General features: G+C 60.1%; 43 protein-coding genes, 1 tRNA gene and 2 pseudogenes. 33 read left to right on the forward strand and 13 right to left on the reverse strand.

All coding sequences use genetic code 11. The features are described from left to right. Positions 1-225: 225 nt before the first annotated feature. The 7 genes from ATY79_RS16990 (at position 226) to ATY79_RS17020 (ending at position 6377) form a co-directional block, all read left to right on the forward strand. Positions 226-1227, forward strand: a complete 1002-nt coding sequence (locus tag ATY79_RS16990) for an LLM class flavin-dependent oxidoreductase (protein ID WP_088692907.1) — start codon at positions 226-228, stop codon at positions 1225-1227. A gap of 189 nt (positions 1228-1416) precedes the next feature. Next, the gene (locus ATY79_RS16995; RefSeq protein ID WP_088692899.1) at positions 1417-1803 is read left to right on the forward strand and encodes a cytochrome c family protein; all 387 of its coding nucleotides are present in this window, start codon (positions 1417-1419) and stop codon (positions 1801-1803) included. A gap of 145 nt (positions 1804-1948) precedes the next feature. Continuing rightward, on the forward strand, positions 1949-2758 hold the full coding sequence (locus ATY79_RS17000) for a cytochrome c oxidase subunit II (RefSeq protein ID WP_088692898.1): 810 nt from the start codon (positions 1949-1951) through the stop codon (positions 2756-2758). A 55-nt stretch (positions 2759-2813) separates the two neighbouring features. Next, a complete protein-coding gene (ctaD, locus tag ATY79_RS17005) occupies positions 2814-4589 on the forward strand; it encodes a cytochrome c oxidase subunit I (RefSeq protein ID WP_088692897.1) in 1776 nt (591 codons plus the stop codon). Next, positions 4586-5296: a cytochrome c oxidase subunit 3 gene (locus ATY79_RS17010; RefSeq protein ID WP_088692896.1), complete on the forward strand. Its 711-nt coding sequence runs from the start codon at positions 4586-4588 to the stop codon at positions 5294-5296. The genes ctaD and ATY79_RS17010 overlap by 4 nt, the downstream gene beginning before the upstream one ends. A gap of 10 nt (positions 5297-5306) precedes the next feature. After that, positions 5307-6032, forward strand: a complete 726-nt coding sequence (locus tag ATY79_RS17015) for a heme-copper oxidase subunit III family protein (protein WP_088692895.1) — start codon at positions 5307-5309, stop codon at positions 6030-6032. A 9-nt stretch (positions 6033-6041) separates the two neighbouring features. Then, positions 6042-6377, forward strand: a complete 336-nt coding sequence (locus ATY79_RS17020; RefSeq protein WP_024315402.1) for a cytochrome C oxidase subunit IV family protein — start codon at positions 6042-6044, stop codon at positions 6375-6377. A gap of 58 nt (positions 6378-6435) precedes the next feature. Here ATY79_RS17020 and ATY79_RS17025 read toward each other — a convergent pair whose 3' ends face one another. Continuing rightward, complete coding sequence (locus ATY79_RS17025; protein ID WP_088692894.1) at positions 6436-6933, reverse strand: tetratricopeptide repeat protein; 498 nt, start codon at positions 6931-6933, stop codon at positions 6436-6438. Positions 6934-6955: 22 nt separating this feature from the next. After that, positions 6956-7930 carry an MBL fold metallo-hydrolase gene (locus tag ATY79_RS17030; RefSeq protein ID WP_088704496.1) on the reverse strand — a complete coding sequence of 325 codons (975 nt, stop codon included), beginning with the start codon at positions 7928-7930 and terminating at the stop codon, positions 6956-6958. A 206-nt stretch (positions 7931-8136) separates the two neighbouring features. Between ATY79_RS17030 and ATY79_RS17035 the strand changes: the two genes are divergently transcribed. Next, complete coding sequence (locus ATY79_RS17035; protein WP_088692892.1) at positions 8137-8955, forward strand: sigma-70 family RNA polymerase sigma factor; 819 nt, start codon at positions 8137-8139, stop codon at positions 8953-8955. After that, on the forward strand, positions 8945-9760 hold the full coding sequence (locus ATY79_RS17040) for an anti-sigma factor (RefSeq protein ID WP_088692891.1): 816 nt from the start codon (positions 8945-8947) through the stop codon (positions 9758-9760). The genes ATY79_RS17035 and ATY79_RS17040 overlap by 11 nt, the downstream gene beginning before the upstream one ends. A 61-nt stretch (positions 9761-9821) precedes the next feature. Here ATY79_RS17040 and ATY79_RS17045 read toward each other — a convergent pair whose 3' ends face one another. Continuing rightward, a complete protein-coding gene (locus ATY79_RS17045; RefSeq protein ID WP_088692890.1) occupies positions 9822-10568 on the reverse strand; it encodes a YebC/PmpR family DNA-binding transcriptional regulator in 747 nt (248 codons plus the stop codon). Positions 10569-10741: 173 nt separating this feature from the next. On the opposite strand from ATY79_RS17045, the gene ATY79_RS17050 reads away from it, so the two are divergent. Continuing rightward, entirely contained in the window at positions 10742-11245 is a 504-nt protein-coding gene (locus tag ATY79_RS17050) for a pyridoxamine 5'-phosphate oxidase family protein (protein WP_088704497.1), read from the forward strand. A 29-nt stretch (positions 11246-11274) separates the two neighbouring features. Here the strand turns inward: ATY79_RS17050 and ATY79_RS17055 are convergent, their stop codons facing one another. From ATY79_RS17055 to ATY79_RS17085, 7 genes are all read right to left on the reverse strand, one after another. After that, on the reverse strand, positions 11275-12111 hold the full coding sequence (locus tag ATY79_RS17055; RefSeq protein WP_088692888.1) for an MBL fold metallo-hydrolase: 837 nt from the start codon (positions 12109-12111) through the stop codon (positions 11275-11277). A gap of 119 nt (positions 12112-12230) precedes the next feature. Beyond that, complete coding sequence (locus tag ATY79_RS17060; RefSeq protein WP_016557201.1) at positions 12231-13055, reverse strand: TIGR00282 family metallophosphoesterase; 825 nt, start codon at positions 13053-13055, stop codon at positions 12231-12233. 2 nt (positions 13056-13057) lie between these two features. After that, entirely contained in the window at positions 13058-13645 is a 588-nt protein-coding gene (locus tag ATY79_RS17065) for a 5-formyltetrahydrofolate cyclo-ligase (protein WP_189637148.1), read from the reverse strand. Between the two features lie 96 nt (positions 13646-13741). Continuing rightward, entirely contained in the window at positions 13742-14473 is a 732-nt protein-coding gene (locus ATY79_RS17070; RefSeq protein ID WP_088704498.1) for a hypothetical protein, read from the reverse strand. Positions 14474-14549: 76 nt separating this feature from the next. Further along, a complete protein-coding gene (locus ATY79_RS17075; protein WP_088704499.1) occupies positions 14550-15434 on the reverse strand; it encodes an NAD(P)-dependent oxidoreductase in 885 nt (294 codons plus the stop codon). Further along, a complete protein-coding gene (locus ATY79_RS17080; RefSeq protein ID WP_088692884.1) occupies positions 15431-16252 on the reverse strand; it encodes a glycosyltransferase in 822 nt (273 codons plus the stop codon). Before ATY79_RS17080 ends, ATY79_RS17075 begins: the two co-directional genes overlap by 4 nt. After that, positions 16249-17469: an NAD-dependent epimerase/dehydratase family protein gene (locus ATY79_RS17085; RefSeq protein WP_088704500.1), complete on the reverse strand. Its 1221-nt coding sequence runs from the start codon at positions 17467-17469 to the stop codon at positions 16249-16251. Before ATY79_RS17085 ends, ATY79_RS17080 begins: the two co-directional genes overlap by 4 nt. Positions 17470-17588: 119 nt before the next feature. On the opposite strand from ATY79_RS17085, the gene ybgC reads away from it, so the two are divergent. From ybgC to ATY79_RS17160, 15 genes are all read left to right on the forward strand, one after another. Continuing rightward, positions 17589-18053: a tol-pal system-associated acyl-CoA thioesterase gene (gene ybgC / locus ATY79_RS17090; protein ID WP_016557207.1), complete on the forward strand. Its 465-nt coding sequence runs from the start codon at positions 17589-17591 to the stop codon at positions 18051-18053. Positions 18054-18479: 426 nt separating this feature from the next. Next, positions 18480-19199, forward strand: a complete 720-nt coding sequence (tolQ, locus tag ATY79_RS17095; RefSeq protein WP_016557208.1) for a protein TolQ — start codon at positions 18480-18482, stop codon at positions 19197-19199. 29 nt (positions 19200-19228) lie between these two features. After that, entirely contained in the window at positions 19229-19684 is a 456-nt protein-coding gene (gene tolR / locus ATY79_RS17100) for a protein TolR (protein ID WP_028749423.1), read from the forward strand. An 8-nt stretch (positions 19685-19692) separates the two neighbouring features. Then, positions 19693-20829 carry a hypothetical protein gene (locus ATY79_RS17105; protein WP_088704501.1) on the forward strand — a complete coding sequence of 379 codons (1137 nt, stop codon included), beginning with the start codon at positions 19693-19695 and terminating at the stop codon, positions 20827-20829. Positions 20830-20851: 22 nt separating this feature from the next. Then, a complete protein-coding gene (gene tolB, locus ATY79_RS17110) occupies positions 20852-22162 on the forward strand; it encodes a Tol-Pal system beta propeller repeat protein TolB (RefSeq protein WP_088692881.1) in 1311 nt (436 codons plus the stop codon). A gap of 156 nt (positions 22163-22318) precedes the next feature. After that, on the forward strand, positions 22319-22849 hold the full coding sequence (gene pal / locus ATY79_RS17115) for a peptidoglycan-associated lipoprotein Pal (protein ID WP_007802639.1): 531 nt from the start codon (positions 22319-22321) through the stop codon (positions 22847-22849). 160 nt (positions 22850-23009) lie between these two features. Beyond that, positions 23010-24014, forward strand: a complete 1005-nt coding sequence (ybgF, locus tag ATY79_RS17120) for a tol-pal system protein YbgF (RefSeq protein ID WP_088692906.1) — start codon at positions 23010-23012, stop codon at positions 24012-24014. A gap of 11 nt (positions 24015-24025) precedes the next feature. Further along, positions 24026-25351: a tRNA lysidine(34) synthetase TilS gene (gene tilS / locus ATY79_RS17125; RefSeq protein ID WP_088704502.1), complete on the forward strand. Its 1326-nt coding sequence runs from the start codon at positions 24026-24028 to the stop codon at positions 25349-25351. A gap of 98 nt (positions 25352-25449) precedes the next feature. Beyond that, entirely contained in the window at positions 25450-27381 is a 1932-nt protein-coding gene (gene ftsH, locus ATY79_RS17130; protein ID WP_088692879.1) for an ATP-dependent zinc metalloprotease FtsH, read from the forward strand. A 235-nt stretch (positions 27382-27616) separates the two neighbouring features. Beyond that, entirely contained in the window at positions 27617-28969 is a 1353-nt protein-coding gene (glmM, locus tag ATY79_RS17135) for a phosphoglucosamine mutase (protein WP_088692878.1), read from the forward strand. Between the two features lie 178 nt (positions 28970-29147). After that, a complete protein-coding gene (locus tag ATY79_RS17140; RefSeq protein ID WP_088692877.1) occupies positions 29148-29915 on the forward strand; it encodes an outer membrane protein in 768 nt (255 codons plus the stop codon). A gap of 181 nt (positions 29916-30096) precedes the next feature. After that, positions 30097-30909 carry an outer membrane protein gene (locus ATY79_RS17145; protein ID WP_088704503.1) on the forward strand — a complete coding sequence of 271 codons (813 nt, stop codon included), beginning with the start codon at positions 30097-30099 and terminating at the stop codon, positions 30907-30909. A 140-nt stretch (positions 30910-31049) separates the two neighbouring features. Beyond that, on the forward strand, positions 31050-32228 hold the full coding sequence (locus ATY79_RS17150) for a phosphoserine transaminase (protein WP_088704504.1): 1179 nt from the start codon (positions 31050-31052) through the stop codon (positions 32226-32228). An 84-nt stretch (positions 32229-32312) separates the two neighbouring features. Further along, entirely contained in the window at positions 32313-33908 is a 1596-nt protein-coding gene (serA, locus tag ATY79_RS17155) for a phosphoglycerate dehydrogenase (RefSeq protein WP_088692874.1), read from the forward strand. 95 nt (positions 33909-34003) lie between these two features. Then, positions 34004-34162 (forward strand): entericidin, encoded by a 159-nt coding sequence (locus tag ATY79_RS17160; RefSeq protein ID WP_088692873.1) that lies wholly within the window; start codon positions 34004-34006, stop codon positions 34160-34162. Positions 34163-34223: 61 nt separating this feature from the next. On the opposite strand, the gene ATY79_RS30915 is transcribed toward ATY79_RS17160, so the two are convergent. Then, a complete protein-coding gene (locus ATY79_RS30915) occupies positions 34224-34547 on the reverse strand; it encodes a hypothetical protein (protein ID WP_088692872.1) in 324 nt (107 codons plus the stop codon). A gap of 309 nt (positions 34548-34856) precedes the next feature. Between ATY79_RS30915 and ATY79_RS17170 the strand changes: the two genes are divergently transcribed. Beyond that, positions 34857-36029 (forward strand): transporter substrate-binding domain-containing protein, encoded by a 1173-nt coding sequence (locus ATY79_RS17170; RefSeq protein WP_088704506.1) that lies wholly within the window; start codon positions 34857-34859, stop codon positions 36027-36029. Between the two features lie 34 nt (positions 36030-36063). Here ATY79_RS17170 and ATY79_RS17175 read toward each other — a convergent pair whose 3' ends face one another. Continuing rightward, positions 36064-38325, reverse strand: a complete 2262-nt coding sequence (locus ATY79_RS17175; RefSeq protein ID WP_088704505.1) for a heavy metal translocating P-type ATPase — start codon at positions 38323-38325, stop codon at positions 36064-36066. Between the two features lie 71 nt (positions 38326-38396). On the opposite strand from ATY79_RS17175, the gene ATY79_RS17180 reads away from it, so the two are divergent. Together ATY79_RS17180 and ATY79_RS17185 are read left to right on the forward strand one after the other, a co-directional pair. Beyond that, entirely contained in the window at positions 38397-38819 is a 423-nt protein-coding gene (locus ATY79_RS17180; protein WP_088692870.1) for a helix-turn-helix domain-containing protein, read from the forward strand. A 173-nt stretch (positions 38820-38992) separates the two neighbouring features. Then, positions 38993-41069 (forward strand): annotated as a pseudogene (locus ATY79_RS17185) (EAL domain-containing protein). A 203-nt stretch (positions 41070-41272) separates the two neighbouring features. Here ATY79_RS17185 and ATY79_RS17190 read toward each other — a convergent pair. Continuing rightward, on the reverse strand, positions 41273-42481 hold the full coding sequence (locus ATY79_RS17190) for an MFS transporter (protein ID WP_088692869.1): 1209 nt from the start codon (positions 42479-42481) through the stop codon (positions 41273-41275). Positions 42482-42802: 321 nt separating this feature from the next. On the opposite strand from ATY79_RS17190, the gene ATY79_RS17195 reads away from it, so the two are divergent. The 5 genes and pseudogenes from ATY79_RS17195 to ATY79_RS17215 all read left to right on the forward strand — a co-directional run. Next, positions 42803-43618 carry a sulfurtransferase/chromate resistance protein gene (locus tag ATY79_RS17195; RefSeq protein WP_088692868.1) on the forward strand — a complete coding sequence of 272 codons (816 nt, stop codon included), beginning with the start codon at positions 42803-42805 and terminating at the stop codon, positions 43616-43618. Position 43619: 1 nt separating this feature from the next. After that, positions 43620-45029, forward strand: coding sequence for a chromate efflux transporter (chrA, locus tag ATY79_RS17200; RefSeq protein ID WP_088692867.1), 1410 nt, complete (start codon positions 43620-43622; stop codon positions 45027-45029). A gap of 179 nt (positions 45030-45208) precedes the next feature. After that, positions 45209-46408: a tRNA 2-thiouridine(34) synthase MnmA gene (gene mnmA / locus ATY79_RS17205; RefSeq protein ID WP_088692866.1), complete on the forward strand. Its 1200-nt coding sequence runs from the start codon at positions 45209-45211 to the stop codon at positions 46406-46408. A gap of 109 nt (positions 46409-46517) precedes the next feature. Continuing rightward, positions 46518-46594: transfer RNA gene (locus ATY79_RS17210), tRNA-Met, on the forward strand. Between the two features lie 12 nt (positions 46595-46606). After that, a pseudogene (locus ATY79_RS17215) lies at positions 46607-46999 on the forward strand (IS481 family transposase); the annotation flags it as partial. Between the last annotated feature and the right edge of the window lie 132 nt (positions 47000-47131).

Consider the following 47131-nt stretch of genomic DNA (forward strand, 5'->3'; position numbering starts at 1 on the left):
GATCCTTCGGAACCAGGCTATCGAGCGTCACCATCTCGAGCGCAGTCTGTTCGGCAGCGGGTTTCTTCAACATAACCCAGTGAATCAAAAACCCCCGGCAAACGCCAGGGGTTTGTCAGCAGTCTGACGGGCGGTTGCCGGCCCTTTTTCTTTTCTGGCTCGTTTGGAATGGGCGGAGCTCACACTTACATAAACCTGTCCTTCCAACCACCGACAGGCTTCGCCATGGTTCCCTTCTCCATTCTCGATCTTTCTCCTGTTCCAGAGGGCGGCACGATCCGCCAGTCGCTCGAGAGTTCGGCGCGCATGGCGCAGAAGGCCGAAGAATTCGGGTACAACCGCTTCTGGCTGGCAGAACATCATGGCATGCCGGGGATTGCCAGCGCAGCGACGGCTGTGGTGATCGGCCATATCGGTGCGGCGACCAAGCGCATTCGTATCGGCTCGGGCGGCATCATGCTGCCGAACCATTCGCCGCTGGTCATTGCCGAACAGTTCGGAACACTGGAAGCATTGTTTCCGGGGCGGGTCGATCTCGGTCTTGGCCGGGCGCCGGGCACCGACATGCGGACGGCACAGGCGCTGCGGCGCAATTTGGATGCCGGGGCACAGAGCTTTCCGAATGACGTGGTTGAATTGCAGCAGCTGCTTGGCGCGCCGGTTGAGAACCAGGCGATCCTCGCGGTTCCCGGCATGAATGCCAACGTGCCGATCTGGTTGCTGGGCTCCAGTCTTTATAGCGCCCAGCTCGCCGCGATGCTGGGGTTGCCCTATGCCTTCGCCTCACACTTCGCGCCGGATTCATTGCTCGATGCCATCGACATCTATCGCAGCCGCTTCAAGCCATCCGCCGTGCTCGACAAGCCCTATGTCATGGTCGGCGTCATGGGGTCCGTCGCCGGGACGGACGAGGAGGCACAGTATCATTTCACCTCTGCCCAGCAGCAATTCGTCAATCTGCGCCGCAATGTGCGCGGTCAGTTTCCTCGGCCGGTCGAGGATATGGAGAGCTTCTGGTCACCGATGGAAAAACTGACGGTGGAGCATACCTTGCGCTATGCCGTCGTCGGTTCACAGAAGACGGCCGAAGCAAAACTCACGGAGTTCCTGGCCGAGACGGAAGCGGACGAGGTCATCATCTCCATGCCGATCCACGATATCGAAGCGAGATTGAAATCGGTCGAGCTTTTTGCGGGGCTTGGGAACTTCCTCCGCGCCGCGGCCTAATGCCGCGAGCCCCGGGGGCATGGGGCCCCATAGCCGTTTGTGCGAATTGACTTAATGCAGCCGAGCCATAGGTTTGCTTGATCACGCATGTCGTTTTGGCGGCGTTGCGCGATACGAGTGTGATGGACGGCGCACGCCGCAAATCGCGCGCGGCCGGTTTCGAGCAACCTTTGGAGGATGAGGCTTGCTATGCACTACCGTGATCTTGCTGTTTTGATTTCACTGATCTGTCTTCCCACCTCGGCTGCTGTTGCCCAAGAGGGCGATGTTGCGGCCGGGGAAACCGTATTCAAGAAGTGTGCCGTCTGTCACATTGCCGATACCGACAAGAACAAGGTCGGACCGTCGCTGAACCACGTGTTCGGCCGAACAGCCGGGACGCATCCGGACTTTGCGTATTCGCCGGCGATGAAGGCGGCGGGCACTGCTGGATTGGTCTGGGACGAAGCGACTTTGCGCGATTATCTTCACGACCCAAAGTTGAAGGTTAAGGGTACGAAGATGGTGTTCGTCGGGCTGAAGGACGACGCCGATATCACCAATTTGATCGCTTATCTCAAGCAATTCTCGAAATGAAATCAGTTTATTAAAGCCTCACTGACCGTCCGGTGAGATCGAGTTCGTGCCATTGCCGTGACGCTTTGTTTGTGAGATAGTCCTAACGTAAGTGCCAACGGATTGCGGGTAATTTCTGCAGCCGTAGAGCGCTTGGGAGGAACGCATGGTTGTCGTGCTGGTTCTCGTTTTGGTCGTTGTCGGCTCGGTGGCATTCCACCTGTTCAGTCCGTGGTGGTGGACGCCGATCGCTTCGAACTGGACCTATATCGACCACACCATCATCATCACGTTTTGGATCACCGGCACTGTCTTCGTCGCGGTGATTTCGTTCCTGGCCTATTGCATTTATCGCTTCCGTCATCGTCCCGGCAGCAGGGCGGCTTATGAGCCGGAGAACAAGCGCCTCGAATGGTGGCTTGCGGGCAGCACCGCCCTCGGTGTGGGTGCGATGCTCGCGCCTGGTCTCGTTGTGTGGCACCAGTTCGTGACGGTTCCGGCAGATGCCGGCGAAATAGAGGTCGTCGGGCAGCAGTGGTTGTGGAATTTCCGGTTGCCGGGCGCCGATGGCAAGCTCGGTAGGGCGGACAATCGCGCGGTGACAGCCGACAATCCACTCGGCGTGATCAGGAACGATCCGGCAGGACTCGACGACATCATCATTTCAGGCGGTGAACTGCATTTGCCGGTCGGCAAGCCGGTCCGTGTTCACCTGCGCTCGGTCGATGTGCTGCATGATTTCTACGTTCCGGAGTTCCGGGCGAAGATGGACATGATCCCCGGTTCGGTCACCTATTTCTGGTTCACGCCGACACGCACGGGCACGTTCGAAGTGCTGTGCGCTGAGCTCTGCGGTGTTGGACATCCACAGATGCGAGGAACAGTCGTGGTCGATGAGGCAGACGCCTATCAGGCGTGGCTTTCGCAGCAACAGACGTTCTCGCAGCTGATGGCAGCAGTTGAACCGGCCAAGTAGGCCGGCGTTACGGCCGGGGGAGCGGCCGTAATGGGAGGAGGAAGGAAGGCATGCGATGGTTGATATTCCAACCAGTGCCGGCGACGTTATCCCGCCTGCCGAAGTGGCGGATGTCGAACTCTATCATCCCAAGAGCTGGTGGACGAAATACGTCTTCAGCCAGGATGCCAAGATCATTGCCATCCAATATTCCATGACGGCGTTCGCGATCGGCTTCGTGGCACTGGTCCTGTCGTGGCTGATACGCCTGCAGCTTGGCTTCCCCGGCTATTTTTCCTTTATCGACGCCGATCACTACTATCAGTTCATCACCATGCACGGGATGATCATGGTGATCTATCTGCTGACCGCGCTCTTCCTCGGCGGCTTCGGCAATTACCTCATTCCGCTGATGGTCGGCGCGCGCGACATGGTGTTCCCCTACGCGAACATGCTGAGCTACTGGCTCTATTTGCTCGCCGTCATCGTGCTTATCTCGGGTTTTTTTGCGCCAGGCGGACCGACGGGCGCCGGCTGGACGCTCTATCCGCCGCAGGCATTGACATCAGGCACGCCGGGCGGGCGCGACTGGGGCATCATCCTGATGTTGTCTTCGCTGATCATCTTCATCATCGGCTTCACAATGGGTGGATTGAACTATGTCGTCACCGTCTTGCAGGGACGGGCACGGGGCATGACGCTGATGCGGATGCCGTTGACCGTCTGGGGCATTTTCACCGCTACCGTCATGGCATTGCTTGCTTTCCCGGCACTCTTCGTCGCAGCCGTCATGCTGTTGTTCGACAGGCTGCTCGGCACCAGCTTCTTCATGCCTGCGATTGTCGAAATGGGGGAACAGCTGAAATCCGATGGCGGTAGCCCGATCTTGTTTCAGCATCTCTTCTGGTTCTTCGGCCATCCGGAAGTCTACATCGTCGCGCTTCCGGCATTCGGCATCGTCTCCGATCTCATCAGCACCCATGCACGCAAGAATATCTTCGGCTACCGCATGATGGTCTGGGCGATCGTGATCATCGGGGCGCTGAGCTTCGTCGTTTGGGCACACCACATGTATGTCAGCGGCATGAACCCGAACTTCGGGTTCTTCTTCGCCACGACAACATTGATCATCGCCGTGCCGACGGCGATCAAGGTCTATAATTGGGTATTGACGCTGTGGCGGGGTGATATCCACCTGACCTTGCCGATGCTGTTTGCCATCGGCTTCATCGTGACCTTCGTCAATGGTGGGCTGACCGGGCTCTTCCTCGGCAATGTCGTGGTGGATGTGCCGCTGTCCGATACGATGTTCGTGGTTGCACACTTCCACATGGTCATGGGTGTCGCGCCCATTATGGTGGTCTTCGGCGCAATTTATCACTGGTACCCGAAGGTTACCGGGCGGATGCTCGACGAGGTTCTCGGACGGATCCATTTCTGGATTACGTTTGTCGGCGCCTACGCGATCTTCTTCCCCATGCACTACGTGGGACTGGTTGGCGTGCCGCGCCGCTACTTCGAGCTTGGCGACACGGTTTTCATTCCGCCGTCGGTGCATACTCTGAACATGTTCATTTCGGTGGCAGCGCTTGTCGTCGGCGCGGCGCAACTGGTGTTCCTGTTCAATGTCGTCTGGAGCCTATTCCATGGTCGCCTGGCCGGCGGCAATCCGTGGCGGGCGACGACCCTCGAATGGCAGACGCCTCAGACGCCGCCTCCCCATGGCAATTGGGGCAAGGACCTCCCCGTCGTCTATCGCTGGGCCTATGACTACAGCGTACCTGGCGCTCCCGAAGACTTCATACCCCAGAACCAACCGTCAATGGCCGGATTGTCGAGGGCGCCGGCATGAGTGTGGTTCTCGTCTTTCTCGCGGGAATAGCTGCGATCGTCATCTGGTGGATGTCCGGGCAAAGGCTGATGTCGAAGCCGTGGATGGAGGTCGGCACCCTTGATGACATCGAGGGGCAGGCGAAACCGCCGATCCCCACTGCCAAGATCGGCCTCGGCATTTTCCTCGCGGTGGTTGGCGCGCTCTTTTCGCTGTTGGCCAGCGCGTATCTGTCGCGGATGGGAGGCGCCGATTGGTGGGCGATCCCCATTCCCCGCCTTCTTTGGGCGAACACGGCGGTCCTGATTGCCAGCTGTGCGGCGCTTCAGTGGTCTGTGGTTCAAGCGCGGCGCGGTGCGGATGATGGTGTGCGACTGGGGCTCGACGCGGCACTAGCGACCGCGGTGCTGTTTCTTTCGGGGCAGATCGTCGCCTGGCTGCAGCTCGTTGCAGCCGGGTATGTGCTCGCCGATAACCCGGCAAACAGCTTCTTTTACATGCTGACCGGACTGCATGGCCTCCACATTCTCGGCGGGCTTGTGGTGCTGACGCGAACCCGGGTGAGATTGCTCGCGGGCGGCTCTGTTCCGTCCGCCAGGCTGCGCCTCGGCATCGAACTCTGCGCCACCTACTGGCACTTCATGCTCGTCGTCTGGCTGCTACTCTTCGCGCTCTTCGCCGGCTGGGCAAACGACTTCGTCGACCTCTGCCGTCAACTCGTTTCTTAAGGTGTGGACGATGGCTGAATTGACCCGAATGGAAACTGACGACGTAACCATGGGGCCGCCCGCCGGTCTGCGTGGAGTGGCGGTCGACTTTGCCTCGGACCAGCGGGCGTTCAAGAATGTCTCCTGGGGCAAGGCCATGATGTGGATCTTCCTCCTTAGCGACACCTTCATCTTCGGCTGCTTCCTGCTGGCCTACATGACAGCCCGTATGTCGACGCCGGTTCCATGGCCCAATCCGAGCGAGGTCTTTGCGCTCAATATCGGCGGACAGAAGATCCCGCTGATCCTGATCGCGATCATGACCTTCATTCTGATCAGCAGCAGCGGCACGATGGCCATGGCCGTTAACTTTGGTTATCGCCGCGAGCGCGGCAAGACGGCTGCCTTGATGCTTCTCACCGCCGCGCTCGGTGCCACCTTCGTCGGGATGCAGGCGTTCGAGTGGACGAAGCTCATCACCGAAGGCGTGCGTCCCTGGGGAAATCCGTGGGGTGCGGCGCAGTTCGGATCATCCTTCTTCATGATCACCGGTTTTCACGGGACGCACGTAACCTTTGGCGTGATCTTCCTTTTGATTACGGCGCGCAAGGTATGGCGCGGGGACTTCGATACCGGTCGGCGCGGCTTCTTCACGAGCCGCAAGGGCAACTATGAGATCGTCGAGATCATGGGCCTCTATTGGCACTTCGTCGACCTCGTCTGGGTTTTCATCTTCGCCTTCTTCTATCTGTGGTGAGGTCGCAATATGGCACAGGCACAAGCGCATTCCGGCCAACAGCATCCGATCCGGCTCTATCTCGTCGTTTGGGGATTACTGTTCGTCCTCAGCACCTTCTCCTATCTCGTCGATTATCTCGGCATTCAGGGCTACCTGCGCTGGACGCTCATCATTGTCTTCATGATGCTAAAAGCCGGGCTGATCGTTGCGATCTTCATGCATATGGCGTGGGAGCGGCTGGCGCTCGTCTACGCGATATTGCTCCCGCCGCTGCTCGTTCTCGTTTTCGTGGCGATGATGGCATCCGAGTCGCACTACACGATCTTCACCCGACTTGCCTTCCTCGGTGGGGCCGGTTCCTGACATGGCCTCCTGCTTTGCCTAGGGGAGCAGGAGGTATTCTGCCTGCTCCCTTTGATCATCAGTTACCTGCCTTCCACGCCATCTTTACAGCGATCGCCTTGGCGAGATCGTCGCGCTCCTCGCAGCCGTTCGGGCAAAGCGTCGTCAGCCGTGCGAGCTGCTCGTTTGCCTTGGCCATATCGCCGGTCTCGACGTAAAGCTCGCCCAGATATTCCCGGGCCGCCTTGTGATCGGGCTCGAGCTCCAGCGCCTTCGTGTAATAGGTCAGCGAGGTCCTGTAGTCGCCGGTCTTGCGCAGAGTAAAGCCAAGCAGATTATAGACGTCTGCCTGCTGCGTATTCTCCGCAAGGCCGCGAAGCTCGTCTCGCGCCCCCTGATAGTCTCCCGCAGCGATCTTGGCGCGCGCCTGCGTCAAATCTGGCGCATTGGTGGATTCGATATTGTCGATGGCGAAGGCCGGAGCGGCGGTCAGTGCAGAGATCGCGGAACCAGCGGCGGAGAGTGCGTACAAGCCCATGACGCCGAGAACGGCGAAGTTGGCGATATGTCTTTTCATGGCGATAGCCTCCTTTAGCCTCTCAGGCCTGGATGGTGGGCGTGAAGCCGTAAGCGTTGCCGTCCTTGACGAAGGTGCCGGAGCCCGGAAATGGAAAGTGCGAGCCGCAGATCGCGATCCTGTCTGTAATGACACGGTCGATGAGCTTGCGGCGTGTGTCGATCGCCATCGGCCCGTCCTGGTCGTAGGCCCCCTGCCATTCCGGGTGCGGGGCGAGCAGGGCGGGCACATACATGATGTCGGCGGACACCATCAGCTGTTCGTTTCCGCCGTCCACTAGATAGGCGGAGTGACCGGGCGTATGTCCCGGCGCCGACAAGATGCGGATGCCGGGCGCTACCTCGGCGCCGTCCTCGACGAGTTTCCAGTTCTGCCATTTCGGGAACACGTTAGCGATGCGCTGTCCGGCGGCCTTCCTGCTTTCGGCAAGCTTTTCGACGCGGCCTGGTTCCGTCCACCAGTTATACTCCGTTGCGTTGACGATCAGTTCGGCATCGGTAAAGACGGCCGCATTGGTGCCTTTCTCCATCAGGCCCCAGACGTGGTCGGGATGGAAGTGCGAGATCATGATCGTGTTGATCTTCCTGTAGTCGATGCCTGCCGCCGCCATGTTGGCGGGTAGGTGCGTGGCATTCGCCTGCCACTGGCCGACACCCGAGCCGGCATCCATCATGATCAGCCGGTCGCCCATTCTGAGGACGACAACGGTGAGCGGGATCGGCATGAACGCGGTTGGCAGGCCGGCCTTGGCGAGAGCCTCCTTAGTGTCTTCGATGGAGGCATTCTTGATAAAGGCCGGGTCGTGCGGCTTTCGCCAGATGCCGTCATAGATGGCGGTGACCTCGACCGATCCGACCCTATATCTGTAAAAACCGACGGTCGGCTCGTCGGCCGTTTCGGCAAAGGCCGGCCAAACGAATTGGAGTTTCGAAGCAAGGCCGAAAGCCGCGCCCGTGGTGGCGGTGCCAAGGACGGTACGGCGTGTCATGGTGAACATCGCAAGTCTCCTCTTGTCGCGTTGTGTGCGCTGGCGGCGGCAGGGCAATGGGTGCGGCCGCTATCAGACAAGATCGGAGGCCGCCCGCGGTTATTCCCGGTATACGGAGAGATCGCCATAAGTCGCTGAAACGGATGGGAGATTTTTTGGATACACGCTTTCCGTGGACGTTGCCTGCAAAAAAAACGGCGGCGCGACGGAATAAAATGACGACCGGAGCGATCTATCTTGAGGCAAGCGAGCGGTCCGATGCGGTCGGCCGAACACCGAGGAAGACGATGACAGAGGCTGAGATCGCGGATTTCCGTTCATTCGAGAGCCGGCGCCCTGCATGGGGCGGTGGTTGGGTGATTGCCCGTGCCGCGCGAATGGTGCCTTTTCTGAAAGCCCTGTCCGCCATGATTGGTATGTCGTTGGAGATGACGCGGCCGCTGCTGGATGCGGCGGCGGCGCGCACGCCTGCCGATACAATGCAGCGCTTTCAGAAAACCATCCTCCCGCAGCTTGACGACGCCTATAATTTTGCTCGTTTCCTCAGCCGCGATGCCGATGCCGCGGGCGATATCGTCCAGGAAGCTTTCCTGCGCGCCTATCGGAACTTCAAGGGCTATCGTGGTGGTGATCCGCGCGCCTGGATATTTTCGATCGTCAGGAACTGCTACCGCGCCTGGCTGCTCGACGACCGCCAGAAGGCCCGTTTCGAGGTGCCGATGGCCGAGGACGCCTGGGCCGGCGAAGCGGATTCCGCGACTTGCCAGATTGCATCCGACGATGACACGCCGGAAACGTCCGTCATCCGTAAGAGCGAGTCGGAACGCGTCCGGCAGGTCATCAGCGATCTTTCCGATCCGATGCGGGAGGTGTTGGTGCTGCGGGAGCTCGAAGGCCTTCCCTACCGGCAGATCGCCGAAGTCATCGACGCGCCGATCGGCACCGTCATGTCCAGGCTCGCGCGGGCGCGGGAGGAGTTCGGCAAGGCCTGGATGACCATGGAGAAGGGCGGGGTGGCGCGCCATGAGCGATGAAAGCCAAAAAGGCTGCCCCGAGTGGAGCGACATGCTGCATGGTTTCGTCGATGGCGAGCTCGATTCGATCCATTCGGCGCAATTCGAGGCGCATCTTGCCGGCTGCGCCTCATGCAGCGCCGCGCTGGAAAGGGTGACCGCGATGCGGGAGGTCATCGGCGAAGGCGGGGTCAAATGGCGGATGCCGGAAGAGGCGCGTTCGCGAGTTCTGGACAGCCTGTCACTGGAGAATGCCGCGAACTCGGAGAAGTTGGTTGCGGCTGAAGACGGCATCTGGGCGCAGATTTTCCCATTCATCCGGCAATGGAGCCTTGTGCCGTCGCTTGCCGCGCTGGCAGCAAGCGTCTTCCTTTTCGTCAATCTGCCGCGTGGGGTAGATATCGAAGATCAGATCGTTGCCAGCCATGTCCACTCATTGCTTGCCGATCATCTGGCTGATGTGCAGACCTCGGATCGGCACACGGTCAAGCCCTGGTTCAACGGCAAGGTCGACTTCTCGCCGCCGGTCGTCGATCTGGCGGCGCAAGGATTCCCCCTGATCGGGGGCAGGGTCGATTACATCGGCGGAAGGGTCGTCGTGGCGCTTATCTACCGGCTCCGCGGCCACGTGATCAATCTGTTCATATGGCCGGGTGCGTCGACGGCACAGGGCAGCGCGGAACGCGAGGGATACAATATCAGCGAATGGTCGAATGGCGGACTGGTCTTCTGGGCGATATCCGATGCCAGTGCCGAAGATCTTGCCGTATTCCGCAAGAATTTCACCGCGCGAGCCGGCTTGGCGCCCGAAAAGGAGCGTCCCTGAAACGAAAGCGCCGGCAGGAGCGATCCGGCCGACGCCTAACACGATACTTCCTTTGCAGGCATCAGGCCGAAAGCTTGGCCAGAACCTCTTCGTCCACTTCGAAATTGGAATAGACGTTCTGGACGTCGTCATCGTCTTCCAGACTGTCGATGAGCTTCATCAGCGACAGCGCCTTCTCCTCGTCGACCGGCACGTTGTTCTGTGCACGCCAGACGGCCTTGACGGTCTCGGCTTCGCCTAGCGAGCCTTCGAGGGCTTTGGCGACTTCACCGAGAGATTCGAAGGCGGTCGTGATGTAGTGGCCTTCTTCATCGGTTTCGACGTCGTCGGCGCCGGCCTCGATCGCAGCTTCCATCACCTTGTCTGCATCGCCGGCGGCAACCTTGTAGGTGATTTCGCCGACGTGATCGAAGGAGAAGGAAACCGAGCCGGTTTCGCCGAGTGCGCCGCCTGCCTTCGTAAAGATCGAACGGACGTTCGACGCGGTACGGTTGCGGTTGTCGGTCAGGGCTTCGACGATGATCGCCGTGCCGCCCGGGCCGTAACCTTCGTAGCGGACCTCATCGTAATTCTCGCTGTCGGCGCCGGCTGCCTTCTTGATGGCGCGGTCGATGTTGTCCTTCGGCATGGACTGTGCCTTGGCGTTCTGGATCGCCAGGCGCAGGCGGGCGTTCATCGAAGGATCGGGCAGACCCGCCTTGGCGGCAACGGTGATTTCGCGCGCGAGTTTGGAGAACATTTTCGACCGCACGGCATCCTGACGGCCCTTGCGATGCATGATGTTTTTAAACTGTGAATGGCCAGCCATGGCACCCCTGTTCACGTCTTATTGTCGGAATGGGCCGCCTTATAAGAGTGAAATCGGCCGCATTCAAGGGAAAACGGCTTCGTTCCGCCTCTTGCTCATGTATCCGGAAGTGCGGAACAAAGCCTGAAAGTTGACGTTTCAAACTACGAACCCTCGAAACGGAAGGAAGTGCCATGGCTAGTTTCAACGAGGCGCGGGAACATCCGGCACGCCAACTCTGGGATCAGGTGAACGACATTCAGGCCGGTATGTTGGGGATAGACGGCGTGGATATGCATATGCAGCCGATGGCCCCACATCCCGACCCGAAGACCAACACGATCTGGTTCTACACGAAGTCCGATGCAGGGATTGCGCGTGCGATCAAGCCGGGCACGCGGGCGCATTTCTGCGTCGTTGGCAAGGAGCACGACTATCACGCCTGCCTTGCCGGTAAGATCGAAGTGCGTCCCGACTCATCCAAGATCGATGAGTATTGGAACTCCATTGTCGCCGCTTGGTACGAAGATGGCAAAAAGGACCCGAAGCTGACGATGCTTGCAATGCATGTCGACGACGCCGAGATCTGGGTTTCGACGAGCAACAAGCTCAAGTTCGGCTGGGAGATTGCCAAAGCCAATCTCGACGATGACAAGATGCCCGATGTCGGCATCAGGCAGCACCTGCAGTTCGCTTGAGAATAGCTGACCCGGCACGCTCCGGGTTTTTACCGCATTCCCTTCGCGACATAGATCAACGGCTTTTTCGGCAAGGTGCGCAGTGATACCGAAATCGTGTTCGTCGGCGCGTAGCTGATATCGAAATCAGGTCCGAACATCGACAGGAAGCTTTGCAGCGGCCGCGGCTGATGCATCGGGAGGATCAGCGAGGCACGCAGCCGCTTGATGACGCGGCTCATGCTGTCGGAGCCCATCGTCAGGCCACCATCCACCGGAACCATCACGACATCCAGCCTGCCGATCTCGGTGTAGTGGGCGTCCGTCAATTCGTAATGCAGATGGCCGAGGTGACCGATGCAGAGACCGGCCACCTCGAAAATGAAGATCGAGTTCCCATCCCGCTGCGGCGCGCCGAAGCCGCCCCTGATATCCGTGGTGACATTGCGGATGTAGGTATCGCCAACGACGAGATCGATCTTGGCCTTCTCGCCCGGTACGTCGCTCCATCCATGCAGCACATATTTGATGGCCGGGTCGGTCACCAAACTATAGTGCGATGAGTGAGCGCGGTTCATGGTCACGACCATTGGCACCTGTGGCGGCGAGTACCAGCCGCTGTAGTCGGTTGCGATCGTTACGCCGCCCGGCGTCTCAATGAGGAAGGTGGAATGTCCGATGTAGGTCAGCGTGACCGACTGGTCGGTGACGCCGGCGCCAATGATCGGCGCTGGACCTGTGAAACTGGCAAAGGTTGCTTGCGGGATCGATTGGGCGATGGCCTGGCACTGGCTGACGTTTTTTCGCTCCTCCTGGGCGACAGCCGCCTCCGCGGCGACCAAGACTATCAGGCAGGCGATTGCGAAGACAAGAAAACGCGGCTTCATGCCACTTCCTCCAGCGCTCTCACGGGTAAGCTCGGGAGGATGGGGCAAGGCGCCACAGCGGTCCAGTTGAAATCCGGAGCCGCTGCTCACTTTTGCGTCATGCCGGGGAAGTGCCTGAACTAGCGCCAGAACTCCGGGATGGTTTCGGCAAGCCGGGGACCGAGGCGCAGCGGAGCGATCTTTTCAGCGAGCCCGGTCGCATCGGATATCTCGACGCCTACGCCACAGATTGTGGCGGGACCGGTCGCCGCCTCCATACGACCTTTCGGCATCTTGGAGATGAAGCGGTTCAGCGGCTCTTCCTTGTCCATGCCGAGCGAGGAGTCGTAGTCGCCGCACATGCCGGCGTCCGACATGTAGGCGGTGCCGCCGTTCAGGATCTGATGATCAGCCGTCGGGACATGGGTATGTGTGCCGACGACGAAGCTGGCGCGGCCGTCGACGAAATGGCCGAAACACTGTTTCTCGCTGGTCGCTTCGGCATGGAAGTCGAAGATGATCGCATCCGCCTGTTCCTTGAGCGGGCAGGCATCGAGGATCGCTTCGGCGGATTTGAACGGGTCGTCGAGTTCGGGATGCATGAAGACGCGGCCCATGACATTTGCGACCAGCACGCGCGCACCGTTACGGGCATAGAAAAGCCCCGAGCCGCGGCCCGGTGTGCCCTGCGGGTAGTTGGCCGGTCGCAGGAACTGGTCGTGACGTCCAGCGAACGCGACCGCTTCCTTCTGATCCCAGACGTGATTGCCCGTCGTGACGACATCGGCACCGGCGTTGATCGTTTCGAGGAAGATATCCTCGGTGATGCCGAAACCGCCGGCGGCGTTCTCGCCGTTGACCACGACGAAATCGAGCTTCAGGTCAGAAATAAGGCCGGGGAGGCGGTTCCAGACGGCAGTGCGTCCGGTCTTACCCACCATGTCGCCCAGAAAAAGCAGTCGCATTGCTATCCAATCCAAGAGGCAAAAAAGCGCAGCCCGCTTTCCGTCAGAAGGGCGTCCAGGCTGACATCGTGCGGCTCGTCGGGCACATGTGCCACTTCCTGGCAGTCGAATGCAATGCCGATCAGCTTGGGATGCAGGCCTTTTTGCCGCAAACGCTCGATGGCGCGGTCGTAATAGCCGGCGCCATAACCGATGCGGTGGCCGCGATTGTCAAAAGCGGAGAGGGGCACCAGCATGATTTCGGGATTGAGTACGGCGGCGTCCGCCGGCGGACCAGACGTGCCGAAGCCTGTGCTGACCAACGGCACGCCGCGCACGAGCTCGCGAAAGGCGATCGTCTGCTTGTCGAGGATGGCGGGCACGCAAAGCCGCGCTCCACGAGCCTGGAACCGCGCCATAAGCGGCCGGATGTCGGCCTCGGAGCGGATCGGCAGGAACCCGGACACGATTGTACCAGGTTCGAATGCGACCGCCTCGCCCGCATGCTCGGCCATGGCCAGGCTCATCTCGATGCGAGTGTCTTCCGGGATCGCGTCGCGCAGTGCGAGCCGGCCGGTACGCATTTCGGCTTTCAGTTCTTTCGGGGTCATGCGGTCCATCACGTTGTTTTCAGCAGACGATAATGGTCTGGCCGATCATTTCAACGGAACAATGCGACCTTTGACCGCCTGCCTGAGCCGATCAGGTCAAATCGTGATGCTGGTTGGTCTGGCCAAGGCGTTGGACTGTGCCTCAAACGAATAGGCGTTCGCGCCGGAGGTCTGTTGACCGGTTCTTTCGCGCAAGTCGCGCATGGCCTTGTCCATGAGCTGCCGGACCTCCCGCAGCATGGCCTTGAACTCTTCCATCGTCTTGCGATCTTCGGTGGAGATACCTGCTGATGCCTGCTTTCCGTCTTCGACGATGCTCTGGTAGGCATTGCGTGCCGCGGTTGTGCCGTCCGGCTCGTCGGCTTGAGCCGCGCTCGCGTCAGAGCTATACGAAGACGTCGTTGCGTTTGTGGCCGATGCGTCGGTTGTGGCGTCTGCCGTCGCCGCTCCGGTATCGGTGGCTGTGGCGGCTGCATTGGCGGTGGATACCGCGCTTGTCGCGCTGGCAGCAACAGCCGATGCAAATTCCGCTGCGGCGGCGCTGATCTTGTGGGCAAGTTCGGCCGCCAATCGGGCGACGACCTCTGGCGGGTAGCCGCCGCTCTTCAGCATTTCGAGTTGCTGCTTGGCTTCCTCAAGCTTTCGTGCCGCGCGGGCCTTGGTGGCTTCGGCAGAGGTCGCCATGCTCTCTCGCAAGCTTTCCTGCGCCTTTGCTGCATTCTGCAATATCTTCAATCGCGCGTTGGTGCCGTCGGCCGTGGTACTGAGATTGTCGGTCGAGTAGCTGTTGCGTAGGATGTTGAGCGCTGATGCGGAACCGACCTGCATACTATCCTCCGGATTGCACTATCCGCGGCAGTCTGCAACTTCAGGCTTGCGTGGGCCTGTGCGTTATCCGCTCCACCTATGTGCCCGTAGCAAGCGTATGGATCGTTTCATTGAACAACGGCATGCCGCCTGGCGACCAGCCGAGAGCGCGGATTTTCGCCGTGTCCATCGGCGTCAGCTGTGATTTGTCGGCAGGAAGCGGCAGCCTGTTCAGGCAATCGCGCTCCCAGCGAATGTGTTCGAGAATGTCCCAGGTATCGAGCGTGACATCGGAGACGTTGAAGGTCTCGCCGGAGATGCGTGCGGCGTCTGCCTCAAGCATCAGCCGCACGGCTTTGCCGACGTCTCTTCCGTGGACTTCGGTTCCGGCACGCGAAGGCAAGGGACGGCCGGCGAGGTAATCCTCGATCAACTTATCCCATTTGTTCGGCCGAAGGTCGCCATAGACGCCGGTCAATCGCAGGCTGGCCGTTGCGAAGCCGGGCGCCGCAAGGTGTGCGAGACTGCGCTCGGCATCAAGCTTGACCTGGCCGTAAAGGGTCTCGGGCTTGTCTTGCATACCTTCTTTCAGCGTGGTTCCGGGTGCGTGTTCGCCGTAGGCGGCGCGGCTGGAAATGAAGACGCAGCGGCGCGTGCCGGCGCGTTTCGCGGCTTCGAAAAGCCGGACGCTGCCGTCGAGATTGAAGCGCCTGAACGTCTCCGGGTCGTCGCCCTCGCCGCCGCGGTATTTACCGGGCAGGTGGTGGAAGGCGGCGTGCACGAAGAAATAGGCATCGTCGAAGGCCTCGCGATGATCGTGTGCCGGATCGAGCGAGAGCGCGGCGAACTCCACCGGACGTGAAAAGAATCGAGGCAATGGCGCGTGGCGGCCGCCGATGATCACGGTATGGCCGGCGGCAAGCAGTTCTTCGACGATATAGCGCCCGACGAGACCTGTTCCGCCTGATACCAGTACCTTCATGCTGTCTCTTCAGGGTTTGCCATGGTCGATAGATCCGGCAGGTCAGCGCCGGCATAGAATGCATGCCACAGGTCGATCAGCGGTCGCAGTTTATCGGCCTTCGGATGATTCGTCTCCCATGGCTTCTCGTACTGGTAGTGCAGGACGGAAATGCTCTGCCAGTCCCAAAGCCGCGGCATGGTGAACCATACATACTGGAGCATATTGAAATAGACCGGCAGGCCGTGCCAATCCGGGAAAAATTCCTGCAGGAAGGTCTGGTCCGTCCGCTTCCAGAACACACCCGGCTGATCCAGCCGTTCGAGCATGCGTTGGAATGTCTTCTCGGACGGTTGAGCGACGAAGACGCCGGAGTTCAGCCGGTGAAAATCCGCAAGGGATTCATAGACGTTCGGGGCGGCGGAAAACTCGGGATAGCGGAAGAGCTTGTCGATGTTTCGCAGCACGAGCGCGTCGGCGTCGATGAAGACGCAGCTGGTATATTCGGTCAACTGCCAGAGGCGCAGCTTGCAGAAATTGTCAAGCGGCGAGTGAAATGCCGGCTTGCGTCCCTTCGTGAAGGGGGCGGCGGCGTGCAGACTGGATCGAGCATGACGTTCATTGAACTCGGCTGACAGCGGCAGATGCTCGACCGGCACCAGGCGACAACCGTATTGCAGGAGCGGGGCAAGGCTGGCGTCGTCAACACCCTCCGTGTGGAGGACGACGATATCAGCCGAAGTGCCGGTTCGGCGCAACGATGCTGTGAGCGCCTTGGCGCCCATGGCGTAATCGTCGTTGGTGACGAGAGTGATGTAGGCTTGTCGAGGCTCACTCATGAAACGGACTTCAGCCTCTTGCCTTCCGGATCATGATTGATCGTGACGGCAATGTCTTTCGTCCAGGCGGACACGGCGGGCACGCGCGACCGATCGACGCGATAGGCAAATTTCTTGGCGACGTCGACGATTTCACTGAGAAGCCCCGTCTGCAGGGTGATCGGATCGAGGCCGAGATTGCGGAATTTCTCGTTTTTGACGATCAGCTCGTTCTCCGGCGCTTCCTTGCGCGGGTTCGGCAGCCAGGCGATTTCAGCACCGCTCATCTTGGCGATCATTTCCGCCAGATCGCGCACCCGATGCGTTTCCGTCATCTGGTTGAAGATTTCGACACGGGCGCCGCGGGCAGGCGGGTTGTTCAAGGCAAGCTCGATGCAGCGCACGGAGTCCTGGATGTGGATGAAGGCGCGGGTCTGGCCGCCGGTGCCATGGACGGTCAACGGATATCCGATCGCCGCCTGGATGAGGAAGCGGTTCAGCACGGTGCCGTAGTCGCCGTCGTAATCGAAGCGATTGACGAGTTGCGGGTGCCGGCGGGTCTGCTCGGTATGCGTCCCCCAAACGATCCCCTGGTGTAGGTCGGTTATGCGAAGGCGGTCGTTCTTGGCGTAGAAATGGAAGAGCAACTGATCCAGGCATTTGGTCATGTGATAGATCGAGCCGGGATTGGAAGGGTAGAGGATTTCCTGGCTGATGGTCTCGCCGTCCGCCGTCTCTATGCCAACCGGCAGATATCCCTCGGGGATCGCCGCTCCGACCGTCGAATAGCCGTAGACGCCCATCGTCCCGAGGTGGATCAGATGCGCGTCGAGCTGGAGTTCAACGAGCGCATTCAGGAGGTTATGAGTGGCATTGACGTTGTTGTTGACGGTGTAGTTCTTGTGGCGGTCGCTCTTCATCGAGTAGGGGGCGGCACGCTGCTCGGCGAAATGAATGACGGCGTCCGGACGGTTCTCGGCGAGCCACTTCTTGAGGAGCTCGTAATCCTTGGCGAGGTCGATCAGGTTGAAATGGATGCGTCGACCAGTTTCCGCGTGCCAGATGCGCGTGCGCTCCTGGATCGAGTCCATCGGCGTCAGCGACTGGACCCCGAGTTCGGTGTCGATCCACCGTCGCGAGAGGCTGTCGAGAATATGGATCTCGTGCCCCGCGTCGGAGAGATGCAATGATGTCGGCCAACCGATGAATCCGTCTCCGCCCATCACTGCAATCTTCATCGCGTCGTCTCCTGCTTGATTGTTTCTGTCAAAAATTACTTAGGAAGCGTGACAATTGTTCAATGCTTGCAAGGCGGAAAGTCTTCCGCCAAAGAGGGCGCGTGACTTTGGAGAAAATTATGGCGGACAACGGTTTTTCGATTTCGGGTGAACTCACGGAAACGGGTCACCGGCTCCTGCAACGAGTTTATTACGAGGACACCGATTTTTCCGGCCTCGTCTACCACGCCCGCTATCTGCACTTCCTCGAGCGCGGTCGCACCGACTATTTGCGGTGCCTCGGCGTCGAGCAGCGAGAGCTTATCAATGCGGACGAGGAGGGACTTGTCTTCGTCGTCCACCGCATGGAGATCGACTTCAAGCAGCCTGCGCGGATGGATGACATCCTGACCGTGCTGACGCACACCGAAAAAGCAGGTGGCGCCAAGATGGTCCTCAATCAGGAGATCCGGCGCGGCGAAACGCTGCTGATCGCCGCCAAGGTGATCATCGCCGTCATCAATGCTAATGCCAGGCCGCGACGCCTGCCGGAAACGCTTGCCGAGAAGTTTCTCGAAGGCAGCAAGCCGCTCCGCGGGCCCTGAGCCCTTGCCGCCACCCTTTGTGTGCGGCGATTCGCCTGGGTTGATCGCGAACGCTGAAAAGACGCGGGATTCCGGCCTTGCATAAACATGAGTTTTGTGTGAAGGAATTCGCGCGCTGGAAGATAAGCGCTGTTGTGATCATCGACCTAGATCTGACCAAGTAATCCAAGGGATAAATCTTTCGCCGATAGTTTCGCTGTCATGATCCGGCGCTAACGAACTGTTAACCATAATAGTGTCTTACTCGGATTGTCAGAGTTTGTGCGGTGCACGCCTTCCTTTGACCAAATTTGACGGCAAGGAAGGCGGATAAGAGCTTGGAAGCTTGACCAGGGCTTTGGGCGGCGGCCGCCAGACACTTCTTGCGAGATCACTTTGTGCCGCCCGGTCAAGTGCCGGGCGTTTGGATTCGGGGATTTTGGATCAATGGAACAAGTAGGATTGGCAGCAGCAACGGCCGACGTCAGCCTCTGGTCGCTGTTTATGCAGGCAGGTCTCGTCGTCAAGCTGGTCATGCTCGGGCTCATCGCAGCCTCGGTCTGGACCTGGGCGATCGTCATCGACAAGTACCTGGCGTATGGTCGCGCACGGCGCCAGTTCGAGAAGTTCGAGCAGGTATTCTGGTCGGGCCAGTCGCTGGAAGAGCTTTATCGCACGCTGTCGGAGCGCAACAATACCGGCCTTGCCGCGATCTTCGTTGCGGCGATGCGCGAATGGAAGAAGTCGTTCGAGCGCGGTGCGCGCTCCCCGATCGGTCTGCAGATGCGTATCGACCGCGCCATGGACGTTACGCTGGCGCGTGAATCCGAATTCCTCTCAGCCCGCCTCGGCTCGCTGGCAACGATTGGTTCCGCCGGGCCGTTCATTGGCCTCTTCGGTACGGTCGTCGGTATCATGACTTCATTCCAGGCGATCGCCGGCTCGAAGTCGACGAACCTCGCGGTGGTTGCTCCCGGTATCGCGGAAGCGCTGCTTGCAACCGCAATCGGCCTTGTTGCCGCTATCCCGGCCGTTATCGCCTACAACAAGTTCACTGCCGATGCCGGCAAGCTTTCTGGTCGCATGGAAGGTTTTGCGGATGAATTCTCCGCCATCCTTTCGCGCCAGATCGACGAGAAACTGCAGCCGCGCCAGGCCGCGCAGTAATCGACGGGAACGGAGTCAACGATATGGGTATGGGTGCTCCAAGCGGTGGCGGTAGTGGCGGTGGCCGCGGTGGTCGTCGTCGTGGTGGCCACAGAGGTGGCGCGATCTCCGAAATCAACGTAACGCCGCTCGTCGACGTCATGCTCGTGCTTTTGATCATCTTCATGGTCGCAGCACCGATGATGACGGTCGGCGTGCCGGTCGACCTGCCGGAAACACAGGCCAAGGCGCTGAATTCCGAAACGCAGCCGATCACGATCTCGGTCAAGAACGACGGCCAGGTGTTCCTGCAGGAAACACCGATCCCGGTCGATGAAATCGCCGCGAAGCTCGAGGCGATCGCAACGACCGGCTACAATGAACGCATCTTCGTTCGCGGCGACGCGACCGCGCCTTACGGCGTGATCGCCGACGTCATGGCCCGCATCCAGGGTGCCGGCTACAAGAACATCGGTCTCGTGACGCAGCAGAAGAAGGACCAATAGCGAACGCTATGAAGGCCAGTATCGTCACATCTGCGGCTCTGCACTGTGCACTGCTTGCCTGGGCGCTGATTTCGATCGGCTCCCCGGAGCAGTTCAAGGTCGAGGATTTCGAGGCGATGCCCGTTGACCTCGTGCCTGTCGAAGAAATGACGCAGATGCAGCAGGGCGACAAGACGGCCAAGCCGAGCGAAAAGCCAGCTCCAAAGCCAACAACAAGGCCGACCGAAGTCGAAAACGCCGAGAACATGGGCGATAACAAGGTCGACCTCAAGACGCCGCCTGTTCCGAACGCCAAGCCCAGCAACAACGAGAGCGCTGCTGCCCCGAAGGCTGCCGAAAAGCCTCTTCCGCAGAATGATCCGGTGCCGAACGAGGTGAAGGAGATTGTGAAGGAGGAGACGGATGTCGAGCCGAAGCAGGTCGCTTCCATCACACCGCCAAAGCCCGAGATCACACCGCCGACCCCAACTCCGCCGAAGCCCGAGGAAACGCCCCAGGAACAGCCCGAGCCACCGAAGCCGGACGCCGAAGCGCTGCCGGACAAGGTCCCGACTCCTGTCGTGAAGCCGCAGCCGAAGCCGCCGGAACAGAAGCCGGCCGAAAAGCCCTCGGAAAAAAAGACCGAGGATCAGGCGAACGCAGACGAAAAGCCGACGGACAAGAAGAAGGCTGACAAGAAGCAGGAGAAGGCGAAATCCGCTTCTTCGAAACAGAGCGACTTCAACGCCGACGATATTGCCGCTTTGTTGAACAAGCAGGATCCGTCGTCCGGTGGCGCCAAGCGCTCGACGGAAGTTGCCTCGCTCGGATCGAAAAAGGCGTCCAATGGCTCCAAGCTCTCGATGAGCGAGATGGATGCGCTTAAGAGCGCCATTGCCGGCAATTGGTCTGTCATCCCTGGGATGGAAGGCGCCGCTGACGTGCGCATCAAGGTCAGCATGAAATTGGACCGGGATGGCAACATCATCGGCGAGCCGGAGGTCGAAGCCACCGGCGGCACCAACGATTCGACTCGCCAGGCTCTCAAGGGCGGGGCCTATCGCGCCATCATGAAGTCGGCCCCATTCTCGAACCTGCCGAAAGATAAATACGACGCCTGGAATGAGGTCGTCGTCAACTTCGATCCTAGCGATCTAGCCCTTTAAAATGCTGAAAGGCTTGCCCCTCATGACCAAGTGTTCCCTCATTCGCGCCTTGATGGTCGCCGTTGGCATGATAACCACTGCGGTTGTCGCCACGCCGGCCAACGCGCTTGTCGAAATCAACATCAACAAGGGCAATGTCGAGCCACTGCCGATCGCGATCACCGACTTCCTGCAGGGCGACATGGGCGCGCAGGTGTCACAGGTGGTCGCCGCCGACCTTCAGCGCTCCGGTCTTTTCAAGCCGATCGACAAGAACGCCTTCATCGAGAAGATCTCGAACCCGGATGCCGCTCCGCGCTTCGAGGACTGGAAGGTCATCAATGCGCAAGCACTCGTCACCGGTCGCGTGACGCAGGAAAGCGACGGGCGCCTTCGCGCCGAGTTCCGGCTGTGGGACACGTTTGCTGGCACGCAGATGACCGGGCAGCAGTTCTACACCCAGCCGGAGAACTGGCGCCGTGTTGCCCACATCATCGCCGATGCGATCTACAAGCAGATCACCGGCGAGGAAGGCTACTTCGATACCCGTGTCGTGTTCGTCTCGGAGTCCGGCACCAAGCAGGAGCGCAAGCGCCAGCTCGCCATCATGGATCAGGACGGCTACAACGTCCGCATGTTGACGAACGGCAGCGACCTCGTTCTGACACCGCGCTTTTCGCCGAACCGTCAGGAAGTCACCTATATGTCCTTCGCCAACCAGCAGCCGCGGGTTTACCTGCTGCAGCTTGAGACGGGACAGCGCGAGGTGGTCGGCAACTTCCCCGGCATGACCTTCTCGCCACGCTTTTCGCCCGACGGTCAGAAGGTCGTCATGAGCCTTCAACAGGAAGGCAACGCGAACATCTACACGATGGACCTGCGTTCGCGCACCACGACGCGCCTGACGTCCACTGCTGCGATCGATACTTCGCCGTCCTATTCGCCCGATGGCAACCGGATCGTCTTCGAAAGCGACCGCGGTGGTCACCAGCAGATTTATGTCATGAACGCTGACGGCTCCGGCCAGACGCGCATCTCCTTCGGTGACGGCAACTACTCCACGCCGGTCTGGTCTCCCCGCGGCGATCTGATCGCCTTCACCAAGCAGTCTGGTGGCAAGTTCTCGATCGGCGTGATGAAGCCGGACGGTTCGGGCGAGCGTATCCTGACGACGGGCTTCCACAATGAGGGCCCGACCTGGGCACCGAATGGCCGCGTCATTATGTTCTTCCGCCAGGCGGCAGGTGCCGGTGGTCCGCAGCTCTATTCGATCGATCTGACGGGCTACAACGAGCAGCTCATCAAGACTCCGACCTTCGCTTCGGACCCGGCCTGGTCTCCACTTCTCGAGTAGGAAAGCCTGTGGATGTGCCTTTTTGTCGCCGCAAAAATCCCTGATTGGGGCGACTGAGGGCCAAATCAACGATCTGTTAACCATAATTCTTGAATGCCGATTAACCCAACGAGGTTACAGTCCGGCAACCTTAATCAAGTCGCAAGGAGACCGGCCATGAGCCGAATTCACACCCCGGCAATGAGCCGCATGCAGAATTTTGCCCGCAACCCTGTCATGATCGCGCTTGTCGCCGGTCTCGCTCTGGCCGGTTGCGCCAACAAGAAGAACATGGCCAACAGCGCCGGCGATCTCGGCCTTGGTGCCGGTGCCGCAACGCCTGGCTCCGCCCAGGACTTTACCGTCAACGTCGGCGACCGCATCTTCTTCGACACCGACTCCACTTCGATCCGCGCGGACGCTTCCCAGACGCTCGATCGTCAGGCTCAGTGGCTCGCCCGCTATCCGAAGTACGCGATCACCATCGAAGGCCACGCCGACGAACGCGGCACGCGCGAATACAACCTCGCTCTCGGTGCTCGCCGTGCCGCCGCCACCAAGGATTACCTTGCTTCGCGTGGCGTTCCGGCGCAGCGCATGAAGACGATCTCTTACGGCAAGGAACGCCCGGTTGCCGTCTGCGACGATATTTCCTGCTGGTCGCAGAACCGCCGCGCCGTTACCGTTCTCGGTGGCGCCGGCATGTAATTGCCGGGAAATATTACAATTTCAAAAGGCGGCTCCATTGCGGGCCGCCTTTTCTTTTTGAACACACTTTGGCCAGTTTCCGTTGCTTTTTGAAAGTAATTGGAAAAATCTCCTGTTCGTGCCAAAGGGCGCGAAGAATCACTGGGACAGGACGAACCATATGAAAAAACTTGTCGTTGCGGGCATGCTGTGCCTCGCGGCCGTGGCCGGGGCGGGCCAATCGGCGAATGCGACGTCGCTTTTTGGCTGGCAGATTGGCGGCAAGGCCGCGGATCGGCAGCCGCAGGCACCGGTTGTAAACGTGCAGGCCGGGGGCGCCGAAGTTCGTATCCAGCAGCTCGAAGAGCAGCTGCGTCAGCTGAATGGCCGCATTGAGGAGATGAGCTTCCAGCTCCTGCAGATGCAGGAAACGATCCGCAAGGCGCAGGAAGACAACGAATTCCGCTTCCAGCAGCTGGAGAAGGGCGGTGGCGGCGGCAGTGCCGGTGGCAGCTCCAAGACGATGAAGAAGAGCGAGGCCGACGCGCCTCCTCCGGTTCAAGGTCAGGGCGGCGGCGATGATGTCGCTCGTGTTATCCAAGCACCGCAGGGAGCCGAAACGGCTCCCTCGACCGATGTCCCGGCGAACGATGGCCTCGGCCAGCCGCCGAAGCAGCTCGGTTCGATGCAGTTCGACCAGAACGGCAACCCGATCGGTGGCTCGGTCAACGAGGGCGCCTCAGTTGGATCCGGCCCGCTTCCGGGCGTCGATTCCGGCCGTTCGTCGCAGACCGCATCGCTCGGCAGCGAAGCCGACCAGTACAAGGCCGCCTACGGCCACGTGCTCTCCGGCGACTACTCGACGGCCGAACAGGAATTCACCCAGTATATCGCTCAGTATCCGAGCAGCGCTCGCGCAGCCGATGCCAATTTCTGGCTTGGCGAAGCGCTATACTCGCAGGGCAAGTACAACGAGGCCGCCAAGACGTTCCTCGACGCGCATAAGAAGTATGGCAGCTCTGAAAAGGCGCCGGAAATGCTTCTCAAGCTCGGCATGTCGCTTGCGGCGCTCGACAATACCGAAACCGCATGCGCGACGCTGCGTGAAGTCTCGAAGCGTTACCCCAAGGCTTCACGTGCTGTCATAACCAAGGTTGCCAGCGAGCAAAAGCGTCTCGCCTGCTAGGTCCTCCGGCTTTGCGTCCGGGCGGCCCCCTTCTACCCGAGACGGCGGTACGCCGTTTCCTTGACTCGCTGATCAAGCCCTCACGCATCCTTGTTGCGATTTCGGGTGGTAGCGATTCAACTGGCCTGCTTCTGGCGCTCGTCGAAGCTCTCAAGGCCACTCCCAATTCTGGAATCTCGCTTTGTGCCGTAACCGTCGACCATGCGTTGCGGACAGAATCCGCCGAGGAAGCTCACGAGGTTGCAGCCTTCTGCAGGTCGCTTGAAATTCCCCACTTGATCAAGGTTTGGAAGGGCGAGAAGCCAAAAGCCGGCATCATGGCGGCAGCACGCGACGCTCGCTATGCGCTGCTTTCCGATGCCGCCGAAAACATGAATGCGGACATTGTTGTGACCGCGCACACGGCTGATGATCAGCGTGAGACGCTTGCCATGCGACGGGAACGTTCGGAGCAGCCAAGCACTGGCATTGCCGATCTCGTCCTTTTTGATCGCCGCTTGTGGATTGCTCGCCCGTTGCTCGGTTGCCGACGGGAAGTGATCCGTGATTGCCTTCGTGCACGACGGGTCGGCTGGATCGACGATCCAAGCAATGATGATCCGAAATACGAACGTGTGCGCGTACGGTCGGGCTTCGCCGACAAGGCAGACGCCAATCCGGCTGCGGATGCGGTTGGCGATTTGCGCGCGGGCGCCGCCGCTGCAGCTGCGCTATGGTTGGATCAGCATTTCGTTCTCCACCCTCCGTGTATCGGCCAGGTGATGCCGGCCGGGCTGACCGTCGATCGCGAGATCCTTAGTTATGCCGTCGCACGTCTTGCGGCAGTGTTCGGCGGTCAAGCGTTCGCGCTCGGGCGCAAGCAGATGGACGACGTGCTGGCTCTGATCGAAAAGGGTGATCTGGGGCGGATGACCGCGAGCCGGGTAGTGTTCGACCTCAGGCGCGATGGGCTCTTTCTCGTTCGGGAAAACCGCGGCATCTTGCCGTTGACGCTAGCACCCGGCGGGCGTGGTGTTTGGGACGGCCGCTATCTAGTTGAAAACGGAACCTCGTTGGAAATCGGCATTGCTGCTGGCCGATCCGAGACGCAACGCGCTCAACTACCTAGAGGCGTTGTCAGGCGAGCCTTGGCAGCGGCGCCGCGTATCGTTGATGTGGCAGGAAACGATGCTTCCGTCAGTGCTGCCCAGAAAGTCGGCATCACACCCTATTTTTCGCCCTTCGACCGTTTTTTGACACGATTTGATTTCATCTTTGCGGAGAGCCTTGCGGCTGCCTTTGGAACACGCCCCTATCCAAAACCGCCTTTAGGTCTTATTGACGGAAAATCTATCTAACAGTCCAGTTTTCCTTGGCATTCACCTAAGGCAATCCTATGTTAGAGACCAAATAAGACGGTTGCCATGAGGCCGCTGTTCCAGTGCTGGGGAGTTCGATGAACCCTAACTTACGTAATTTCGCCTTGTGGGCAATCATAGCACTCCTGCTGATTGCCCTGTTCAGCATGTTCCAGACGTCGCCGGCGCAGACCAGCTCCCGCGAAATCCCTTACTCGCAGTTCCTGCGTGAAGTGGATGCGGGCCGCGTCAAGGAAGTCGTCGTCACCGGTAACCGCGTCACCGGTAGCTATGTTGAAAACGGCACCACCTTCCAGACCTATACGCCTGTCGTCGACGGCAGCCTGCTCGACCGTTTGCAGCAGAAGAACGTCCTCGTTTCGGCGCGCCCGGAAACCGATGGTTCGTCGGGCTTCCTGAGTTATATCGGTACGTTGCTGCCGATGCTGCTGATCCTTGGCGTCTGGCTGTTCTTCATGCGGCAGATGCAAGGCGGCTCGCGCGGCGCGATGGGCTTTGGCAAGTCCAAGGCCAAGCTTCTGACCGAAGCGCATGGCCGCGTGACCTTCGATGACGTCGCGGGTGTTGACGAAGCCAAGCAAGACCTTGAGGAAATTGTTGAATTCCTGCGCGATCCGCAGAAGTTCCAGCGTCTCGGCGGCAAGATTCCGCGCGGCGTGCTGCTCGTTGGCCCTCCCGGTACCGGTAAGACGCTGCTCGCCCGCTCTGTTGCAGGCGAAGCGAACGTTCCGTTCTTCACGATCTCGGGTTCCGACTTCGTTGAAATGTTCGTCGGCGTCGGTGCGAGCCGTGTCCGCGACATGTTCGAGCAGGCCAAGAAGAATGCGCCTTGCATCATCTTCATCGACGAAATCGATGCTGTCGGTCGCCATCGCGGCGCCGGCCTCGGCGGCGGCAACGATGAACGCGAGCAGACGCTGAACCAGCTGCTGGTCGAGATGGATGGCTTCGAAGCAAACGAGGGCATCATCCTGATCGCAGCGACCAACCGTCCCGACGTTCTCGATCCGGCGCTTTTGCGTCCGGGCCGCTTCGACCGTCAGGTCGTCGTTCCGAATCCTGATATCGTTGGCCGCGAGCGCATCCTGAAGGTGCACGCCCGCAACGTGCCGCTGGCACCGAATGTCGATCTCAAGGTTCTGGCTCGCGGTACGCCCGGCTTCTCCGGTGCTGATCTGATGAACCTCGTCAACGAAGCTGCCCTGATGGCCGCACGCCGCAACAAGCGCGTCGTCACCATGCAGGAATTCGAAGACGCCAAGGACAAGATCATGATGGGCGCCGAGCGCCGTTCTTCGGCGATGACCGAAGCGGAAAAGAAGCTCACCGCCTATCACGAAGCCGGCCACGCGATCACGGCACTCAACGTCGCTGTCGCCGATCCGTTGCACAAGGCAACGATCATCCCGCGCGGCCGCGCGCTTGGCATGGTCATGCAGCTGCCGGAGGGCGATCGCTATTCGATGAGCTACAAGTGGATGGTTTCGCGCCTCTGCATCATGATGGGCGGCCGCGTTGCCGAGGAACTGACGTTCGGCAAGGAGAATATCACTTCCGGTGCGTCCTCTGACATTGAGCAGGCAACCAAGCTTGCCCGCGCGATGGTCACGCAGTGGGGCTTCTCCGACGAGCTCGGTCAGGTCGCCTACGGCGAGAACCAGCAGGAGGTCTTCCTCGGCCACTCTGTTTCACAGTCGAAGAATGTCTCCGAGGCGACGGCCCAGAAGATTGACAACGAAGTGCGCCGCCTGATCGATGAAGCCTATACCCAGGCTCGTGACATCCTGACGGACAAGCACGACGAGTTCGTTGCGCTTGCGGAAGGGCTGCTCGAATACGAGACCCTGACGGGCGAGGAAATCAAGGCGTTGATTCGTGGCGAGAAGCCTTCGCGCGATCTTGGCGACGATGCGCCTCCCAGCCGCGGTTCGGCCGTGCCGAAGACCGGTACGCGCCCGGCGACCAAGGGTGACGAGCCGGAAGCCGGCTTGGAGCCACAGCCGCATTGATTTCTCTTGAAAATGCACGAAAGGCCGGGGTCCTATGGACTCCGGCCTTTTGTGTCGGTAACGCGATGTAATGGGTTTTCTTGCTAATTTACGTGATGGTGACGGCAATTTATGTCATGCCGGTGACATAGGGAGGCCTCATTCGAGGCTCTTGTAGCGACATTCCGCCCGTGGCGGTGTGATTTTGCAAGTAATACTGCGCAGCCTGTAGGCGCGCCAAGGCACAGGGGTGCATATGAAAAGACGCTATTTCGGTACGGACGGCATTCGCGGTCAATCCAACGTGTTCCCGATGACGCCAGACCTTGCAATGCGGGTTGGGATTGCAGTCGGAACTATTTTTCGCCGTGGTAACCACCGTCACCGAGTTGTTATTGGCAAGGATACGCGCCTTTCTGGCTACATGCTCGAGAATGCGATGGTCGCAGGCTTTACTGCCGCTGGCGTCGACGCGTTCGTTCTCGGTCCTATCCCGACGCCAGCCGTAGCCATGCTGACGCGGTCTTTGCGCGCCGACATCGGCGTGATGATCTCTGCCTCCCACAATCCCTATCAGGACAACGGTATCAAGCTCTTTGGGCCAGATGGCTACAAACTGTCGGATGATCTGGAAATGCAGATCGAGGATCTGCTCGAAAAGGATCTCTCGACGCAGCTTGCCAAGGCCGACGACATCGGCCGCGCCAAGCGCGTTGACGGCGTCCATGACCGCTATATCGAGCATGCCAAGCGCACACTACCGCGCGACGTCACGCTGCAGGGCTTGAGGATCGCGATCGACTGCGCAAACGGGGCAGCCTACAAGGTGGCCCCCGCGGTTCTCTGGGAGCTCGGCGCTGACGTCGTCACCATTGGCAATGAGCCTAACGGTACGAACATCAATCTCAATTGCGGCTCCACGAGCCCGGTCGCTCTGCAGAAGAAGGTCGATGAAGTACGGGCTGATATCGGCATTGCGCTCGACGGCGACGCCGACCGGGTGATCATCATCGATGAGAATGGCGCGGTCGTCGATGGCGATCAGCTGATGGCTGTCATCGCTGAAAGCTTTGCCGAAAGCCAACAGCTTCGCGGCGGCGGTATCGTTGCGACAGTGATGTCGAATCTCGGACTGGAACGCTTCCTGGAAGACAAGGGACTAGGCCTTGTGCGCACGATGGTCGGCGACCGCTACGTGGTCGAGCATATGCGCCAGCAAAACTACAATGTCGGCGGCGAGCAGTCTGGACACATCGTATTGTCCGACTACGGCACGACGGGCGACGGTCTGGTGGCGGCACTGCAGATCCTTGCTGCGGTCAAGCGCACCGGCAAGACGGTGAGCGAAGTTTGCCGTCGTTTCGATCCGGTGCCGCAGTTGCTCCGCAATGTCCGCATTTCTGGCGGCAAGCCGCTTGAAGATGGCCGTGTGCTGAAGGCAATTGCCGATGCCGAAGCGGAGCTTGGCCATGGCGGCCGCCTTGTCATCCGTCCTTCCGGCACTGAACCGCTGATCCGGGTCATGGCTGAAGGCGATGACCGCAGCCAGATCGAACGCATCGTCAATGACCTGGTAGGCATAATTGGTGGTGTGCGCGACGCCGCGTGACGTCCGTATGCATTGCGTGCCGGGCGTTGTTCGGCGTCCGGTCCAGCACGCGAAATCATGATAAAGATCCTGTAAATTTAATCTGACATTAACTCTAGTTTGTAAGACTCCAGGATGAATAAAGCCGGGCGTGGTCGATCTATGCGCGCCGGGTGTTGGTTTTTTCTTGGAGAATACTATGAAGAGATTTTTGATTGCCGTGGCTGCGGCGCTGGTGGGCGGCGGCCCCGTTCTCGCCGCTGATCTCTATGTTGACCCACCGGCACCCGTCCCGACCTTCGGCGGATGGTATCTGCGCGGCGATATAGGTATGACCAACCAGCGTCTTGGTGGGTTGCAGCACGAATTGTTTGACGACGTGGAGCTCCACGAATTTCTCGACGACGGCGGCTTTGACAGCGGGCCGCTTGGCGACTTGGGCATCGGCTATCAATTCAATCAGTGGCTGCGTGCTGATGCGATTGTCCAGTATCGCGGCAAGACCGATTTTTCCGCGCTCGATCGTTATGGTCACACCGACGCGACGGGGGCGGCTGTCTGGGATGCCACGAATGACTATGACGGCGCCAAGTCAGAATGGCTGGTGATGGCCAACGCCTACGTCGATATCGGCACTTGGTATGGCATCACGCCTTATGTCGGGGCCGGTATCGGTACCTCACGCAACACCATCTCTAGTTTCAGAGACGTCAATGTCCCGACTCAAGGCGTTGCTTATGCTGACAGCGATTCCACCTGGAACTTTGCCTGGGCGCTGCATGCTGGTCTCGGTTATCAGGTGACAGACCGTCTCACGGTCGACTTCGGTTATACCTACCTCAACCTAGGCGATGCACAGACCGGCCGGATTCACTCTTATGACAACACCGTAGATACCGGCCCTATGCACTTCAACAACATTACCTCGCACGATTTCAAACTCGGCCTGCGTTACTCGCTGCAATAACCGGTTTCGTTCCTTGCTGTGAGAGCCTCGACTTCAGGGCCGCCGCCATGGCGGCCTTTTTCGTATGCCTCGAACTCGCTCGAGGTTAACAAACATAGTTAACTACACGTTAGCATCTCGCTGAAATAATGCCCGTATTGGTCAGTCATGCGGGCACTGCATTGCCCGATCGGGAATTGCAATGAAATTGTCCGCCATAATCCTCGTCACCGCGGCAAGCCTCGCTCTGTTCGGCGGTCCGGCAATGGCGGAGGATCTCCCGATTACAGAGGTACCCGAAGTCAGTATTGCCAGCGATACATCGGCGATGGGCTGGTATCTTCGTGGTGATCTTGGCTATACGCCGTGGACGGGTGACGAGGCTCCGGCCTACCGCTTCGATGACACTGGCGGCGCCTCCGTTGGTGGCGAATTCGATTCGGCACGCTTCTCCAGACCGATCTCCGGCAGCGCCGGGATCGGCTATCAATTCACCGACATTTGGCGCGCCGACCTCACAGGGGATTTCTTCAAGAGCGACTTTACCGGCAACGCCCGTACCGATTTGCCTTGTGCTGCATCCGCTCCCACCGGGACCGGCTGTGCCTCGGGTGTGCACGCCGATCTTCGCGCCTATGGCGTTATGACAAACGGCTATGCCGACCTCGCGACGATTGCCGGCTTCACCCCCTATGTTGGCGCGGGTATCGGGATAACCAACGTCAGATGGGGGAACGTGCATTCGCAACCCGAGTGCGTGGATAGTGGTTCGACCTGTTCGGGGGCGACGTTCTCCCGGCAAGATTTCAATGGCGAGAACAGTTGGCGGTTCGCCTATGCGTTGATGGCCGGCCTCAGCTATGAAATCAACGATCACATCAAGATCGATTTCGGTTATCGCTTTTCCGATGTTGCCGGGGGTAGCATGTTCGCAGGTTCCTCCGGGATAAGCGGCCGCGACGACGGATTGGCGCGGCATGAAATCCGTATCGGCTTGCGCATCGCCGGTTGGTAGTCAGCGACGCAATGACGCGCATAAGCCAAAAAGTTCTCTCACAGCGACGCCGGCTGCTTGACTTCGATCTCACTGCTCTATAACCACGGCGGCGGGACACTCCTCCCCAACGAGGAGCTATCTATCTGGAAGGATAGCGCATGGCGAAGACCGCAAAGCCGGACGTACGTCCGCAAAATACTCATTTTTCTTCTGGCCCTTGCTCGAAGCGCCCCGGTTGGTCGCTCGAAGCCCTTTCCGACGCGGCTCTTGGCCGTTCGCACCGCGCGAAGATCGGAAAGACAAAGCTGAAGCAGGCTATTGATCTTACCCGAGACGTTCTGGAAGTACCGGCGGATTACCGCATCGGCATCGTTCCGGCCTCCGATACCGGCGCCGTTGAAATGGCGCTCTGGTCGCTGCTCGGTGAGCGTGGCGCCGACATGGTCGCCTGGGAAAGCTTCGGCGCAGGTTGGGTCACCGACGTCGTCAAGCAGCTGAAGCTCAAGGACGTCCGGAAGATCGAAGCCGGATACGGCGAGCTGCCCGATCTCTCCACGATCGATTTTGACCGCGACGTGGTCTTCACCTGGAACGGCACGACCTCTGGCGTCCGCGTTCCGAACGCCGATTTCATCCCTGCCGATCGCAAAGGTTTGACGATCTGCGACGCGACGTCTGCTGCCTTCGCGCAGAACCTTGATTTCGCCAAGCTCGATGTCGTCACCTTCTCCTGGCAGAAAGTTCTCGGCGGCGAGGGCGCACATGGCGTCATCATTCTCTCGCCGCGTGCTGTCGAGCGTCTGCTTAGCTACGCCCCGGCATGGCCGTTGCCGAAAATCTTCCGCCTGACCTCGGGCGGCAAGCTGATCGAAGGCATCTTCAGCGGCGAAACCATCAATACTCCGTCGATGCTCTGCGTCGAGGACTACATCGATGCGCTGCTGTGGTCGAAAGAGGTCGGCGGCCTCAAGGGCCTGATGGCGCGCGCTGATGCGAACGCCAAGGTCATAGCAGACTTCGTGGCTGCCAACGACTGGATCGCTAATCTGGCGGTCAAGCCGGAAACCGCCTCCAATACCTCCGTCTGCCTGAAAATCGTCGACAAGGACGTGCTGGCACTCGACGCTGACGGCCAGGCGAATTTCGCCAAGGGCATCGTCAGCCTGCTCTACAAGGAAGGTGTCGCCTACGACATCGGCCATTATCGCGATGCTCCATCAGGTCTTCGCATCTGGGCCGGCGCCACGATCGAAACGGCTGACATGCAGAAGCTGATGCCATGGCTGTCTTGGGCCTTCGAAACGCAGAAGGCGACGCTTTCGCAGGCTGCTGCCTGAGTTGATCGCATCCGGCTCCGCTCGCCGGGCGGAGCCTCGCATCCCTGATTTCATCCATCGCTGAACTTTTTGAAGGAAGCCCCAATGGCACCTCGCGTTCTCGTATCCGACGAACTGTCGGAAACCGCCGTCCAGATCTTCCGTGATCGCGGCGTCGAAGTCGATTTCCAGCCGCAGCTTGGCAAGGACAAGGACAAGCTTGCCGAAATTATCGGCAACTACGATGGCCTCGCCATCCGCTCCGCCACCAAGGCGACTGAGAAGCTGATCGCCTCGGCGACCAATCTGAAGGTTATCGGCCGCGCCGGCATCGGCGTCGACAACGTCGATATCCCGGCCGCATCGCGCCGCGGTATCATCGTCATGAACACGCCGTTCGGCAACTCGATCACAACAGCCGAACACGCCATCGCGCTGATGTTCGCCGTTGCTCGCCAGCTGCCGCAGGCCGATGCATCGACGCAGGCCGGCAAATGGGAAAAGTCGAAGTTCATGGGTGTCGAAATCACCGGCAAGACGCTCGGCGTCATCGGTGCCGGTAATATTGGCGGCATCGTCTGCAAGAAGGCGATCGGCCTCGGCATGCATGTTCTGGCCTACGATCCCTTCCTGTCGGCCGAGCGCGGCCAGGAAATGGGCGTCACCAAGGTCGAGCTCGACGAGCTTCTGGCCAAGGCCGACTTCATTACCCTGCACGTACCGATGACCGACAAGACCCGCGGCATTCTCGGCAGGGAGAACCTCGCCAAGACCAAGCCCGGCGTTCGCATCATCAACTGCGCCCGCGGCGGCCTGGTCGATGAGGCAGCTCTTGCCGAAGCCATCAAGTCCGGCCATGTTGCCGGTGCCGGTTTCGACGTATTCGAGGTCGAACCCGCCAAGGAAAGCCCTCTGTTCGGCCTGCCGAATGTTGTCTGCACGCCGCATCTCGGTGCGTCGACCACGGAAGCGCAGGAAAACGTTGCTCTCCAGGTCGCCGAACAGATGTCGGATTACCTCGTCAAGGGTGCCGTTTCCAACGCCATCAACATGCCCTCGATCACTGCCGAAGAAGCACCGATCCTGAAGCCATTCATCCGGCTCGCCGACGTGCTTGGCGCCTTCGTCGGCCAGGTTACGGAAGAGCCGATCAAGGAAATCGAGATTCTCTTTGATGGCGCAACCGCCACGATGAACACGCGAGCGCTGACGAGCGCCCTGCTTGCCGGCCTGATCCGCCCGCAGGTCGCCGACGTGAACATGGTCTCGGCGCCTGTTATGATCAAGGAAAAGGGCATCGTCCTTTCCGAGGTCAAGCGCGACAAGACCGGCGTTTTCGACGGCTACATCAAGCTCACCGTCAAGACCGACACGATGACGCGCTCGGTCGCCGGCACGGTGTTTTCGGATGGCAAGCCGCGCTTCATCCAGATCAAGGGCATCAACCTCGATGCCGATGTCGGTTCGCACATGGTCTACATCACCAACACAGACGTGCCCGGCATGATCGGCTTCATCGGCACGACGCTTGGTGCCGCCGGCGTCAACATCGCGAACTTCCAGCTTGGCCGTGACAAGCAGGGCGGCGATGCGATCGCGCTGCTTTACGTCGACGGTCCGATTGGCGACGAGGTTCTCGCCAAGCTGATGGCGAACCCGGCGATCCGCCAGGCGAAGCCGCTGGTTTTCGCCGTCGATTGAGTTTTGCTCCCAAGGCAATGAGAAGACCCGGCGTGGGAACCTGCGCCGGGTTTTCTCGTTTTGCTTCTCAATCGATTGTCAATTCAGGAGCTTCCATGACAAAGTCAGCCGTCGCTATCGCCATTGCGCTGGCATCGCTTATCAGCCTCTCGTCATGCGCAAACACGGCGAACGGCCTTGCCAAGGACGGTAGGGAGGCGAGCAGTGCGCTGGATGCCAGCACCCATCGTATCCTCAAGGCCGGCGCGAACTAAATCGCGCCGCCGGCCTTTTGCGTCCACGTAGCATAGCCCGCCAGTCCAAGCGGGCTCGCGATCACTGCGGCGTCGCCGGAGCCGGAGCAGCCGGGGCTGGAGCGGCAGGAGCCGTAGGGGTTGCTGGAGCTTCAGCGGGTGCGTTCGCTGCTGGCGGCGTCGCTGGCGTTGCCGGCGCGGTCGATGCAGGCGGTGGCGAAGCCGGTTCGGAAGCCGTCGGAGCTGGCGCGGTGGGTGCCGTCGCTGTCGACGAACTCTGTGACCTCGGCCAGTAGGTGGCTGCCAGGGCCACGATGACGACGATCGCTGCCAGAACAATCCAGATGGTTTTACTCTTGGACGCCGACGTATTCATCGGGTTTGGTTTGTTGAAGTCATTTGTCATGTTACTCCTCCTCTAAACGTTAACTCCTTGGCGCGTAAAATGTTCCAATACGCGCAAGTCTCCGTGAACGCCCTGTGAGGCTGCCGGTACGATGCGCCCTTGGCGAGGGAAGCTCGCGAGAGCCTTCCATGTGCCGTTCCACGCATTTTACTGTTACGTACTTCCAATCTACGCCAGCTCGTGTCTCGCTTCGTACCCACCTCTTCGGGTGTGCCTGAACCTTTATGGGGGCGAGAGGCTGCGACCGGTTCGTCAGCCTTGTTGCGGAGAATCTTTTCTATGTTGGAGGGCCAAGTGCGAACGAGCACGATGGCAGTCCCTTTTGTGGCTCTCCTGGCGAGCCGTGGACCGGCGTGGCTGCATGCCGTATTTCGCAAAGGGCGTTACGCATTCGTCGTCTTTGCGCTCCTTACCGCCATCGGCGGCGAAAACACCTACGCTCAGATGCCGCAGCAGCAGGCGGATGGGGAAGACTTTCCCCAGCGTGAACTCGTGATCGGCACCAAGGAGGCGCTGCCCTTTGCGATGAAGGATGCCGACGGCAACTGGAGCGGCATTTCCATCGACCTCTGGCGCGAGGTCGCGCAGAGGCTCGGGCTGAAGTTTCGACTCGCCGAAGAGCCCAATGTCCAGAAACTCATCGAAGCCACGTCGCGGGGCGATTACGATGTTTCCGTCGCGGCGATCACAATCACAGCTGATCGCGAAGGCAGCGTGGATTTCAGCCAGCCCTTCTATGATACCGGGCTCGGGATTGCGGTCTCGGTCAACAGCGTGTCGGTGTGGCGCGAGATTGTCCGGACGATGATTTCCGCCGGCTTCCTGCAGGCGGCAGGTGCTTTGATCGGTATCTCGCTGCTTGTCGGTGCGTTGGTATGGTTGTTCGAGCGGCGTCACAACGACGACTTCGGAGGACCACTGGGACGCGGACTAGGGGCGAGCATCTGGTGGTCGGCCGAGGCCATGACGCAGGCAAGTACAGGTCACCGCGGGCCGATCACGATCGCGGGCAGGGCGCTCGCGATCATCTGGATGGTTGTCTCGATCATTACGATTGCCGTGTTTACCGCCAGCGTCACCTCCGCCTTGACGACGAGGCAGATGCGTGGGCTGGTCAATGGCGTCGAGGACTTGCCCAGCGTGCGTGTTGGGACACTTGCCAATTCGGCGACGATTGGCTTCCTGGATGGCGAGCGCATCAAGCATCGCACGTTTGTCCAGGTTGCCGACGGGCTCAGGGCACTCGAAGCCGGATCAATCGATGCCTTCGTTTATGACAAGCCCCTTCTCGCCTGGACCGTGGAACAGCATTTCTCGTGCACCGTGCAGGTCTTGGATGTCGACTTCGAGCCGCAAAGCTACGGGCTCGCCATGCCGCTCGGTCGGCCCTATCGCAAGGCAATCGACGTTGCGGTCCTTCAGGCAACTCACGATCAGCGATGGAAGGCAACGCTCTTTCAGTCCCTCGGGGAGAAACGGTAAGAGCGGTGCCGCGTGATCGGATTTCGCCGACCTGTTACTTGGCCGGCTTCAGCAGTCTCAGCGCATTGATCGTAACCAATACGGTGGCGCCGGTGTCGGCCAGGATAGCGGGCCAGAGGCCGGTGATGCCGGCGATGGTTGTCACCAGGAACACGGCCTTCAGGCCGAGTGCGATGGCGATATTTTCGATAATGTGGCGCATCGTGCGCTTCGAGAGCGCGATCATTGCCGCAACATCGGTGACTCGGCCATGCAGGATCGCGGCGTCAGCGGTTTCGAGCGCCACATCGGCGCCGCCGCCCATAGCGATACCGACATCTGCAGTCGCAAGGGCAGGGGCGTCGTTGATGCCGTCGCCAACCTTGGCAACAATCAAGCCGCCACGCTTCAACTCGTTCACGATGCGCTGCTTGTCCTCAGGCATCAACTCGGCGCATACTTCAATGCCGAGCTGCCTGCCGATGGCCTCCGCGGTGCGGTGGTTGTCACCCGTGAGCATCACGGTCTTGATACCAGCCTCGGTCAATGCCTCAAGGCCGGACTTGGCGTCGTCGCGGGGTTCGTCGCGCATGGCGATGGCACCTGCCAGCGTGTCGCCGACGATCAGCACGGAGACTGTTTTTCCGTCGTCGTTGAGTGCAGTGATGCGCGCGGTCTGATCGGATGACAGAGGAATTTGTTCGCCGGCGGCCTTGGGAGATCCGAAGAAGACCGGCTGCCCCGCGACCACCCCGGTCATGCCTTTTCCTCCCAGAGCCTTGGCATCGGTCGCCGCGGGGAGAGGGATCTCTGCGGCTGCAGCCCGTGCCAGGATCGCGAGCGCCAGCGGATGGCTCGACCCTGTCTCAAGCGCAGCAGCATACTTCAGGACTTCGGCTTCGTTCTTTCCGAAAGCGATTACGTCGGTCACCTGAGGCTTGCCTTCCGTCAGAGTGCCTGTCTTGTCGAGGGCAACGGCGGTGACTTTGCCAAGGTTCTCAAGGACCGCGCCGCCTTTCAGCAGCAGGCCACGGCGCGCTCCCGAAGAAAGCGAGGCGGCGATCGCGGCAGGCGTCGAAATCACCAGGGCACAGGGGCAACCGATCAGCAATATGGCGAGGCCCTTGTAGATCCATTCGTCCCAGGCGCCGCCTGCGAGAAGTGGTGGCAGGATTGCGACGAGGGCAGCAACGACGACCACGCCAGGCGTATAGTATCGAGAGAAACGATCGATGAAGCGCTCTGTCGGTGCCTTGGATTCCTGCGCCTCCTCTACCAGCCGGACGACGCGTGCAATCGTGTTGTCGGCGGCGGCTGCCGTCACTTTGACGCGAAGGGCGGCGTCACCGTTGACAGTGCCCGCAAAAACCGTGTCGCCTACACCTTTGCGCACCGGCGTGCTTTCGCCGGTGACCGGGGCTTCGTCGACTGCGCTCTCGCCCGACAAAATGGTGCCATCCGCCGCGATGCGGTCACCCGGACGAATCAGAATTGTCGAACCGACGGCGAGGCTCTCGGCCGACACTTCCCGAGTCGTGCCATTTTCTTCAAGGAAAGCCCGTTTTGGGACTAGGGTCGTCAGAGATTGGATGCTTGCGCGCGCCTTGCCGGCGGCGACGCCTTCCAGCAGTTCGCCAACCAGGAACAGGAAGACCACGGTCGCGGCTTCCTCGCCGGCATGGATGATTACCGCGCCAACCGCCGCAATCGTCATCAGCATCTCGATCGAAAAGGGTGTGCCCGCAAAGGCGGCGGCGACGGCGCGTCGAGCGATTGGAACAAGCCCGACGAGCACTGCCACGATGAATGCATAGGACGCTATCGCCGGCACGAGGTGGCCGATGATATAGGCAACAACGAGGGCTGCGCCGGAGAGGATTGTCAGGCGACCCTTCTTGGTTTGCCACCAAGGTCCGGCCATCGGGGCGTCGTGACCGTGAAGCCCCAGTGAGTCGATAGCCTTTTCCCCAGAGTGTTTATGACCCTCGTAATTGTGCCCCTCGTGAGCGTGCCCTTGGTGATCGTGGCCGGCGTGATCATGGTCACTGTGGTCGTGGTGTGAATGATCTGGCGGTGGTGTTTCCACCGGCAACCTTCCAGCGACCTGCGAAACGGAATAGCCGAGGCTCGTCACCTTCTTCTCGATGGCGGCCAGATCACTGCTGCCGTCGTGACGCACAGTCATCGTTCCAGCGGTCACCGAGACAGAAACGTCGTCGACGCCCGGGATGCGTCGGACAGCAGTGTCAATCTTGGCAGCGCAGCTGGCGCAATCCATGCCGCCAACCCTATACCGTTTCTCGACCGTTTCACCCATGATCAGCTTCCTTGTCAGACAGAAGCATCTTTCCTACATCCTCTAGCGACTAGAGGTGCAAGAGGAAAATCATGAAAAAGATCACGATCGGCGAAGCCTCGCGGACAAGCGGCGTCAAGGTGCCAACGATCCGCTATTACGAGAGTATCGGCCTCCTCCCGGAACCGAACCGCAGCGAGGGCAATCAACGCGCTTACGAGCCGGCGGATCTGCGCAGGCTCGCCTTCATCCGTCATGCTCGCGAGCTTGGCTTCGAGGTGGAAGCCATCCGCACCCTGCTGACGCTGCAGGACGATCCACATCAGTCGTGTGCTTCTGCCGACGCAATCGCCAAGGCCCGCCTGATCGAAGTCGAGCAGAGGATACGAAGCCTGATGGCGCTGAAGGCAGAGCTGGAGCTGATGGTGGAAGGCTGCGGTCATGGTCGCGTTGACCAGTGCCGTGTCATCGAGGTATTGGCGGATCACGGCCAGTGCAGTCACGCCCGTCATTGACGGTCGATTGCAGCCGGGGTCCAAAGAACCCAAAATAGAGCCGCAAGATATACTGCGTTGCACAATACTAAGGCGTTCCGCCCAAAGTTTGTGCGGACTATGATTCTGATTTTATTTAGCTTTTCTGTCTATAACCTGTCCGCTCGTTGCCGTTATTTCATTGTGACTTCCTTATGACCGGTCTCCAAAGAGCATTTGTTCCGATCGATGCGCCGAACGACGATTTTCAGTCGCTGTTCGCCACTCATCCGTCACCCATGTGGGTCTAGGATCCCGGCAGCCTTCGCTTTCTGATCGTCAACAACGCCGCGATCGATCTCTATGGCTATTCGCGTCAGGATTATGAGCGCATGACGGTCCTCGATATCAGGCCCGAGCGTGAGTGCAAGCGAATGCTCGAGGCCGTGCAGGCCCCCACGGACATGGAGTGTGCCGAGCGTTGGACACATTTGAAGGCCAATGGTGAAACGCTGGAGGTGCTGACCTATGGACGGGCCGTTCGCTTCGACGGCCGGGACGCGATCCTCGCAATCGTGCAGGACCGGACCGAGGTCAATGCCGCCCAGCGTCAGGTCAACGATACGCGCTCGATGCTCGACAACCTGCCCGTCGGCGTCTTCGTGAAGGATATGGAAGAAGACGGACGCTACATCCTTTTCAACGAAGCGTGCGGTGTAATTGCCGGGCACGACCCTGAAGACATTATCGGCCAGAGTGATCGCATCATTTTCGATGAGAAGCAGATGGCCATCTTTTGCGAGCAGGATTCCAGGGCGCTGGCGCGGGAGCAGCGATCAGCTTTGAAGAGACAATGCAGCGCGCCGATGGGACGCCGCGAATTCTGCGGACTGTCAGGCGTGCACTGCCGGCCCCTGACGGCGGAGCGCCGCGCTACGTGCTCGGCATTTCCCAGGACGTGACCGAGGAGCGATCGGTTGAGGCCCGTCTCGCTTACATGGCAATGCACGATGCGCTGACCGGCCTTCCGAACCGCGCGTCTTTCGCCGATCACATCCAGCGGGAGGCAGCGATCGCCACGGCGGAAAAGCCGTTGGCACTGCTTTACCTTGACTCGACCACTTCAAGCACATCAACGACAGCAAAGGGCATGCCGCGGGCGACGCGCTGCTCTGTCAGGTGGCCGCCCGTTTGATGCAACTGGTGGCCGACGGAGACCTCGTCGCACGCCTCGGCGGCGATGAGTTTGCCCTGCTTCTGCGTCTGGAGCGGCGCGAGAATATTGAGCGCTTTGCCGAACGTCTGCCCAAGTCGCTGTCGGCACCTTTCGATCTCGACGGTGTCAACGAACACGTGACCTGTAGTATCGGCATCGCACTTGCTCCCGACCACGCCAAGGATGACGATGTGCTGATGCGGCATGCGGACCTCGCGCTTTATGCGGCGAAGGAAAGCGGTCGCTCGACCTACCGCTTCTATCTGCAGGAAATGCGCCTGGAAGTAGAGCGCAGGCACATGCTCATGGCCGACCTTCACGAGGCGCTGCTAAAGAGCCAGTTCGAACTTCACTGCCAGCCGATCGTGCAACTTGATGACGACGGCCTTGCGGGTTTCGAAGCGTTGATCCGCTGACGCCATCCCGTCCGAGGTCTGATCCCACCGATGGAATTCATACCCATCGCAGAAGAAACCGGCCTCATCGTTCAGATTGGCGAGTGGGTGTTACGCGAAGCCTGCCGCGTGGCGGCGGGCTGGCCCAATCATTTAAAGATCGCGGTCAATCTCTCCGTGTGCCAGTTCCGGCATACCAGCCTGCTTGCGACTGTTGTCGCCGCACTGGATGAGACCGGCCTGCGTCCAGAGCGCCTGGAAATCGAGATCACCGAATCCGTCTTCCTCGCCGACGTCGAGCAAAGCCTGCCACTCTTGCGGGCATTGAAGGAACTCGGCATCCGCATCGCCATTGACGATTTCGGCACAGGCTATTCGTCCTTCAGCTATTTGCGGGCATTCGCCTTCGACAAGATCAAGCTCGACCGCAGCTTCGTCTCCGGTATCGAAACGGATCCCGGCAATCTGGCCATTGTGCGCGCGGTCGTCGGCATGGGCTCAGGCTTCAATGCAACGACGCTTGCCGAAGGGATCGAGACTGAGGAACAATTGCAGAAGTTGCGTGCCGAAGGCTTTGGCGAGGTGCAAGGTTTCCTGCTTGGCAGGCCGATGCTGCAAGCGGAAGCGGAGGCCTTGATCGAAGGCGGCGCATCCCCCTTGTTCGCTGCGGTCGGCCGTTGAAATCATTGCGTCGCAAGTGCTGGCAGCCTTGTTGCGACGATGTTCCTGTTGCCTCAGCGGGATGAAGTGCCGGCAGGGCCTGACGTTTGTCTGCTGGTCGCCAACGGTCTGGGCATCGTAGCCGGCGCAATTCCGTTCTGGTCCACGGCTTGTGGTGGTTGGCATGCTGTACCTGGCGAACGGCCGGATGGCCACTTCTGGCCTTACGAACCACTTCTTAGTCGCTTCTTCAGGGGCAGCAGCGAGAGGCCGGCGAGCAACGCGAAAACCGCACCAGCGAGGAATGTCATCTGGTGCCCGCCCCAATCCCAAAGCGCACCGGCAAACACGCTTGCGGCAAGGAGGGCGATGCCCGCAACGAGATTGAAGATGCCGAAGGCGGTTCCGCGCAGCTCGGCGGGTGCGGCATCCGCAACGAGGGTCGCCAACAGCCCTTGAGTAAATCCCATGTGAAGACCCCACAGCAATACTCCGATCCCGAGGCCCGCCAGCCCGGGAAGAAACGCAAGGCTGAGGTCGGCGAGAACGAGAAGCCCGAGCCCGACAATCAACAGGGTGATCCGGTCGAGACGATCCGCCATGACGCCCACCGGATAGGCCGAGAACCCATAGGCAATGTTCATGACGATCAGGACGATCGGAACGAACATGACGGGAAGTCCCATTCGCTGGGCGTCGAGGATCAGGAAAGCCTCGCTGAACCGTGCAAGCGTGAAGACCGCAGAGACGGCGACGACCAGCCAGTAGATCGCAGGCAACCGAACGAGCTCCGAGGTTCGGAGCGGTATCCGGGCGCGCCGTTGGTCTGCGTGCGGCGGTTCCTTGACGACAAAGATGATAATTGCGACGGAGCAGAACGCCGGGATGACAGCGATCCAGAACACTGTCGAATAGTGGTTGGCGGTCCACCACATCAAACCCAAAGCCAGCGCTGGCCCGAGGAACGCGCCAACCGTGTCAAGCGACTGACGCAGCCCGAAGCTGGCGCCACGGATCTCCTTTGGGCTGATGTCGGCGATCAGGGCGTCGCGTGGTGCACCTCTGATACCCTTTCCGACGCGGTCCACGAAACGCGCAGCCACCAGCCAGCCCAGCGAAGGTGCCAATGGGAAGATAGGCTTTGTCAACGCAGCCATGCCGTAGCCCAGGGCTACAAGCAGCTTTCGCTTGCCAAGCCAATCGCTCAATGCTCCGGAAAATACCTTGGTGATGGCGGCGGTCGCTTCGGCAATGCCTTCGATCAGGCCGACCGCAAACGCCGAGGTGCCGAGGACGGCAACCATGTAGACCGGCAGGAGAGCGTGGATCATCTCCGAGGAGATGTCCATGAATAGCGAGACGAAGCCGAGAGCCCAGACGCCTTTCGGGATTGCCCGTAGTGCAGCAGGTCTTGAGCCGGCAACGTCGACCATATCGAACTACCTTTCACAACTGCCCGCGACGGGTCTTCTGCTTTCAAAATCTGACGGCGACCTGAAGAGCCGTTACCGGTCCGGAGCGCGCTGACACGTTTCGCGGTTTTCCTCGCGCAGTCTTCGGAGCAGCATTGCTTCCGCCTGGCCGCTGCGGCATCAATCCTTACATCTCAATTGCTTGCCGACATAGCAGGCTGTTGGAAAGTGTTGACATAGCTCATCCACCGTGGATCATATGGCTCATGGGGTCGCGATCACCCCACGAGGCGCCAGCCGAAGAGTCGCGTCCAACAAAGCCGCTAGAACGGAGGACGCGCGATGCCGTCATTTACCGAAATCTCAACCGATAAACTGAACCGCCTCATCGGGACGCCAGGTGCGCCTGCCTTGATCGATGTGCGCAATGACGAGGACTTTTCCGCCGATCCCCGTCTCATTCCCGGATCGGTGCGCAGGCCATTCAAGGATGTGGAGTTGTGGGGCGCTGAAATCCGAAGCCCGGCCGTCATCGTCTGCCACCATGGCGCCAAGCTCAGCCACGGCGTTGCCGCGCATCTTCGGGTCATGGGTGTGCAGGCCGAAACACTCGAAGGCGGGTTCGAGGCATGGATCAAGGCAGGCGGTCTCGCAGTGCCCGAGGATAAGCTGCCGCCTCGCGACGCGAAGGGGAGGACTGTTTGGGTCACTCGTGGCCGCCCGAAGATCGATCGCATCGCGTGCCCCTGGTTGATCCGCCGTTTCGTGGATCCGGCGGCCGTTTTCCTGTTCGTTCCTACCCCTGAGGTGCTGATGGTGGCCGACCGTTTCGGGGCAACAGCTTTCGATATCGAGGACGTCTTCTGGAGCCACCGCGGCGATCGATGCTCCTTTGACGTCATGGTCGAGGAGTTCGCTCTTCAATCCCAGCCGCTCCTCAGGCTGGCGACGATCGTCAGGGCCGCCGACACTGCGAGGCTCGATCTCGCGCCCGAAGCGGCGGGATTGCTGGCGGCCTCGCTCGGACTTTCGCGGATGTTTGCCGACGACCTCGAGCAATTGCAGGCGGGTATGACCTTGTACGATGCCTTCTATCGATGGTGCCGCGATGCGACCGACGAGACACACAATTGGCCCTCTGCGAAAAAAGGAAACTGAGATGGCCAACCTTGTGACGGATACGCCCGCCGACAAGACGGCGGGTCGGACGAGCCACGGCATCCCCTTTGGCGAGGCGTTTCGTGTCTGGCTGCGCGTGGCGGCGTTGAGCTTCGGTGGCCCAGCCGGGCAGATCGCCGTCATGCACAGGATTGTCGTCGACGAAAAGAAGTGGATCGGCGAACATCGGTTTCTGCATGCCCTCAACTACTGCATGCTGTTGCCCGGGCCCGAGGCGCAGCAACTCGCCATCTACATCGGTTGGCTCATGCATAGGACGGCGGGAGGGCTTGTGGCTGGTATCCTTTTCGTCCTGCCCGGCTTCCTGTCCATCCTTGCCCTCAGCTACGTCTACGTGGTGTTTGGAAACCTCGACGCCGTCGAGGGGATGTTCTTCGGCCTCAAGGCCGCCGTGCTTGCGGTCGTTGTGCAAGCCGTCATTCGGATCGGGGGCAGGGCGCTCAGGAATCCCGCGATGGTCGCCATCGCGGCCGCGGCCTTCGTGGGCATCTTTGTTCTTCACGTGCCGTTCCCGCTGATCATTCTGATCGCGGCGATCACAGGTTTCGTGGGTTCGAAGTCCGGCTCGCGGCTTTTCCAGGCCGGCAACGGCCACAAAGCCGCTGCCGGTCACGCCCTTGCAGATGCGGATTCCGCACTTGGCGAGGAAACGCCGATCCATGCGCGGCCGAACCTGGTGTGGTCGCTTAAGATTTCGGCTGTGCTGCTGGCGCTCTGGCTCGGGCCGCTTCTGCTGCTCTATGTTTTTCGCGGCGGCGATGATGTGTTCACGCAGATTGGTGTCTTCTTCAGCAAGATGGCCGTCGTTACCTTTGGCGGCGCATATGCCGTGCTTGCCTATGTCGCGCAGGAGGCGGTGCAGCACTATGGCTGGCTGCGCCCGACGGAGATGCTCGACGGTCTCGGCATGGCCGAGACCACGCCGGGGCCACTGATCATGGTTCTACAATTCGTGGGGTTCATGGGCGCCTATCGCGATCCCGGTAACCTCGATCCGATCACATCAGCGACGCTGGCAGCGATGCTTACGACCTGGGTGACGTTCGTGCCATGCTTCCTCTGGATTTTCCTCGGTGCGCCTTTCATTGAAAAGCTCCGGGGCAATGCGACGCTGGCGAGCGCGATGTCGGCTATCACCGCTGCCGTCGTGGGCGTCATCCTGAACCTCGCCATCTGGTTCGGTCTGCACTTCCTGTTTACCGAGACCAGCATCCACCGGTTTGGTCCTATTTGGATCGAGCTGCCCGTATGGTCGTCGCTGGCCCTGCCGTCGCTCGTTCTTAGCGTCGCCGCCGCCATTGCAATCTTCCGGTTCAGAATGTCGGTTATTCCGACGCTGCTCGCATGTGCAGTGGCCGGAATGGCCTGGAGGCTGTTCGGGACACTCTGAAGCGATTGCGGGGGGAATCCGCTTTCGGAGATGCCCGCAAATTGTCCGCCTCTTGCGCCGGAACCCAATCCTTTCTATATCCTCGCCAACGAAAGTCCGGCGGCCGATCCCGCGCGGACACCTGAAATCCGCCGGCTCTGATGGGCGGATTGCAACAAGCTTAGAATTGGCAGCCACCCGTGAACACACTGGATTTTGACAAGAAGCCGGAAGATACCCGCGTTGTCGTCGCCATGTCCGGCGGCGTTGACAGCTCCGTGGTGGCAGGCATTCTCAAACGTCAGGGCTATGACGTGATCGGCATCACGCTGCAGCTTTACGACCACGGTGCGGCCGTTCACCGCGCCGGTTCCTGCTGTGCCGGCCAGGATATTGACGATGCCCGTCGCGTTTGCGAGACGCTCGGCATCCCGCACTATGTCTTGGACTACGAGAAGCGGTTCCGCGACACGGTGATCAACCCCTTCATGGAAAGCTATGTGGCCGGAGAGACGCCAATCCCCTGCGTCTCGTGCAATCAGACCGTCAAGTTCGCGGATCTCCTGGCAACCGCCAAGGAGCTCGGCGCCGACGCACTGGCGACCGGTCACTACATTCGCTCGCGGCCCAATCCGGCTCCCGGCAATCCCGGTCGCCGCGCGCTTTATCGCCCGGCCGATGCCGATCGCGACCAAAGCTACTTCCTGTTCGCGACGACACAGGAGCAGATCGATTATCTGCGCTTCCCGCTTGGCGGTCTGCCCAAGGCCGAAACCCGCAAGCTTGCCGAAGAAATGGGTCTGGTGGTCGCCAAGAAGGCTGACAGCCAGGACATCTGTTTCGTGCCGCAGGGCAAATACTCCGACATCATCAACAAGCTGAAGCCGAATGCGGCCCTCGCCGGCGAGATCGTCCACCTCGACGGCCGCGTGCTGGGCCAGCATGAAGGCATCCTGCATTACACCATCGGCCAGCGCCGCGGCATCGGGATTGCCACCGGCGAGCCGCTCTACGTCGTCTATCTCGATGCTCGCTCGCGTCGGGTTATCGTCGGGCCGAAAGAAGCGCTGGAAACGCACCGTGTCTATCTGCGCGATGTCAACTGGCTGGGCGACGAGCCGCTTGCCGAGGCGGCCTCTGGCGAGGGCTTCGCTTGCTTTGCCAAGGTCCGCTCGACGCGTGCACCGACACCCGCTGTCCTGCATGCCGATGCGACCGGTATCTATGTCGACCTCGCAATCGGGGAAGCCGGCGTTGCGCCGGGCCAGGCCTGTGCACTCTATTCGGCGCCCGGCGACGACGCGCGGGTTTATGGTGGTGGTTTCATCGAACGCTCTGAGCGCGAACCGGCGGCGGAAGCCTCGCTAAAGGCGCTGCTGGCCAGCCCAGTCGCAGCCTGAAAAAGCCCGTGGTATTTTCTCGATCATGCGCTTGACATAAAGCCGAGGCGCACCTTATAAGCCGCTCATCCCACGGGCCTCCGCATCGCGAACGGCACCGTTGACCAGTGGCGGAGTAGCTCAGTAGGTCAGAGCAGAGGAATCATAATCCTTGTGTCGGGGGTTCAAATCCCTCCTCCGCTACCATTAAAACAGTGTCCACCCGGCAGAAATATCCTGCAGCAGCAGGCCCGCTTCGATGCATTCGTCAGCGAATTCAATACCGAACGGCCGCATGAAGCCCTGGCGATGAAGGTGCCGGTCGATCTCTACACGCCATCGGCGCGCCGATATAACGGGCTACCGGAGATCGATTATCCGTTCCACGACCGTGACGCACTGGTGACCAATTGCGGCCGCATCTGCATGCACCGCAAGAAGATCAATATCTCCACCGTGCTGGCCGGACAGAAACTCGGCATCAAGGAAGTCGACGACGGTATTTGGCTCGTCAGCTTCATGCACTATGATCTCGGATATATCGACCTGGAGCAGAGGACCTTGCAAACCATCGACAACCCGTTCGGCACGAGCTTGTCACCCATGTCTTAGACCGTATGTTCGCGGGGTGAGCATGGCCCGCCCCCGCGGTAAGCTAAATTCGGGGGTTGCTCTGGATTGGCCGGAGCCTTGCCCCATGCTTAGCGAGGGCGAACCATGAAAGAGGATAGCGCAATTTTCATT

The organism is Rhizobium sp. R693 (genome assembly GCF_002211315.1).
GTDB lineage: Bacteria > Pseudomonadota > Alphaproteobacteria > Rhizobiales > Rhizobiaceae > Rhizobium.

Coding starts and splice junctions, on each gene's coding strand:
- ATY79_RS16990 (WP_088692907.1), top strand. CDS start 226: ATGGTTCCCTTCTCCATTCTCGATCTTTCTCCTGTTCCAGAGGGCGGC.
- ATY79_RS16995 (WP_088692899.1), top strand. CDS start 1,417: ATGCACTACCGTGATCTTGCTGTTTTGATTTCACTGATCTGTCTTCCC.
- ATY79_RS17000 (WP_088692898.1), top strand. CDS start 1,949: ATGGTTGTCGTGCTGGTTCTCGTTTTGGTCGTTGTCGGCTCGGTGGCA.
- ctaD (WP_088692897.1), top strand. CDS start 2,814: ATGGTTGATATTCCAACCAGTGCCGGCGACGTTATCCCGCCTGCCGAA.
- ATY79_RS17010 (WP_088692896.1), top strand. CDS start 4,586: ATGAGTGTGGTTCTCGTCTTTCTCGCGGGAATAGCTGCGATCGTCATC.
- ATY79_RS17015 (WP_088692895.1), top strand. CDS start 5,307: ATGGCTGAATTGACCCGAATGGAAACTGACGACGTAACCATGGGGCCG.
- ATY79_RS17020 (WP_024315402.1), top strand. CDS start 6,042: ATGGCACAGGCACAAGCGCATTCCGGCCAACAGCATCCGATCCGGCTC.
- ATY79_RS17025 (WP_088692894.1), bottom strand. CDS start 6,933: ATGAAAAGACATATCGCCAACTTCGCCGTTCTCGGCGTCATGGGCTTG.
- ATY79_RS17030 (WP_088704496.1), bottom strand. CDS start 7,930: ATGTTCACCATGACACGCCGTACCGTCCTTGGCACCGCCACCACGGGC.
- ATY79_RS17035 (WP_088692892.1), top strand. CDS start 8,137: ATGACGACCGGAGCGATCTATCTTGAGGCAAGCGAGCGGTCCGATGCG.
- ATY79_RS17040 (WP_088692891.1), top strand. CDS start 8,945: ATGAGCGATGAAAGCCAAAAAGGCTGCCCCGAGTGGAGCGACATGCTG.
- ATY79_RS17045 (WP_088692890.1), bottom strand. CDS start 10,568: ATGGCTGGCCATTCACAGTTTAAAAACATCATGCATCGCAAGGGCCGT.
- ATY79_RS17050 (WP_088704497.1), top strand. CDS start 10,742: ATGGCTAGTTTCAACGAGGCGCGGGAACATCCGGCACGCCAACTCTGG.
- ATY79_RS17055 (WP_088692888.1), bottom strand. CDS start 12,111: ATGAAGCCGCGTTTTCTTGTCTTCGCAATCGCCTGCCTGATAGTCTTG.
- ATY79_RS17060 (WP_016557201.1), bottom strand. CDS start 13,055: ATGCGACTGCTTTTTCTGGGCGACATGGTGGGTAAGACCGGACGCACT.
- ATY79_RS17065 (WP_189637148.1), bottom strand. CDS start 13,645: ATGACCCCGAAAGAACTGAAAGCCGAAATGCGTACCGGCCGGCTCGCA.
- ATY79_RS17070 (WP_088704498.1), bottom strand. CDS start 14,473: ATGCAGGTCGGTTCCGCATCAGCGCTCAACATCCTACGCAACAGCTAC.
- ATY79_RS17075 (WP_088704499.1), bottom strand. CDS start 15,434: ATGAAGGTACTGGTATCAGGCGGAACAGGTCTCGTCGGGCGCTATATC.
- ATY79_RS17080 (WP_088692884.1), bottom strand. CDS start 16,252: ATGAGTGAGCCTCGACAAGCCTACATCACTCTCGTCACCAACGACGAT.
- ATY79_RS17085 (WP_088704500.1), bottom strand. CDS start 17,469: ATGAAGATTGCAGTGATGGGCGGAGACGGATTCATCGGTTGGCCGACA.
- ybgC (WP_016557207.1), top strand. CDS start 17,589: ATGGCGGACAACGGTTTTTCGATTTCGGGTGAACTCACGGAAACGGGT.
- tolQ (WP_016557208.1), top strand. CDS start 18,480: ATGGAACAAGTAGGATTGGCAGCAGCAACGGCCGACGTCAGCCTCTGG.
- tolR (WP_028749423.1), top strand. CDS start 19,229: ATGGGTGCTCCAAGCGGTGGCGGTAGTGGCGGTGGCCGCGGTGGTCGT.
- ATY79_RS17105 (WP_088704501.1), top strand. CDS start 19,693: ATGAAGGCCAGTATCGTCACATCTGCGGCTCTGCACTGTGCACTGCTT.
- tolB (WP_088692881.1), top strand. CDS start 20,852: ATGACCAAGTGTTCCCTCATTCGCGCCTTGATGGTCGCCGTTGGCATG.
- pal (WP_007802639.1), top strand. CDS start 22,319: ATGAGCCGAATTCACACCCCGGCAATGAGCCGCATGCAGAATTTTGCC.
- ybgF (WP_088692906.1), top strand. CDS start 23,010: ATGAAAAAACTTGTCGTTGCGGGCATGCTGTGCCTCGCGGCCGTGGCC.
- ftsH (WP_088692879.1), top strand. CDS start 25,450: ATGAACCCTAACTTACGTAATTTCGCCTTGTGGGCAATCATAGCACTC.
- glmM (WP_088692878.1), top strand. CDS start 27,617: ATGAAAAGACGCTATTTCGGTACGGACGGCATTCGCGGTCAATCCAAC.
- ATY79_RS17140 (WP_088692877.1), top strand. CDS start 29,148: ATGAAGAGATTTTTGATTGCCGTGGCTGCGGCGCTGGTGGGCGGCGGC.
- ATY79_RS17145 (WP_088704503.1), top strand. CDS start 30,097: ATGAAATTGTCCGCCATAATCCTCGTCACCGCGGCAAGCCTCGCTCTG.
- ATY79_RS17150 (WP_088704504.1), top strand. CDS start 31,050: ATGGCGAAGACCGCAAAGCCGGACGTACGTCCGCAAAATACTCATTTT.
- serA (WP_088692874.1), top strand. CDS start 32,313: ATGGCACCTCGCGTTCTCGTATCCGACGAACTGTCGGAAACCGCCGTC.
- ATY79_RS17160 (WP_088692873.1), top strand. CDS start 34,004: ATGACAAAGTCAGCCGTCGCTATCGCCATTGCGCTGGCATCGCTTATC.
- ATY79_RS30915 (WP_088692872.1), bottom strand. CDS start 34,547: ATGACAAATGACTTCAACAAACCAAACCCGATGAATACGTCGGCGTCC.
- ATY79_RS17170 (WP_088704506.1), top strand. CDS start 34,857: ATGGCAGTCCCTTTTGTGGCTCTCCTGGCGAGCCGTGGACCGGCGTGG.
- ATY79_RS17175 (WP_088704505.1), bottom strand. CDS start 38,325: ATGGGTGAAACGGTCGAGAAACGGTATAGGGTTGGCGGCATGGATTGC.
- ATY79_RS17180 (WP_088692870.1), top strand. CDS start 38,397: ATGAAAAAGATCACGATCGGCGAAGCCTCGCGGACAAGCGGCGTCAAG.
- ATY79_RS17190 (WP_088692869.1), bottom strand. CDS start 42,481: ATGGTCGACGTTGCCGGCTCAAGACCTGCTGCACTACGGGCAATCCCG.
- ATY79_RS17195 (WP_088692868.1), top strand. CDS start 42,803: ATGCCGTCATTTACCGAAATCTCAACCGATAAACTGAACCGCCTCATC.
- chrA (WP_088692867.1), top strand. CDS start 43,620: ATGGCCAACCTTGTGACGGATACGCCCGCCGACAAGACGGCGGGTCGG.